Annotated in this window: 57 protein-coding genes (1 of these 57 running past the window's edge); 31 read left to right on the forward strand and 26 right to left on the reverse strand. The window is 65.8% G+C overall.

The genetic code is table 11. The features are described 5' to 3' along the window. Positions 1-295: 295 nt before the first annotated feature. Together VX037_RS13100 and VX037_RS13105 are read left to right on the forward strand one after the other, a co-directional pair. On the forward strand, positions 296-685 hold the full coding sequence (locus VX037_RS13100) for a DUF5313 domain-containing protein (RefSeq protein WP_235726307.1): 390 nt from the start codon (positions 296-298) through the stop codon (positions 683-685). A gap of 4 nt (positions 686-689) precedes the next feature. Next, positions 690-1,169, forward strand: a complete 480-nt coding sequence (locus tag VX037_RS13105) for a MarR family winged helix-turn-helix transcriptional regulator (RefSeq protein ID WP_266059970.1) — start codon at positions 690-692, stop codon at positions 1,167-1,169. Between the two features lie 14 nt (positions 1,170-1,183). Here the strand turns inward: VX037_RS13105 and VX037_RS13110 are convergent, their stop codons facing one another. Next, on the reverse strand, positions 1,184-1,840 hold the full coding sequence (locus VX037_RS13110) for a GNAT family N-acetyltransferase (protein ID WP_266059971.1): 657 nt from the start codon (positions 1,838-1,840) through the stop codon (positions 1,184-1,186). A gap of 204 nt (positions 1,841-2,044) precedes the next feature. Between VX037_RS13110 and fadD8 the strand changes: the two genes are divergently transcribed. Next, on the forward strand, positions 2,045-3,643 hold the full coding sequence (gene fadD8, locus VX037_RS13115) for a fatty-acid--CoA ligase FadD8 (protein ID WP_372512313.1): 1,599 nt from the start codon (positions 2,045-2,047) through the stop codon (positions 3,641-3,643). Positions 3,644-3,665: 22 nt separating this feature from the next. On the opposite strand, the gene VX037_RS13120 is transcribed toward fadD8, so the two are convergent. Next, positions 3,666-4,916, reverse strand: coding sequence for a cytochrome P450 (locus VX037_RS13120; RefSeq protein ID WP_266059973.1), 1,251 nt, complete (start codon positions 4,914-4,916; stop codon positions 3,666-3,668). A gap of 65 nt (positions 4,917-4,981) precedes the next feature. Then, positions 4,982-6,223: a cytochrome P450 gene (locus tag VX037_RS13125; protein ID WP_266059974.1), complete on the reverse strand. Its 1,242-nt coding sequence runs from the start codon at positions 6,221-6,223 to the stop codon at positions 4,982-4,984. Positions 6,224-6,410: 187 nt separating this feature from the next. On the opposite strand from VX037_RS13125, the gene VX037_RS13130 reads away from it, so the two are divergent. Beyond that, positions 6,411-7,022 (forward strand): TetR/AcrR family transcriptional regulator, encoded by a 612-nt coding sequence (locus VX037_RS13130; protein ID WP_235726313.1) that lies wholly within the window; start codon positions 6,411-6,413, stop codon positions 7,020-7,022. Between the two features lie 86 nt (positions 7,023-7,108). Here the strand turns inward: VX037_RS13130 and VX037_RS13135 are convergent, their stop codons facing one another. Next, entirely contained in the window at positions 7,109-7,597 is a 489-nt protein-coding gene (locus tag VX037_RS13135; protein ID WP_235726314.1) for a nitroreductase family deazaflavin-dependent oxidoreductase, read from the reverse strand. Beyond that, positions 7,597-8,760 carry a steroid 3-ketoacyl-CoA thiolase gene (locus tag VX037_RS13140; RefSeq protein WP_266059976.1) on the reverse strand — a complete coding sequence of 388 codons (1,164 nt, stop codon included), beginning with the start codon at positions 8,758-8,760 and terminating at the stop codon, positions 7,597-7,599. Before VX037_RS13140 ends, VX037_RS13135 begins: the two co-directional genes overlap by 1 nt. A gap of 262 nt (positions 8,761-9,022) precedes the next feature. Here VX037_RS13140 and VX037_RS13145 point away from each other — a divergent pair, with 262 nt between their 5' ends. From VX037_RS13145 to VX037_RS13155, 3 genes are read left to right on the forward strand one after another with little or no spacing between them, the layout of a single operon-like run. Then, a complete protein-coding gene (locus tag VX037_RS13145) occupies positions 9,023-10,312 on the forward strand; it encodes a cytochrome P450 (protein ID WP_372475481.1) in 1,290 nt (429 codons plus the stop codon). Next, the gene (locus VX037_RS13150) at positions 10,309-10,761 is read left to right on the forward strand and encodes a nuclear transport factor 2 family protein (protein ID WP_266059978.1); all 453 of its coding nucleotides are present in this window, start codon (positions 10,309-10,311) and stop codon (positions 10,759-10,761) included. The genes VX037_RS13145 and VX037_RS13150 overlap by 4 nt, the downstream gene beginning before the upstream one ends. 57 nt (positions 10,762-10,818) lie before the next feature. Then, a complete protein-coding gene (locus tag VX037_RS13155) occupies positions 10,819-11,361 on the forward strand; it encodes a carboxymuconolactone decarboxylase family protein (protein WP_328714614.1) in 543 nt (180 codons plus the stop codon). Between the two features lie 105 nt (positions 11,362-11,466). Here the strand turns inward: VX037_RS13155 and VX037_RS13160 are convergent, their stop codons facing one another. The 4 genes from VX037_RS13160 to VX037_RS13175 form a co-directional block, all read right to left on the reverse strand. Continuing rightward, positions 11,467-12,705: an IS30 family transposase gene (locus VX037_RS13160; RefSeq protein ID WP_442903675.1), complete on the reverse strand. Its 1,239-nt coding sequence runs from the start codon at positions 12,703-12,705 to the stop codon at positions 11,467-11,469. A 263-nt stretch (positions 12,706-12,968) separates the two neighbouring features. Beyond that, a complete protein-coding gene (locus VX037_RS13165) occupies positions 12,969-14,147 on the reverse strand; it encodes a thiolase domain-containing protein (protein WP_235726056.1) in 1,179 nt (392 codons plus the stop codon). Beyond that, positions 14,147-15,181, reverse strand: coding sequence for a thiolase domain-containing protein (locus VX037_RS13170; protein ID WP_235726057.1), 1,035 nt, complete (start codon positions 15,179-15,181; stop codon positions 14,147-14,149). Before VX037_RS13170 ends, VX037_RS13165 begins: the two co-directional genes overlap by 1 nt. Before the next feature lie 46 nt (positions 15,182-15,227). After that, complete coding sequence (locus VX037_RS13175) at positions 15,228-16,262, reverse strand: Zn-ribbon domain-containing OB-fold protein (protein WP_328714616.1); 1,035 nt, start codon at positions 16,260-16,262, stop codon at positions 15,228-15,230. Positions 16,263-16,331: 69 nt separating this feature from the next. Between VX037_RS13175 and VX037_RS13180 the strand changes: the two genes are divergently transcribed. Further along, positions 16,332-17,369 (forward strand): LLM class F420-dependent oxidoreductase, encoded by a 1,038-nt coding sequence (locus VX037_RS13180; protein WP_328714617.1) that lies wholly within the window; start codon positions 16,332-16,334, stop codon positions 17,367-17,369. 89 nt (positions 17,370-17,458) lie between these two features. On the opposite strand, the gene VX037_RS13185 is transcribed toward VX037_RS13180, so the two are convergent. From VX037_RS13185 to VX037_RS13195, 3 genes are all read right to left on the reverse strand, one after another. Then, positions 17,459-19,027, reverse strand: a complete 1,569-nt coding sequence (locus tag VX037_RS13185; RefSeq protein WP_328714618.1) for an HNH endonuclease signature motif containing protein — start codon at positions 19,025-19,027, stop codon at positions 17,459-17,461. A gap of 154 nt (positions 19,028-19,181) precedes the next feature. After that, a complete protein-coding gene (locus tag VX037_RS13190; RefSeq protein ID WP_287016910.1) occupies positions 19,182-19,793 on the reverse strand; it encodes a TetR/AcrR family transcriptional regulator in 612 nt (203 codons plus the stop codon). After that, positions 19,765-20,202, reverse strand: a complete 438-nt coding sequence (locus VX037_RS13195; RefSeq protein WP_287016909.1) for a PaaI family thioesterase — start codon at positions 20,200-20,202, stop codon at positions 19,765-19,767. Before VX037_RS13195 ends, VX037_RS13190 begins: the two co-directional genes overlap by 29 nt. Before the next feature lie 105 nt (positions 20,203-20,307). Here VX037_RS13195 and VX037_RS13200 point away from each other — a divergent pair, with 105 nt between their 5' ends. Beyond that, positions 20,308-21,723 (forward strand): cytochrome P450, encoded by a 1,416-nt coding sequence (locus VX037_RS13200; protein WP_328714619.1) that lies wholly within the window; start codon positions 20,308-20,310, stop codon positions 21,721-21,723. Here VX037_RS13200 and VX037_RS13205 read toward each other — a convergent pair. From VX037_RS13205 to VX037_RS13220, 4 genes are all read right to left on the reverse strand, one after another. Beyond that, complete coding sequence (locus VX037_RS13205) at positions 21,630-22,472, reverse strand: cytochrome c oxidase assembly protein (RefSeq protein WP_287016907.1); 843 nt, start codon at positions 22,470-22,472, stop codon at positions 21,630-21,632. The two genes, VX037_RS13200 and VX037_RS13205, sit on opposite strands and share 94 nt — an antisense overlap. Beyond that, positions 22,469-23,023 carry a DUF2243 domain-containing protein gene (locus VX037_RS13210; protein ID WP_287016906.1) on the reverse strand — a complete coding sequence of 185 codons (555 nt, stop codon included), beginning with the start codon at positions 23,021-23,023 and terminating at the stop codon, positions 22,469-22,471. The genes VX037_RS13205 and VX037_RS13210 overlap by 4 nt, the downstream gene beginning before the upstream one ends. Beyond that, positions 23,020-23,418 (reverse strand): hypothetical protein, encoded by a 399-nt coding sequence (locus tag VX037_RS13215; RefSeq protein WP_287016905.1) that lies wholly within the window; start codon positions 23,416-23,418, stop codon positions 23,020-23,022. The genes VX037_RS13210 and VX037_RS13215 overlap by 4 nt, the downstream gene beginning before the upstream one ends. 84 nt (positions 23,419-23,502) lie before the next feature. Next, the gene (locus VX037_RS13220) at positions 23,503-24,324 is read right to left on the reverse strand and encodes a crotonase/enoyl-CoA hydratase family protein (RefSeq protein ID WP_287016904.1); all 822 of its coding nucleotides are present in this window, start codon (positions 24,322-24,324) and stop codon (positions 23,503-23,505) included. 69 nt (positions 24,325-24,393) lie between these two features. Here VX037_RS13220 and VX037_RS13225 point away from each other — a divergent pair, with 69 nt between their 5' ends. The 3 genes from VX037_RS13225 to VX037_RS13235 all read left to right on the forward strand — a co-directional run bounded on the left by VX037_RS13225 (position 24,394) and on the right by VX037_RS13235 (position 28,094). Further along, on the forward strand, positions 24,394-26,019 hold the full coding sequence (locus VX037_RS13225; RefSeq protein WP_328714620.1) for an acyl-CoA synthetase: 1,626 nt from the start codon (positions 24,394-24,396) through the stop codon (positions 26,017-26,019). An 18-nt stretch (positions 26,020-26,037) separates the two neighbouring features. Then, the gene (locus tag VX037_RS13230) at positions 26,038-27,186 is read left to right on the forward strand and encodes an NAD(P)H-dependent flavin oxidoreductase (protein WP_328714621.1); all 1,149 of its coding nucleotides are present in this window, start codon (positions 26,038-26,040) and stop codon (positions 27,184-27,186) included. An 89-nt stretch (positions 27,187-27,275) separates the two neighbouring features. Continuing rightward, positions 27,276-28,094 carry a DUF1206 domain-containing protein gene (locus VX037_RS13235; protein ID WP_287016903.1) on the forward strand — a complete coding sequence of 273 codons (819 nt, stop codon included), beginning with the start codon at positions 27,276-27,278 and terminating at the stop codon, positions 28,092-28,094. A gap of 90 nt (positions 28,095-28,184) precedes the next feature. On the opposite strand, the gene VX037_RS13240 is transcribed toward VX037_RS13235, so the two are convergent. The 3 genes from VX037_RS13240 to VX037_RS13250 are packed head-to-tail and all read right to left on the reverse strand — an operon-like array spanning position 28,185 to position 32,080. Beyond that, on the reverse strand, positions 28,185-29,702 hold the full coding sequence (locus tag VX037_RS13240) for a long-chain-fatty-acid--CoA ligase (RefSeq protein WP_328714622.1): 1,518 nt from the start codon (positions 29,700-29,702) through the stop codon (positions 28,185-28,187). Next, entirely contained in the window at positions 29,699-30,847 is a 1,149-nt protein-coding gene (locus VX037_RS13245) for an acyl-CoA dehydrogenase family protein (RefSeq protein ID WP_328714623.1), read from the reverse strand. The genes VX037_RS13240 and VX037_RS13245 overlap by 4 nt, the downstream gene beginning before the upstream one ends. Positions 30,848-30,874: 27 nt before the next feature. Further along, positions 30,875-32,080: an acyl-CoA dehydrogenase family protein gene (locus VX037_RS13250; RefSeq protein ID WP_328714625.1), complete on the reverse strand. Its 1,206-nt coding sequence runs from the start codon at positions 32,078-32,080 to the stop codon at positions 30,875-30,877. 127 nt (positions 32,081-32,207) lie between these two features. Here VX037_RS13250 and VX037_RS13255 point away from each other — a divergent pair, with 127 nt between their 5' ends. From VX037_RS13255 to VX037_RS13310, 12 genes are all read left to right on the forward strand, one after another. After that, on the forward strand, positions 32,208-32,396 hold the full coding sequence (locus VX037_RS13255; protein ID WP_235726074.1) for a ferredoxin: 189 nt from the start codon (positions 32,208-32,210) through the stop codon (positions 32,394-32,396). 95 nt (positions 32,397-32,491) lie between these two features. Next, positions 32,492-33,382, forward strand: coding sequence for a 3-oxoacyl-ACP reductase (locus VX037_RS13260; RefSeq protein WP_287016899.1), 891 nt, complete (start codon positions 32,492-32,494; stop codon positions 33,380-33,382). A gap of 114 nt (positions 33,383-33,496) precedes the next feature. Next, positions 33,497-34,237 carry an MlaE family ABC transporter permease gene (locus VX037_RS13265; protein WP_442903670.1) on the forward strand — a complete coding sequence of 247 codons (741 nt, stop codon included), beginning with the start codon at positions 33,497-33,499 and terminating at the stop codon, positions 34,235-34,237. A gap of 3 nt (positions 34,238-34,240) precedes the next feature. After that, positions 34,241-35,092 (forward strand): MlaE family ABC transporter permease, encoded by an 852-nt coding sequence (locus VX037_RS13270; protein ID WP_266060005.1) that lies wholly within the window; start codon positions 34,241-34,243, stop codon positions 35,090-35,092. A 12-nt stretch (positions 35,093-35,104) separates the two neighbouring features. Then, positions 35,105-36,283 carry an MCE family protein gene (locus tag VX037_RS13275; protein WP_287016897.1) on the forward strand — a complete coding sequence of 393 codons (1,179 nt, stop codon included), beginning with the start codon at positions 35,105-35,107 and terminating at the stop codon, positions 36,281-36,283. Next, entirely contained in the window at positions 36,276-37,334 is a 1,059-nt protein-coding gene (locus tag VX037_RS13280) for an MCE family protein (RefSeq protein ID WP_328714628.1), read from the forward strand. Before VX037_RS13275 ends, VX037_RS13280 begins: the two co-directional genes overlap by 8 nt. Continuing rightward, positions 37,331-38,557: an MCE family protein gene (locus VX037_RS13285; RefSeq protein WP_328714630.1), complete on the forward strand. Its 1,227-nt coding sequence runs from the start codon at positions 37,331-37,333 to the stop codon at positions 38,555-38,557. The genes VX037_RS13280 and VX037_RS13285 overlap by 4 nt, the downstream gene beginning before the upstream one ends. A gap of 4 nt (positions 38,558-38,561) precedes the next feature. Continuing rightward, positions 38,562-39,815, forward strand: coding sequence for an MCE family protein (locus VX037_RS13290; RefSeq protein WP_328714631.1), 1,254 nt, complete (start codon positions 38,562-38,564; stop codon positions 39,813-39,815). Next, on the forward strand, positions 39,812-41,086 hold the full coding sequence (locus VX037_RS13295; RefSeq protein ID WP_287016893.1) for an MlaD family protein: 1,275 nt from the start codon (positions 39,812-39,814) through the stop codon (positions 41,084-41,086). Before VX037_RS13290 ends, VX037_RS13295 begins: the two co-directional genes overlap by 4 nt. Beyond that, positions 41,086-42,510, forward strand: a complete 1,425-nt coding sequence (locus tag VX037_RS13300) for an MlaD family protein (protein WP_328714632.1) — start codon at positions 41,086-41,088, stop codon at positions 42,508-42,510. The genes VX037_RS13295 and VX037_RS13300 overlap by 1 nt, the downstream gene beginning before the upstream one ends. Before the next feature lie 209 nt (positions 42,511-42,719). Further along, positions 42,720-43,406, forward strand: coding sequence for a hypothetical protein (locus tag VX037_RS13305; protein WP_287016891.1), 687 nt, complete (start codon positions 42,720-42,722; stop codon positions 43,404-43,406). Next, positions 43,406-44,002, forward strand: a complete 597-nt coding sequence (locus VX037_RS13310; RefSeq protein WP_287016890.1) for a hypothetical protein — start codon at positions 43,406-43,408, stop codon at positions 44,000-44,002. Before VX037_RS13305 ends, VX037_RS13310 begins: the two co-directional genes overlap by 1 nt. A gap of 385 nt (positions 44,003-44,387) precedes the next feature. On the opposite strand, the gene VX037_RS13315 is transcribed toward VX037_RS13310, so the two are convergent. From VX037_RS13315 to VX037_RS13325, 3 genes are all read right to left on the reverse strand, one after another. Then, the gene (locus tag VX037_RS13315; protein ID WP_287016889.1) at positions 44,388-45,890 is read right to left on the reverse strand and encodes an aldehyde dehydrogenase; all 1,503 of its coding nucleotides are present in this window, start codon (positions 45,888-45,890) and stop codon (positions 44,388-44,390) included. A 91-nt stretch (positions 45,891-45,981) separates the two neighbouring features. Next, positions 45,982-46,602 carry an LON peptidase substrate-binding domain-containing protein gene (locus VX037_RS13320; RefSeq protein ID WP_287016915.1) on the reverse strand — a complete coding sequence of 207 codons (621 nt, stop codon included), beginning with the start codon at positions 46,600-46,602 and terminating at the stop codon, positions 45,982-45,984. Positions 46,603-46,671: 69 nt separating this feature from the next. Next, positions 46,672-46,980, reverse strand: a complete 309-nt coding sequence (locus VX037_RS13325) for an antibiotic biosynthesis monooxygenase family protein (RefSeq protein ID WP_235726087.1) — start codon at positions 46,978-46,980, stop codon at positions 46,672-46,674. 17 nt (positions 46,981-46,997) lie between these two features. Here VX037_RS13325 and VX037_RS13330 point away from each other — a divergent pair, with 17 nt between their 5' ends. Together VX037_RS13330 and VX037_RS13335 are read left to right on the forward strand one after the other, a co-directional pair. Further along, positions 46,998-47,429, forward strand: a complete 432-nt coding sequence (locus VX037_RS13330; RefSeq protein ID WP_328714634.1) for a DUF427 domain-containing protein — start codon at positions 46,998-47,000, stop codon at positions 47,427-47,429. Positions 47,430-47,470: 41 nt separating this feature from the next. Then, the gene (locus VX037_RS13335; protein ID WP_372512314.1) at positions 47,471-48,307 is read left to right on the forward strand and encodes an alpha/beta fold hydrolase; all 837 of its coding nucleotides are present in this window, start codon (positions 47,471-47,473) and stop codon (positions 48,305-48,307) included. A gap of 244 nt (positions 48,308-48,551) precedes the next feature. Here VX037_RS13335 and VX037_RS13340 read toward each other — a convergent pair whose 3' ends face one another. After that, entirely contained in the window at positions 48,552-49,448 is an 897-nt protein-coding gene (locus VX037_RS13340) for an A/G-specific adenine glycosylase (protein ID WP_235724157.1), read from the reverse strand. On the opposite strand from VX037_RS13340, the gene VX037_RS13345 reads away from it, so the two are divergent. Then, positions 49,447-50,091, forward strand: a complete 645-nt coding sequence (locus VX037_RS13345; protein WP_235724156.1) for a carbonic anhydrase — start codon at positions 49,447-49,449, stop codon at positions 50,089-50,091. The two genes, VX037_RS13340 and VX037_RS13345, sit on opposite strands and share 2 nt — an antisense overlap. A 115-nt stretch (positions 50,092-50,206) precedes the next feature. Beyond that, the gene (locus VX037_RS13350; protein ID WP_287016887.1) at positions 50,207-50,962 is read left to right on the forward strand and encodes a hypothetical protein; all 756 of its coding nucleotides are present in this window, start codon (positions 50,207-50,209) and stop codon (positions 50,960-50,962) included. Between the two features lie 56 nt (positions 50,963-51,018). Here VX037_RS13350 and VX037_RS13355 read toward each other — a convergent pair whose 3' ends face one another. Further along, positions 51,019-52,026 carry a LacI family DNA-binding transcriptional regulator gene (locus tag VX037_RS13355; protein ID WP_287016886.1) on the reverse strand — a complete coding sequence of 336 codons (1,008 nt, stop codon included), beginning with the start codon at positions 52,024-52,026 and terminating at the stop codon, positions 51,019-51,021. Between the two features lie 157 nt (positions 52,027-52,183). On the opposite strand from VX037_RS13355, the gene VX037_RS13360 reads away from it, so the two are divergent. Further along, positions 52,184-53,371 carry an acyl-CoA dehydrogenase family protein gene (locus tag VX037_RS13360; RefSeq protein ID WP_235724153.1) on the forward strand — a complete coding sequence of 396 codons (1,188 nt, stop codon included), beginning with the start codon at positions 52,184-52,186 and terminating at the stop codon, positions 53,369-53,371. Next, positions 53,368-54,549: a CaiB/BaiF CoA transferase family protein gene (locus VX037_RS13365; protein ID WP_287016885.1), complete on the forward strand. Its 1,182-nt coding sequence runs from the start codon at positions 53,368-53,370 to the stop codon at positions 54,547-54,549. The genes VX037_RS13360 and VX037_RS13365 overlap by 4 nt, the downstream gene beginning before the upstream one ends. Here VX037_RS13365 and disA read toward each other — a convergent pair. Next, positions 54,540-55,622, reverse strand: a complete 1,083-nt coding sequence (gene disA / locus VX037_RS13370) for a DNA integrity scanning diadenylate cyclase DisA (protein WP_235724151.1) — start codon at positions 55,620-55,622, stop codon at positions 54,540-54,542. The genes VX037_RS13365 and disA overlap by 10 nt on opposite strands. A 71-nt stretch (positions 55,623-55,693) precedes the next feature. On the opposite strand from disA, the gene VX037_RS13375 reads away from it, so the two are divergent. Beyond that, positions 55,694-56,242, forward strand: a complete 549-nt coding sequence (locus tag VX037_RS13375) for a PaaI family thioesterase (protein WP_235724150.1) — start codon at positions 55,694-55,696, stop codon at positions 56,240-56,242. A gap of 21 nt (positions 56,243-56,263) precedes the next feature. Here the strand turns inward: VX037_RS13375 and radA are convergent, their stop codons facing one another. Next, a protein-coding gene (gene radA / locus VX037_RS13380) for a DNA repair protein RadA (RefSeq protein ID WP_328714636.1) crosses the window boundary here: on the reverse strand, positions 56,264-56,900 show its final stretch. 743 nt of this gene lie beyond the right edge of the window; only the last 637 of its 1,380 coding nucleotides appear in the window; its start codon lies beyond the right edge, outside the window; its stop codon occupies positions 56,264-56,266.

A 56,900-nucleotide genomic window follows, 5' to 3' on the forward strand; every position in this document is an offset into this window, starting at 1 on the left:
AGCATCCTCAATAACGCGCCAAGGTGGTCCCATGCTCGTGGCAATCCAGGTGGCCCCATAGCGGTGGCAAATGACACGCAGGCTACTCGACCAGCGAAGGTGGGGCTCGCAGGCTACTCGACCAGCGAAGGTGGGGCTCGCAGGCTACTCGACCAGCGGCGAAAGGGGCTCGCGGGCTCTGTGACCACCGAGCATTCCGTGAGGGGCGTTTGTCCGGTGATCGAGTAGCCGACGAACGGAGTGAGGAGGCGTATCGAGATCACGCCCGCACAATTCGATCGTGTACGATCAATTCGTGCAAACGTCACCATCGGCCGATCGTCCGCGCGGGCTGCAATACATCCGCTACATCTACGGCGCGAGGATGCCGAGGTCCATGAACGACTGGGTCGCCAACGACCTGGCCGGTCGGCACGCGACCCTGCGGATGGTGGTCCGCTGGGCCGTGCCCGTCCTCATCCTGATGTTGCCGTTCCTGTTCGTGCCGGCATCGTGGGATGTCCGGATCACCATGGCGCTACCGATCCCGATCGCGTACGTGTTCTTCACCTTGGCGCTCAACCGGGTCTACCGTCGCCATCGGCTCGAACAGCACGGTCTCGATCCCGATCTGATCGACAAGCGCGAGAAGGAGCGCAACGCAGACCTGTACCAGGAGTATCACCGCAAGTATCGCGGGCGGTGACGGCATGTCCGAGGTGAACATCGCAGGTGCAGAGGCGAATCCGCTGCTGCTGGAACGGCAGGTGTGTTTCGCTCTTGCGGTCGCCAACCGGTCGGTACTGAAGATCTATCGTCGACTACTCGAACCCCTGGGGCTGACCCACCCGCAGTATCTGGTGATGTTGGCACTTTGGGAGGACTCGCCGCGTGCGGTCAAGGATCTCGGGCAGGTGTTGCAGCTCGACTCGGCGACGTTGTCGCCACTGCTCAAACGGCTCGAGTCGTCGGGCCTGGTCCTGCGGCAGCGTCGCGGCGATGACGAACGCAACGTCGACGTCGCGCTCACCGACGATGGACGAGCGTTACGCGAGCAAGCCCTGGATATCCCGCCCGCCGTGATCGACGCGCTCGGCGTCGACCTCGACGTCCTCGAGGAACTCCACGGGGTGCTGACCCGCGTGAATGCCGCGGCCACCCGGGCCGAAGGGATGGCAGCCCGGGGCTGACCGGGGGGTCGGGACTACGCGCTCGGCGCCCGGACCACCATGTGCGCGCCGGGGAAGTACGCGGCCATCTCCGAGCGTGACTTCCGCAGGCAGGCGGTGCCGTAGCCCTTCTTGCGGTGGTCGGGATGAATCCAGATGCGCACGTCGACCTCGCCGCCGGTCAGTTCGCCGAAGACGAATCCGACCTTCTCGCCGCCGTCGATGCCGACGAGCCACACTGCGTCCTCGTTGTGGACGCGCTCGGTGGCCTTGGCGATCTCGTCGGAGATCTCACCGGCAGGTGTGCCCGAACCGTCGCCGGCGACCTTGAGCTCCTCGGTGCGCGTTGCGAACAGATCGGCGTCGGCGGTCGCGTCGAACGGTCGCAGCTCCAGCGAATCACCACTGCTGGCGGGACGCTCGGCGAGGGTGAAGGTCAGTGCATTGTTGAGGTCGTCGAGTTCGGCCTGGTTCTTGCGCCGCTCGTCCTTGGTGAGCTGGTAGAACGACATGCCGAGAATGGCCTCGGCGCCCAGGGTGGACTTGTCGAGCAGTTTGGCGACGGCGTCGACGGCCTCATTGCGGTTGTCGGCGTCGACGATGGCGTCGAGCACCTCGTGACGGCGCTCGAGTGCAGTCAGCAGGGCATCGGTGATGTCGCGGCGGGAGGTGGCCAGATCCAGATCGGTCATGGTCACCGATCTTAGTTCAGGCTCCGCGACGTGGGGTGATGAGTGCGGCGAACGACTGAATGCAAAAATGCAACATGTTCTAGACGGTCTCATACGTGCGCAGCGATAGGTCTGTGCACTTCATAGACAATCTTTGACGTCTTTTCTTTCGAAAATCTGAAACACGTCCTAGTCTGGATGACCATGACCGATCTTCAGGATTCGATGACCGAGTTCGACCATCTGCGCGGCGGCACCCATCTCGGTGACCTTTTGGTGGCCGCATTGCGTCGCCATGCTGACCGCAAGGTGCTGTTCCTCGGCGACACCGAACTCACCGGTCGGCAGATGGCCGACGCGGTCAGTCGCTATCAGCAGGCCTTTGAATCCCTCGGTGCGGGCACCGGGTCGACGGTGGGATTGCTCGCACTCAACCGTCCCGAGGTGTTGCTGGTCATCGGTGCCGGGCAGACGCAGGGCTGGCGGCGCACTGCGCTGCATCCGCTCGGCTCGCTCGACGACCATGCGTATGTGCTGTCCGATGCAGGGGTGACGACTCTGGTCATCGACCCGGTGCCGATGTTCGTGGAGCGAGCGGTGGCCTTGGTCGACCGCGTCGAGAGCCTCAAGCAGGTGCTCACCCTCGGCCCCGTCCCCGAAGAACTCGCCGCCTACGGTCGCGACGTCATCGCCGAGGCCGATAACTTCTCGCCCAGGCCGCTGGCCGCCGCCGAACTCCCGCCCGAACACATCGTATCGATCACCTACACAGGTGGTACCACCGGCAAACCCAAGGGGGTCATCGGCACCGCACGGGCGATGTCGACGATGACCCAGATCCAACTCTCCGAATGGGAATGGCCGGAGAATCCGCGCTTCCTGATGTGCACGCCGCTGTCGCACGCGGGCGCGGCATTCTTTGTCCCCACCCTGATCAAGGGTGGGTGCATGGTGGTGATGGGCAAGTTCGACCCGGCCGAGGTGCTGCGCGTCATCGAAGAAGAACGCATCACCGCCACGATGCTCGTACCGTCGATGCTGTACGCGCTGATGGATCACCCGGACTCCAAGACCCGCGATCTCTCGTCCCTGGAGACCGTGTATTACGGTGCGTCGGCGATCAATCCCGTGCGCCTGGCCGAAGCCATCGAACGGTTCGGTCCCATCTTCGCGCAGTACTACGGGCAATCCGAGGCGCCGATGGTGATCAGCTACCTCGGCAAGAACGACCACCCGAAACCCGGCGAGGATCCGCGCCGCCTGAGCAGTTGCGGGCGTCCGTCGGCGTTCCTGCGCACCGCGCTGCTCGGACCCGACGACAAGCCCGTCGCCCAAGGGGAGCCCGGTGAGATCTGTGTGGCGGGACCGCTGTTGGCCGGCGGCTACTGGGGTCTTCCCGAACAGACCGCGGAGACCTTTCGGGACGGCTGGTTGCGCACCGGCGACGTGGCGCGCGAAGACGCCGACGGGTTCTGGTACATCGTCGACCGCACCAAGGACATGATCGTGACCGGTGGCTTCAACGTCTTCCCGCGCGAGGTCGAAGACGTGGTGGCCGAACATCCTTCGGTCAGCCAGGTAGGGGTGATCGGTGTGGCCGACGACAAGTGGGGTGAGGCTGTCACCGCCGTGGTGGTGTTGCGGTCCGATGCCGAGCGCGACGATGCTGCCAAGGAGCGGATCACCCGAGAGATCCAGGAATCGGTCAAAGAACGCAAGGGTTCGGTGCAGTCACCCAAACAGGTCATCTTCACCGACTCGCTGCCCCTGACGGCCTTGGGTAAGCCCGACAAAAAGGCGCTCCGCGCGCAGTTCGCGGCGTAGGGCCTGGCGCGGTCGCGGCTACTCAGCCGGGGGTTGACGCCTGGCCGTAGGACACCTGCAGGTCCTTGACACCGTTGAGCCAGCCGGAGCGGACGCGTTGCGGTTCGGCGAGTTTGGTGATGTCGGGGACGAGGTCGGCGAGCGTGTCGAACAGGGTTCGGACCTCAAGTCGCGCGAGGTTGGCGCCGATGCAGAAGTGGGCGCCGTTGCCGCCAAAACTCAAGTGCGGGTTAGGATCGCGGGTGATGTCGAACGTGAACGGGTCGTCGAACACCTCCTCGTCGTAATTTGCTGAGCTGTAGAACAATCCGACGCGCTGGCCGGCTGCGATCGGAACCCCCGACACCTCGGTGTCGACGCGTGCCGTGCGTTGGAAGCAGTGCACGGGCGTCGCCCACCGGATGATCTCGTCCACCGCGGTGGCCGGCCGCGACCGCCGGTAGCGCTCCCACTGATCCGGATGATCGAGAAAAGCGTTGAGACCGTGCGAGATCGCGTTTCTGGTCGTCTCGTTGCCCGCGATGACGAGCAGGATCACGAAGAAGCCGAACTCGGACTCGTCGAGGACATGGCCGTCGATGTCTGCCTGCACCAGTGTCGTCACGATGTCGTCGCGGGGGTGCGCGCGACGATCCTCGGCCATCGCATAGGCATACGACAGCATCTCGACGTGAGCGGTGAACGGGTCGTGCCTGCTGTCCGGGTCGTCGGGGTTGACCATGGAATCGGCCAACTCGCAGAGGTGTTCGTGGTCGGCGGTAGGCACACCGAGCAGGTCGAGGATGGCGCGCAGCGGGACATGGACGGCAATGTCCTCGACGAAATTACCTGCCCGGTGTGCGGCCGCCGCGGTGATCAACTGGTGCGCATGTGCTCGCAGCCCGTCGTCGAGGGAGGCGACCGCCCGCGGGGTGAACATCCGCGACACGATCTTGCGCATCCGGGTGTGCTGTGGCGGGTCCATGTTCAGCAAGAACATGCGCCCGGCATCCACCTGTTCGCGGGTCGAGGTCTCCGGCATCCGCATCACCGCACCCTTGGCCCAGTTCGACCACGTCTCGGTGTCCTTGGAGATCGCGCGAATATCGGCGTGGCGACTGATCACCCAGAATCCGTCGTCGTCGAAGAACCGCTGACTGTTGGGTTGCGGATTCCACCACACCGGCGCCGTGGCGCGGCGTTGCGCGAACTCGCGCGACGGCAGTCCGCGCTCGAGTAATGCCGGATCGGTGAAATCGATCTGGTGAGCACTGTCTTCGGTCGAGAGAGTCATGAGGTCCTCGCGATCCCCACACCACCGCAGTGTGGCCTACCTCACACGACGGTACCCGACGCCGGTCAACTCGAATAGCGGACAGGCAAGTCCTTCACTCCGTTCAGCCAGCCGGAACGGACGCGACGCATGTCGCCGATGCGGGTGATGTCGGGTAGTTCGTCGGCGATTGCGTTGAAGATGAGATTCAGTTCGAGGCGGGCGAGGTTGGCGCCGATGCAGAAGTGTGCACCGCTGCCCCCGAACGCAAGATGCGGGTTGGGATCGCGCGTGATGTCGAAGGTGAACGGATCGGTGAACACTTCCTCGTCGTAGTTTGCTGAGCTGTAGAACAGGCCGACGCGCTGGCCCTTCGCGATGTCCTGATCGCCGATCCGGGTGTCGGCGAGAGCGGTGCGCTGAAACGCGTGCACCGGCGACGCCCACCGAAGAATTTCGTCGACGGTGGTCACCGGGCGCTCGGCCTTGTAGAGATCCCACTGCGCGGGGTTGTCCATGAATGCGTTGAGGCCGTGGGTGATCGCGTTACGGGTGGTCTCATTGCCGGCAGTGATCAACAGGATGACGAAGAAACCGAACTCCGCCTCGTCGAGTGCCTCGCCGTCGAGATCCGCTTCGATCAGCGTCGTCACGATGTCGTCGGTGGGATTGCGCCGACGCTCCTCGGCCATCTGATAGGCGTACCCGAGCAGCTCAGCATTCGCTGTGGTGGGGTCGATGGTCTCGTCGGGGTCATCGCTGTTGATGATCGCGTCGACCAACTCGTGGATCCGAGGGCGATCGGGCTCGGGAACGCCGATGAGGTCGAGGATCGCCTGCAAGGGCAGGTGCACGGCGATGTCGTCGACGAAATTGCCCGAACCCTTCTCGGCCGCCTCGCGCACGATACGTCGGCCCGAGGTGTACAGGTTCTCCTCCAGCATCGACACCGCTCTCGGGGTGAAGATGCGCGAGACGATCTTGCGCAGCCGGGTGTGCTCGGGCGGGTCGTGATTGACCAGCAACGCCTTGGTGAACTCGATCTGATCCGGCGTGACGTAGTCGGGCAGCCGGATGATTGCACCGTTGGCGTTGGTCGACCAGAGTTGGTTGTTCTTCGAGATCTCCCGAATGTGCGCGTGTTTGGAGATCACCCAGAATCCGCCGTCACTGAACCCGGAGGTGCCCTCGGGCTGGGCGTTCCACCACACCGGCGCGGTTCTGCGCAGCGTGGCGAACTCGCGGATCGGGATGCCCTGCTCCAGCACGTCGGGGTCGGTGAAGTCGAATCCCGGGCGGATGGTGCCCAGGCCGGTGGCTGTGCTCAAAAGAAACCTCCTGATGACGGCGGCAGTGCGCGCCGACGACAACGACATGTGTCAGCTGTCACCACACCATACACTAGAAAGAAATATGTATGGTCTCGCGGAAGTCGCCGGTTCTTTGTGCCTCGCCGGTAGGCTGACTCGTCATGAGCTGGCGTGGTGGGGTAGGCGGCGACGGGGCACGTGGCTGATGCGTACCCACGGTTGGGGCGGACAGGTGCCCGTCAACGACGCCGAGGCGCGGGCCCGCATCCTGGAGGCGACCCGGACAACCATCGACCGTCGGGGTGCCGCCACCAGCCTGGCCGACGTGGCCCGTGAACTGGGGGTCACCCGGCAAACCGTCTACCGCTACTACGCCGGTACCGACGAACTGCTCGCCGCCACCGCGGTGGTCGCCGTCGACGCGCTACTCGACCGGATGGCGGCACGGCTGCGTGGCATCGATGCCCCCGATGTCGCGGTGGTCGAGGGGCTGACCGGCGTGCTCGCAGAACTGCGTGACGACGACTATGTCGGCCTGCTTCTACGAGCGGACCGGGTGAGCGCGCCGATCGTCGGCGAGTTCACCTCGGAGCTCGGCCGGAACTTCGCCCGGTCCATCATCGACCGGATGGATGTCGACTGGTCGGCGCGTGGCTATGGCGACGACGATCTGGAGGTGATCATCGAGATCGTTCTGCGCACACTGCAATCAATGGTGCTCGACCCGGGTGGGTCGCAGCGCTCGGTCGACGATGTGCGGGGTTTTCTCGACGCGTGGGCAGGTGCGGCGGTGCGGGCGATGCCTGCCGGCCGGTGAGTATCACGAAGCGTCAGCGGGGCTCGCAGATCACCACCGGAATCGTCCGCTCCGTCGGTGGGATGGGTGGACGGGAGCGGACGAGTTCAGCGGGGCTCGCAGATCACCACCGGAATCGTCCGCTCCGTCCAGGCCGCGTAGGTGTCGAAGTCGGCATAGGTGTCGACGAGCTCTGGCCACAGCTCGGCGCGCTCGGACTCCGATGCCGTACGGGCCGTGAGATCGAAGGTCTCCGTCCCGAGTTGGATCGTCACCCGGGGATCGGCGACCAGATTCAGATACCACGCGGGATTCTTGGGCAGCCCACCCTGCGACGCGACAAGTATGAACGTGTCGCCCTTGCGGAGAAAGATCAGCGGCGCCGTGCGCGGTTCACCCGATTTGCGGCCGGTGGTGGTGAGTAGACATACCGGAACCGGTTTGCCGAACCCGGCGCCGACCCGCCAGTACTTGCCGAGTCGGCCGCCGGTTGCCTTGTACAGCTTGGTGTTCAGGCGTGAACCCACCTTGATGAGGCGTTGCACCACCGGCGACCCCAGCTGTTTGGGCCGGTTGGTCGGATCCATGACGGGCATCAGATGCGCTCGATGATGGTGCCGGTCGACAGCGCCCCGCCGGCACACATGGTGATCAACGCAGTTTGCTTGTCGCTCCGTTCGAGTTCGTGCAGGGCGGTGGTGATGAGTCGGGAACCGGTGCTGCCCACCGGATGTCCCAGTGCGATGGCGCCGCCATTGACGTTCACCTTGTCCATGTCGGCCTTGTGAACCTGCGCCCAACTGAGGACCACCGATGCGAAAGCCTCGTTGATCTCCACGATGTCGATGTCCGACAACGACATCCCCGACTTCGCCAACACTCGCTCGGTGGATTGCACCGGGCCGTCGAGATGGTAGTGGGGCTCGGCGCCGACGAGTGCCTGTGCCACGATCCGTGCGCGCGGCGTGAGGCCGAGTGCGCGAGCCTTGGCCTCATCCATGATCAGGATCGCCGCGGCGCCGTCGGAGATCTGTGATGACGTGCCTGCCGTGTGGATGCCACCCTCGATCACCGGCTTCAACGCCGCCAACGAGTCCAGCGTGGTGTCGCGCAGTCCCTGGTCGCGGCCGACATCGAGGATCTTTCCGGTGAGCTCACCGTCCTTGGTGCGCTCGGGCGCCTTGAGGGAGAGCACCTCCCGGTCGAACCGGCCTTCGGCCCACGCCTGCTTGGCCAATCGCTGACTGCGTTCGCCCAGTGCGTCGGTGTCTGCCCGGGTGATGCCGCGTCGCTCGGCGATCCGTTCGGCGGATGCGAACTGGTTGGGCATGTCGATGTTCCACGAGTCCGCGTGATACGGACCGGCATCAGTGCCGACATTCGCGCCCAGCGGGACCATCGTCATGGTTTCGACGCCACACGCGATGCCCACATCGATGGTGTCACTGGCAATCAGCCCGGCGATCAGATGATTGGCCTGTTGGGCTGAACCGCACTGGCAGTCGATGGTTGTCGCACCCACGTGGTCGGGCAGTCCCGCCGACAACCACGCCTTGCGGGTTATGTTGCCGGCCTGCGCCCCGGCCTGCGTCACGCAACCGCCGATGGTCTGCTCGACGATCGCCGGATCGATCCCAGCCTTCTCGATCACCCCACGCTGGGTCATCCCCAGGAGTTCCTCGGCATGCAGACCCGACAGCCATCCGGCCCGCTTGCCGATCGGCGAACGCGCCGCCTCCACGATCACCGGCACACCCATGCCTGACTCCTCTTCTGTGTGGTTTCGATCTCGCATCCAAATTAGAACAAGTTCTCATTCGAGTCCACGGACGGGTTCGGCGAACGCCGGGCCGATGCCGCGGATCGGATGTGGCAATGCTGATTGCTACCATCGCCCCACGTCACGAACTGCGCGCAGTGAGAAAACTAGAACAAGTTTCAATCTGGGACTGTCATCGGCGTCACAATGTGCTCTAATGAGATTGAAACAGGTTCTAAATCTCAGAGCGAGGTGGTGTGACGTGACCCAGGCACAGGGTGCGACGACCGGCGCCGAATCGGGGGGCGCTATGGCTGATTATCCGTTCATGGAGCAGGAGGGCTGGGACTTCACGAATCCGGAATTGCTCGAGAAGGGCATTCCGGTGCAGGAGTTCGCACAGCTCCGCAAGACGGCACCCGTCTGGTGGAACGCCCAGTTGCCGGGGAAGGGCGGCGGCTTTCATGACGGCGGGTACTGGGTGGCGTCCAAGCACGCTCATATCCGCGAGATCTCGAAGAACAACGACGACTGGTCGACAGCCACCAACGGCGTCATCATGCGGTTCGACGACGAGATGACCCAGGATCAGCTCGACGTCACCAAGGCGCTGCTGATCAACCACGATCCGCCGGACCACACCCGGCTGCGCAAGCTCGTCTCCAAGGCGTTCACGCCGCGGGCGGTGCATTCGTTGGAGGAGAAGCTCGACAACGCTGCCCGCACCATCGTCAGCAAGGCCGCCGAGAAGGGTACGGGCGACTTCGTGCATGACGTCGCCGTCGATCTTCCGTTGCTGGCCATCGCCGACCTGCTCGGTGTGCCCGAAGAAGACCGCGGCAAGCTGTTCGACTGGTCGAACAACATGATGAACTACGACGATCCGGAATTCGGCGAGGACCCGCAGATGGCGTCGGCCGAGATTCTGGGGTACGGCTACACGATGGCCGAGGCGCGGCGGAAAGACCCGGTCGATGACATCGTGTCGGTACTCGTCAACGCCGACATCGACGGTCAGAGCCTCGACGAGACCGAGTTCGGCTTCTTCTTCATCCTGTTGACCGTGGCCGGCAACGAGACCACGCGCAACGCCATCAGTCACGGTATGAATGCCTTCCTCGATCACCCGGACCAGTGGGAGCTGTTCAAGACCGAGCGGCCCGCCACCGCGGTCGACGAGATCGTCCGCTGGGCGACCCCGGTCAACTGCTTCCAGCGAACTGCCAAGCGGGACACCCAGATCGGCGGCGTCGACATCAAGGAAGGCGAGCGCGTCGGACTCTTCTACGGCTCGGCCAACTACGACGAGGACGTCTTCGACAAGCCGTTCGACTTCAACATCCTGCGCGATCCCAACCCGCATGTCGGTTTCGGCGGCAACGGCGCCCACTTCTGCGTCGGCGCCAACCTGGCGCGCATGGAGATCAACTTGATGTTCAACGCGATCGCCGACCTCGTGCCCGACATCAGTAAACTCGAATCGCCGCGCCGCCTACGTCACGGCTGGATCAACGGTGTGAAAGAACTCCAGGTCGATTACGGCACGAAATGACCACGCAAGAAAAGGAATCGCCGGCCTACCTGAACATCGACCGGGAGAATCATCCCGCGGTCCTGGCCGGTCGGCGGTCCCGCGAGTTCGTCATAGCGCGCGACAAGCAGGCGTGGGTGGACAACTTCGCCGCCGAGGGGTCGGTGGAGGATCCGGTGGGGCCGTCGATGTTCGATCCAGAAGGTAAGGGCTTCCGCGGACACGAACAGATTGCGGAGTTCTGGGACAAGTCGATTGCCACCACCGAGAGCATCGAGTTCGTCTTCGACGACGAGATCATCTGCGGCGACGAGGTGGCCTATGTGGGAAAGATCGTCACCCACATCGCCGGCCACGTGTCCGAGGCGCACGGTGTGTTCACTTATCGCGCCGATGCGGACGGGAAGATGAGCGCGTTGCGCGCATTCTGGGAGGTCGAGAAAACGATCAACTCGGTTCGACCCGCCTGACCTGGTATTTCCGCGCCCTCAGCACGGAGGCCGCGAAAAGGGCGCTAGTGTCGGGCGATGCGCGCACTCAATCGAATCCGTGGTTTCGGCAGAGCGTTTCGGTCATCACAGCGACACCGGGGCGATCTGGTCGGGTGGCTTCGCCGCCGTCCGCAGATCGGTGCGGCCACCGGCCTCTACGAGACTGCGCTGTTGCTCAGCAATGCGCTCGAGCCGAAGCTCAAAGAACTCGCCGAACTGAAGGCGGCCGGCCTGATCAGCTGTGAGTTCTGTCTCGACATCGGCTCTGCGCTCGCCCACGACAGCGGCGTCAGCGAGCGGCAGATCCGCGACCTGCCGCGGTACCGTGACAGCAGCGCATACTCCGAGCTGGAGAAGCTCGTCATCGGCTACGCCGAAGCCATGACGCTGACACCTGCCGTCGGGGACGACCTCGCTAATCTACGAGAAGCATTGTCGCGCCATCTATCGCGACGTCAGATCGCTGAGCTCGCGATGACCATCGCGTGGGAGAATCAGCGCGGTCGGCTCAACCAGGCCCTCGGGGTGCGACCGATGGGAATGTCGGACGGCCAGGCGTGCGCCCTCCCCGAGACGTAACCTCACCTCCCCACGCGCCCAGCACGGAGGCCGACCCCTTTCGCGCCGACAGAACCCAAAAATTCGCCGAGAGAAACCTCCCCGGCTCGCCGACGGATGGCGGATTCAACCGGTCGCTGCAACAGGATCGGACGGGTCTGATCTTAGTAGCTCGTCGAGTTTGGCGGCGGGCGTGAGCCAGCCGTGTCGTTTGCGGGGTCGGGCGTTGAGTTCTGCGGCGACGTTGTCGAGGATGCCGGGGCCATGCTCTGATAGGTCTGTTCCTTTCGGAAAGTATTGACGCAGAAGGCCATTGGTGTTCTCGTTCGATCCGCGTTGCCAGGGACTGTGCGGATCGGCGAAGTAGATCGGCAGCCCGGTCGCCTCGGTGATCGCGGTATGTAGTGCCATTTCGCTGCCGCGGTCCCAGGTCAACGAGCGGCGCAGGATCTCGGGGATCTGCGGGACCGCGGCGCTCATCGCCGTGGCGACGGTCTGGGCGGTGTGATCGCCAGGCAGGTGTAGCAGCATCACGAAACCGGTGGTTCGCTCGACGAGCGTGCCGATGGCCGAAGCGCCATGTGCGCCGATAATCAGATCGCCTTCCCAATGGCCGGGCACGGCCCGATCCTCGGCCTCAGCGGGACGTTCACTAATCGACACCGCATCCTTGATGGGGCCCGGCCGCGGGCTGCGCCCCTGGGGTTTGCGGCGGATGCGACCTGTCCGCAGCCCGCGTTTGACCTCGGCCTTCAGGCCGCCGCGGGCCTGGACGTAGAGGGCTTGATAGATCGTTTCGTGTGACACCCACATCTCCGGATCGTCGGGGAAGTCCACGCGCAGGCAACCCGCGATCTGTTCGGGACTGTGACACAGCAGCAGCCGCCGCACCACCTCAGCGTAGAGCGCACTGCCTGCTGCGATCCTGCGCTCTTTGGGGCGCCGCCGACCGGTATCGACGGCATCCTGGGCCACCTGGGCGCGATACCGGCCACCCTGCGCCGGCACCCCACGTCGCAGCTCACGAGCGATCGTCGAGCGGGCCCGACCCAACAACCGCGCGATCTGCGCGGGACGGTAATGGGCCACAACGAGATCCTCGATCCGGCAGCGATCCACCCAGGACAATGCCCCTCGACCAGCAGACACCATCGATTCAAGGGTCGGGTTCACCGTGGCAGGACGCATACCCCCAGCCTGGGTTATCCAATAGCGGCCGGCGTCTTTCGACACACCGGCAGCACGTGCTGCCGCCGCAATGCTCGCACCCGCACGTAGCTCAGCCCAGAACAACTCCCGATCTTCGAGCGTGGCGCGCCGACGTCGAGCCCGCCCCGAGGGCAACGGCTGACCCGCTGCAGCCATCCACACATACCCCGAATACGCCGACACCCCCGCCACACGGGCGGCCGCAGCCACCGAACTACCCTCCCCGAGAGCTACCCAAAACCGCTCACGCTTCACCGCGGGCACACGATTGTTCGCCACCAGCAACCTCCAACAGACAGGCTGTTGCGGTGACCACTTGAGCCCAAGGATGCCGTCGACGAAAATGAGGGTTCTCTCGGCGAATTTTTGGGTTCTGTCGGCCTCCGTGCTGGGCGCGTTCGGGAGGTGGGGTTGCGCCGCTAGTGCGTGGGCTTGGAGGCGCCCACCAGCCACATCGAGAAGTACTGCGAGCCACCGCCGTAGGCGTGACCGAGGGCCTTGCGGGCGTCGGGGACCTGATGGTCGCCGGCCTTGCCCATCACCTGGATGGCGGCCTCGGCGAAGCGGATCATGCCCGATGCGCCGATCGGATTCGACGAGAGCACGCCGCCGGACGCATTGAGCGGGATGCGGCCACCGATCTCGGTCTCGCCGGCCTCGGTGAGCTTCCAACCCTCCCCTTCGGCCGCGAACCCGAGGCTCTCCAACCACATCGGTTCGAACCACGAGAACGGCACGTACACCTCGGCGGCATCAATCTCTTCGACCGGGTTGTCGATACCTCCGGCCTTCCACAGAGCGGCCGCCGCATCGCGGCTGGCCTGCGGGCTCACGACGTTGCGGTGGGCGAACGACAACGGTTCGGTGCGCATCGCGGTGGCGTGAATCCACGCAACCGGGTTGCCGGCTGCCACCGCGGCGTCGGCCACGTCCTCGGCGCCGATCACCACCGCGCAGGCGCCGTCCGACGACGGGCAGGTCTCGTCGTAGCGGATCGGGTCCCACAACATCTGACTACCCATCACCTTCTCGACGGTGAGGTCGGATTGCTGCAGATGGGCCAGCGGGTTGAGTGAGCCGTTGCGCCGGTCCTTGGCGGCCACCATCGCGCCGATGTGCTCGGGGGCGCCGGACTGCCGGATGTAGGCACGCACGTGCGGTGCGAAGAAGCCGCCCGCGCCGGCACCGACAGGTTTGGTGAAGGGCACCGGAATCGACAACGCCCACATGGCATTCGACTCCGACTGCTTCTCCCAGGCGACCGCCAGCACACGCTTGTGTACCCCCGCGAAGACCAGCGACGCGGCGACGTTGGCGGTCGATCCGCCGACCGATCCGGCGGTGTGCACGCGGATCATCCGCTTGCCGACCGCGCCGAGGGCCTCGGCCATCGCCAGTTCCGGCATCATCGACCCCTCGAACAGGTCGGGCGCCTTGCCGATCACGATGGCGTCGACATCGTCGATGGATACCTGGGCATCGGCCAGGGCGGCGTCGATGGCCTCCCGGCACATGCCGGCCATCGTGACGTCGTGACGCTTGGCGACGTACTTGGTCTGGCCGGTGCCCAGGACTGCTGCGCGATTGTTGTGTGCCATCAGTTCTCGTCTCCTGCCAGGGTGACCACCATGTTCTGCTGCAACAGCGGGCCGCTCGATGCATGGGCCAGCGCGGTACCCGCGTTACCGGTGAGGATCTCGTGGGCGGCGTAGCCAACCCGCTGTAGTCCGGCGGAGAACAGCGAATTGCCCGCCAGTGAACCGCCGGACGGGTTGATCCGCACGGACTCCGGGAGGTCGAGTGCGTTGCGCACGATCAGCTCCTGATGGGTGAATGACGCGTTGATCTCGGCTACGTCGACCGCACGGTTGCGATCGCCGAACGCGGTGTCGCCGGCGAGTTTCGTCGACGGCGAGATCGTCAAATCCCGTGCACCGAAGTTGGGTGTGTCGATGCGATGATCCCAGCCGGTGACGAAGGCGGGGTTGGCGACGAGCTCTTTCGCCTTGCGCTCGCTGGCGATGATCACCGCCGCGGCGGCATCAGTGTAGGGCGCAATGTCGTGTGCTCGTAGCGGATCGGCGACATACTCGGAGCTCATGAGTTCGTCGACCGACGCTCCGGAGGTGCGCGCGGCCACCGCCGCCATGTCCTCTTCGGACCAGGTGCCGGCGTCGATCCCGGCGCGGGCCTGCAGGGCGCCCAGCGAACGGGCGTCGGGCCACAGCGGCCCGACGGTGTACGGGTCGAGCTGCAGGGCGAGGGTCTGATCCATGTTGCCGGCGGTGGACTTGCCGAAACCGTAGGCCAGGGCGAGGTCGACCTCTCCGGTGGCGATCTTCACCCACGCTTCGTACAACGCCCAGGCGCCGTCCATCTCCACGTGGGACTCGTGGATCGGCGGCATGGCGCCGATCGAGTCGATGGCCGAGATGAACGAGAATGCGCGGCCGGCAAGATAGTCGGACGAGCCGCTGCACCAGAATTCGATGTCGGTGCGGGAGATGCCGAGGTCGGCGTAGAGCTTGTTGAAGCACGGGATCAACATCTCGACACCGTTGGTGGTGCCGTGCGTCCCGACGATGTTCGGGCTGTGCGCGAACCCGACGATCGCAATCCGGGGGAGGGTCATTGCAGACTCCTTGATGGAAGTGGTCCGGTCATAGACATGCTGTCGCTCAGAGGAACTCGCGATACGACTCATAGTCGGCGTCGGGTTCACCGGTGGGCCGGAAGTGGCTGATGCTGCCCATGGACAGTTCACGTTCCTCCTCGGGCTGCCAGACCGCCTGCACCCGCATACCCATCCGCACGTCGGCGGCCTCGCAGTCGAGGATCAGGTGCAGGAACGGGATGTCGGTGCCGTCGAGCAGGACGTACGCGGCCACATACGGCGGCTTGATCCGCTGCCCCTGGAACGGGACGTTGACGATGCAGAAGGTCGTCACGATGCCGGTGTCGGCCAACTCGACCCGCTCCACCGCGGCCGAACCGTCGGACGGGCTGACTGCTTTCGGCGGGAAGTAGACGCGCCCGGCATCCACCCCGGAGCCGATCCGCGACCCGTACAGCTTGCCGGCCTTGAGACCCTCGAGATACCAGGACTCCTCCTCGGTCGCCGAGTGGATGATCTCGGTGCTGATGGGGGTCTGCATGACGATGAGTTCGTCGTCGGAGTTCTCGGCCTCGTTCGCCGGTGCCGCGTCGGCGGTGTCACCGGGTGCGAAGTAGGCGATGTCGTCGATGCGGCCGATGCGGGCCGCCTTCCAGACGGCGTGTACCCGCAGGCCGGTGGAGATGTCGGCGGGCGAATCGACCGCTACCGCATGCAACATCGCGGTGTCCGCGCCGTCGAGGGTGATCAACGCCCAGGCGAAAGGCTTGTCGAGGGGTTGAGGCGTCAGCGGCTGCGGCTGCCACGACCAGGTGAGCACGGTGCCCACCGAGGCGACGTCGACCAGCTCGGTGGTCTTCGCGCCGCCGATCGGGTCGAACTCACGAGGCGGCACCGATACCGTGCCGTCGCTGCTCTTCGATCCGACGATGCGGCCGTCGCGGAGAGCGAGGGCGAACTGGCTCAGGACGGGTCCGAGCGAGCGTGTGTAGTCGAAGGAGTTCTTCAGCGGCGCCGACAGGATCTCCGACTGGGGCGCGGGGACCTCGGCGACCGGACTCGCCGGGGCAGGGCGGGGTGCAGTTGTGCTGGTGCTCACCCATCGAGTAGAACACGTTCTAGTATTGAGGCACAAGATGCACGTCACAGACCCGCGGAGGATGCACACGTGAAGCTCGGACTGCAGCTCGGATACTGGGGTGCCGGCCCCATCGACAATGCTCCGGAGCTCATCGCGGCTGCCGAGGAAGCTGGATTCGACGCGGTGTTCACTGCCGAGTCGTGGGGGTCGGACACCTATACCCCGCTGGCCTGGTGGGGTGCGGCGACCGACCGGATCCGGCTCGGCACGGCCGTGTCGCAATTGTCGGCGCGGCCGCCGACGTCGCTGGCGATGGCGGCGTTGACCCTCGACCATCTCTCCGGTGGCCGCCACATCATCGGTCTCGGTGTGTCTGGGCCGCAGGTGGTCGAGGGCTGGTACGGGCAACCTTTCGGCAAGCCGTTGGCGCGCACTCGCGAGTACGTCCAGGTGGTCCGGGACGTACTCGCCCGTGAGGGCAAATTGTCCAACGCGGGCCCGCATTATCCGTTGCCGTACCCGCCCGATGCGCCCGGATCGACGGGACTCGGCAAATCACTCAAGCCGATCACTCATCCTTTGCGAGCCGACATTCCGATCTGGCTCGGCGCCGAGGGGCCGAAGAACGTGGCGCAGACCGCGGAGATCGCCGACGGATGGCTTGCGATCTTCTACAGTTTGCGTCTGGCCGATCAGTACGAGGCCTGGCTGGCCGAAGGATTCGCGCGCCCCGGGGCCCGACACACCCGCGACGACTTCGAGGTCGCGGCGACAGTGCAGGTGGTCATCACCGACGACATCGCCGAGGCCGTGGAGCGGTACCGGCCGTCGACAGCGCTTTACGTCGGCGGAATGGGCGCCAAGGAGAAGAACTTTCACGCCGAGCTGTATCGGCGCATGGGCTACGGCGACGCGGTCGACGAGATCGGGGCACTGTTCCTCCAGGGCCGCAAGGCCGAGGCGATGGCCGCGGTCCCCGACGAGATGGTGCGCGAGACGATGATCGCCGGCACCGCCGATGAGGTGCGTGCTCAGATCAAGCAGTGGGAGGCCGCGGGCGTTTCCATGTTGATGGTGACCGCACGTGATGTGGCAACGATCCGGCAGTTGGCGACGCTGGTGTGACCGTCGGCAAAATTCTCGCGCGCCCAGCAACCAACCGCGCGTGCAGTTTCACGCGCGGTTGATCGACGGGCGCGCGAGGACCACGCGAGCTACCGCACCCGGGCCAGCAATCGTCGTCGGGCCTGGTGACTTGTTCGACGCAGCTTGCGCTTTCGTCGTCGAGTACGTGCGGCGAGTCGTGCCGGCGAGATCGGCTTGCGCCGAACCGCCGCGTCCGCAGCCGGTGGTTTGGTTTCGGCGGGTTGTGGTGTCTCGGTGATGGTTCCGCTGCGGAGGTAGTGTTCGAACAGTTCGCCGACCTCGTGGACTCGGTTGACCTGGGGTGGTCCTGGTGGGCTGCCGTCGAGTGGGTTCAGTGACCATCCGGCTCGCCCGGCGTCGCGGCCGTGGCGGATGATGCGGGTGCTCCATTGCCCGGGGTTGGGGCCGACCATCCGGTTGTGTGGTGGGCAGGCCGGTGCGGTGGTGTCGATGTCGGTGGTGCCGCCGTCGGCCCAATCTTTGTCGGCGTGATGTATTTCGACGATCGCGCTCGGATTGGAGCAGCCGGGTTTGGAGCATCCGCCGCCGCCGTCTTGGGCGAAGTGCATCAACCGTTGCGCCCGGTTGGCGAAGCGTTTGGCGGTGCCGAGGTACAGCGGCTGGGCGGTGTGATCTTTGAACACGGCGAGGTGGAAGTGCGCCTCGGCGGCCATCTCGATGATGTCGGCGATGGGCAGTTGGGTGCCGGTGGCGGTGTGCCCGAGGCCGGCACGATCCCGCAGGTCGGTTTCGTTGACCTTGACGATGATGTGTGGCGGCAGACCGCGGTGGCTCTTGCCGAGCACACCGCCGTCGAGGACCAGCTTGAACAGGGCTTCGAGGGCGTCGTGGTTGCGTTGGCCGGTGGATCGATTGTCGCGCCCGGCTGCCTCTTTCAGTTTCTCGATGTCGGCGTTGAGAGTCGCGCCGCGTGGGGAGTCCTTGTCGTCGGGATTGTTCATCCCGGGGGCGGCCATTTTCGCCAGGATCACGTCGAGCATGGCGCGGGTGGTGGGTGTGAGGGCACCGTCGATCTCGCTCATCGATTGGTCGTCTTGATCACCGATGAGTACCGAACGACGCCGGGCGCGGTCGCGTTCATCGGCCAGGGTGCCGTCGGGGTCGATGCGGCTCAACAGTTCGGCGCCGGCCTTCAGGATCTGTTTCGGTGTGAGGGTGCGGGCGAACTCGGCCAACATCGCCTCGGCCTTCTCGGCGACGTCGAGTGGCACCGAGCGGGGAATCTTCTTCACCACTTTCAACACGGCATCGACGTGGGCGGGTGTGGCGGCGCCGTCGGCGACCACCGCGGCCAGTCCCGCATAGCGTGGTGGGGTGAGTTCGCCCTGCAGGGACCGGAATTCGGTTAGGGCCCGCATGTGTCGCATGCGGCGGCGGTGATCGGGGATACGCAGATGGTGGGCCATCATCTCGCCGATGTGGCGGTAGCCGAGTTGGCCGGGCACGCCGCGGTCGTTGCAGTCCATCATCCGGCGATGCCCGATCAGACTCATCCGACGATGGGCACGTTCGTGTTGTTCGGCCACATCCAACACCGCGTCATCCATGGCGGGGGTGGTATCGACGGCATCGATACGGTCCAAAAGGTCATGCAACTGCGCATACAGTTGCTGCACCTCACTGACCTGATCTGTGCCCGACACTGTGTAGCCCCCCGACCGTCGTTCGAACGTATCTTCGAGAGTAGCGCCAAACTTTGATGCCTGCAACTGTCAATTTTCCGGGATGTCGGGACAGTCCGGGCGGTCGTGCAGTCGCGCCGCCCTCGCGCTACGAAGAGTCCGTAATCCTGGTGGGAACTTCGGCCAGTAGCGCCTCGGCGGACCGTAAGGTGAAGTCGCGCAACCACTCTGCAGGCCGGCCGCGATCGGGGAGATGTCGTCGTACGGCCGCGTATGGCAGGTCGACGAGTGCGAACGTGACCCGATCCATCACCTCGGCATCGGATGAGCCGTATCGGCGTCGGGCATATGACCGCACTACTTCGCGCGTTTGGTGATTGTGCGTTCGGAGTTCTGTGGCGAGTGTGTCCGGCCAGGCGCGCAACAGGTCCTGCTTGTCGTACTGCAGCAGCAGCGCGGACTCCCCGGGATGCGCGGCCGTCCAATCGAAACAGTGCGCGACCGCGGCTCGGGCGGCCTCGGTGGCATCGTCGCGCCGCAAGGCGGTGACGACGCCCTCCTGATATCGCGCGATGGAGCGTAGCCATAGCCGGGCCATCAGCTCGTCGCGGCTGGCGAAGCGGTGATAGACCGACCCCGACGGCGCCCCGATACGACGGGCGACGGCGGATGCCGTCGCCGCCGCTGGGCCGTCCTCGACGACGAGTTCGAGTGCGGCGTCGAGGATCTCGTCAATGCTGAAGCGCGGTTTTCGACCCACGGCCCCGGACCATGCTCGTTCCCTGCGCGGCGGCCACCGCACGCCGTATCCCATCGTCGCCGATGATGCTGATGTCGCATCGCGCAACGGCTTTGGTTCGGCCCGCGTGGACAAGTGTCGCGTGGGCGACCAGTTCACGCCCGTCGCGTGCGGGCGAGAGGTACTCGATCGAGAAGCCGCTGGTGACGATATCCGGACCGAGACCGAGCGCGGCGGCGTAGGTCAGTGCATTGTCGGCGAGGTAGCTCAGCACCCCGCCGTGGATGTAGCCGTACTGCTGACGCAGATCGTCGCGGACGTCGACCGCCAGTGTGACGCCATCGTCGCCGATGTGAGTCAGGCGTGCGCCGAGCATGCGACTGAACGGCTGGGCGTCAAGCACCGTACGTGCCAGATCCAGGTCAATCATTTATCAGAGACTGCTCTCTATTATTGTGTGTGTCAAGAGTGCGCCCGGATAGAATCCATCCGTGGATGGATTGACACGCCTATCCGCCGGGAGCAGGGTCGAACTGTGGTTAGGACGCTGAAGAACGACTGGTCGGGGCAAATCTTTCCGCACGCCGGCCGTCGCAAACCGCTCATCGGTGACCTGGGAGTCTCGAGCCCCAGACACCCCATCCTGGATTTGCTTGCGTGGGGCGCCGACCTCGGCCCCATCTTCGAGATGCGGATCTTTCGGCAGAACTTCGTGTTCGTGTCTAGTGCAGAGCTCGCCGCCGAGCTCTGCGACGAGACGCGGTTCTGCAAGGCGCTGCCACCGGCGATCACTGCCCTGCGGCAATACGCCGGCGACGGACTGTTCACCGCCGAGAACGACGAACCCAACTGGCAACTTGCACACGAACTGCTGATGCCCGCGTTCACCAAGTCGGCAATGCAGTCGTATCACCCGATCATGCTGGCCACCGCAGACGAACTCTTCGCATTCTGGGAACGGCAGGCCGGACCGGTGGACGTCACGCAGTCGATGACGAAACTGACCATGGAAACGCTGAGTCGTGCGGCGTTCAGCCACGACTTCGGGTCCTTCACCAGTCAGCAACCGCACCCGTTTGTCGGCGCCATGATCCGAGCATTGGAAACCGGGCGTCGCAAGGGTGGTCTGCTGACGGCGCCCGGAGGCGCGCTGCTCGGCAGGCTCATCGATCGGCGCAACGCGGGCCAGCAGACGTATGTAGATAAGATGCTCGACGACCTCATCGCCGAACGTTCGGCATCCTCCGACGATCACGATCTGCTCGGCATCATGCTCAACACCTCTCACCCGGAGAGCGGGGAGCGACTGTCACCGTTGAATATTCGATATCAGATCCTGACTTTCCTGGTGGCCGGCCACGAAACCACCTCGGGTGCGCTGTCATTCACGCTGTACTACCTGTCGCGGAACCCGCATTGCCTGGCGAAGGCGCAACAGGAGGCCGACGAGATCCTCGGTGACGACCCGGACGCGGTGCCGACCTTCGAGCAGATTCCGAAGTTTCGCTACATACGCCGATGTCTGGATGAGGCACTGCGCATTTGGCCGACGGTCCCGGCCTTCGCCCGCAGCCCGCGGGGCGAGACCATGCTGGCCGACGCCTACCGGATGCGGCCGCAGGACTGGGCGATCATCGTGCTCGGCTTCGTTCACCGAGATCCGTCCGTCTGGGACGATCCGGAGGTCTACGACCCGGATCGATTCCTCCCGGCCAACGTCAAGAAGCGTCCCGCGCACAGTTACAAACCGTTCGGTGCCGGGTTGCGGGCCTGTATCGGCCGCCAGTTCGCGCTGCATGAATCGGTACTGGTGCTCGCGCGCATCCTGCATCGATACGACCTCTCCGGTGACCCCGATTACGAACTCGCGGTGGACGAGCGACTCACCATGGTGCCCAAGGGGTTCGAACTCGATCTCGTGCCGCGACCTGCGCCCGCCCTGCTGCGGTGATCCGGCCGCCAGGTCACCAGAAGCGCCAGTGCGAGCAGGATCTCGGCGATGTCACCCCAGTAGTACATGAGCGTGCCACCGGCACGGATCTCTGCGGCCGGGGCGTCGATCGCGACAAACCATCCCGCGTAGAGCAGCTGTGCGATCACGGCGTGCCCGAAGATGGCCACACCGAGTACCACGAGCCGGGTCCGCACGCCGGGCCGGTGTGGCCCGGGGTCGGGTCCGGCGATCATCCAGGCGAACAGGTATCCGACCACGAAGAAATGCACATGAATCGCGGAATGTACGAGGTTGTTCCGCTCTGAGAGACCGAAGAGGCCGGTGAAGTACAGCGCCGCGAGACCTCCGATGTTGGCTGTCAGCAACACGATCGGATGAGTCATCACACGCGCCGGTGTGGAGCGGAACAGTCGAGTGATCGCGGCGCCCACCGACGGCGGCACAGATCGCAGCAGCAAGGTCAACGGTGCAGACAACACCAGCGCCAGCGGGGCAAACATTCCGATGAGCAGGTGGCCGAGCATGTGGTCGGCGAACCCATCGGATGTCGCCGGCCGGGCGGCGACCAGCAGTAAGGCCAACCCGGTCAGAAATCCGACCGTGCGCCAATGATCCCAGCCGCGGTTCTCACTGTGGCGCCGCCGCGCAGCGAGAACATATGTGGTCCCGGCAAATGCCGCCAGCACCAGGACAGCGATGGTGCCGGTGGGAACTGCGGTCTCGGCGCCATGTGCCAGCGTGTTCATCGTCCTGCGAGTGAGTCGACGCCAGGAACCGGTCGAGCGGTGCGTTGCAATAACCATCCGCCGACAACGAGTAGCGCGCCCAGGACCAGGAACCCGAGATCCCACAGCAGTTGGTGATCACCGCTGCGGACATGGTGAATCCGCAGGATGTGGTGGTCGATGACTCCCTCGACCAGGTTGAACATGCCCCAGCCGACCAGAACCCAACCCCACAGTGCCCGTGACGTCCACAGCCGGCGGCGGGCGTCGGTGACCCGGCTGTAGAGCAATGCCAGGCCGATGAGCACGGCCAGCCAGGTGAACGTGTGGAACAGCCCGTCCCACACCGTGTTGATCTGCAACCCGTGCACGGTGTCTGCCGAGTAGTAGTCCACACCGAGCCGATCGTCGTCGGTACCGGTCAGCATGTGGTGCCACTGCAAGAGTTGGTGCAGCAGGATGCCGTCGACGAATCCACCGAGACCGACGCCGAGGACCACGCCGGGTAGGGCAAGGCTGCGTGTCGACTGCTCGTGCGCTGCCGGGCCGGCTGCCGGGTCGCCGCGGGTCATGTTTCCTCGTCGAATCCCGGTGTGCGCTGTGCGGCCGCGACCGATCCGCCCGCCTCGTCGGCTGACTGCCCGCCACTCGTGGTGGTGCGACGATCGTCGGTGCCGTCTGGCTGTCGCTCGTCTTCGGCCACAGCGCCCGCCTCGGGTGTATCGCCGAAGTCGGGTTCCTCCTCGGCGAGGCGCTCATCCAGCGTGTCGCCTTCGCGCTGCTCGCGGGCGGTGACCCCGGTACGGTCGGCGGCTGACCAGCCCTCGGGAGGATCCATGCCCTCCTCGAGCGGGTCGAGCTGCAGCCGGTCCTCATCGAGATCCTCGGCGTCGACCGCGGAGGCGAGTTCGGGGTTCACCGAATCGGCCGGGTCGGGGACGTGCGGTTGGTCGTGTTCTGCTGCCATCGGTACTCCTCTCATCGCTGCGATGAGGGGGATACCCGAACCGGCATGGCGCCAACCATGCCGACGCCGGCGGCTCGACCGCGGTCATTCCCCGGTGAAGACCGGCTTCTCCTTGTTGGCGAACGCGCGGGGACCGACCTTGGCGTCCTTGCTCTTGAACACCGAGATGCCCAGCTTGGATTCGATCTCGAAGGCGTCGAGTTCGTGCATGCCCTCGGTGTCGCGCATGGTTTTGAGGATGGCCTGCACGGCGAGCGGGCCGTTGGCGGCGATGGCCTCGGCGATCTCGAGCGCCTTGTCCAAAGCCGATCCGTCGGGAACCGTGTGACCGATGAGGCCGTACTCCTTGGCCTCGGCTGCGGTGATGTGGCGTCCGGTCAGCAACAGGTCGGCGGCGATGGTGTACGGGATCTGCCGAGGCAGTCGCACCGCGCTGCCGCCGAGCGGGAACAGTCCCCATCGTGCTTCGGCCACACCGAACTTCGCGCTCTCGCCGGCCACCCGGATGTCGGTGCCCTGCAGGATCTCGGTACCGCCGGCTATGGCCGGGCCCTCGACCGCGGCGATCAGCGGCTTGGTGAGGCGCCGTCCCTTCAGCAATGCGGGCAGGCTCGCCGGGTTCCAGGTGCCCTGATCGGCGGTGTCCCCGGGGGAGTTCTTGTTCATCGCCTTGAGGTCCATGCCGGCGCAGAATGCGCCACCGGCGCCGGTCAGGATCGCCACGCGGATGTCGGGGTCGTCGTCGACCTGATCCCAGGCCTCGACCATGATCCGCATCATCTCCGCCGACAGTGCGTTCCGTGCCTGCGGACGGTTCATGGTCACGATCAGGACGTGGCCGCGCTTCTCGACGAGGCAGTCGGGAGCGTGGTCGGTGGCGGCTTGCGAACCGGCAACTGTGGTCATCGTCGTTCCTCGCGAAATCGGTGCGGATTGCTGCTTGCTCAAAACGATAACACGTTCTAATTTTGAGCCATGGCCTACACGATTGCCGACCTCATCGAGCATGCCGTCGATTTGATGCCCGAGCGCATCGCCCTGGAATCCGGCGACCGCACTCGCACATACGCAGATTTGGAGGCGCGCTCCAATGCGTTGGCCCACAAGCTCCGCGAGCTCGGCGTGCAACCCGGCGACCGCGTGGGTCTGTACAGCCGAAACACCATCGAGGCGGTCGAGTCGATGGTCGCGATCTTCAAGGCCCGCGCGGTCATGGTGAACGTGAATTACCGCTACGTCGAGGCCGAGCTCGAACACATCTTTACCGACTCCGGGATGAAGGTTCTCATCCACGAGCGACAGTTCTGCGAGCGGGTGTGCAACACGTTGCCGAATTGTCCGTCGATCGAGCATCGGATCGCGATTGACGACGGCAGCGATGCTTCGTTGAGTTGCAGCGGTTACGAGGACACCATCCCCTACGACGATGCGATCGCGGAGTCGTCGACCGAGCGCGACTTCGAGAAGCGCACCAATGACGACCTGTACATGCTCTACACCGGTGGCACCACCGGAAAGCCCAAGGGTGTGGTGTGGCGGCAAGAAGACGTGTGGCGGGTCCTCGGAGGCGGGATCGACTGGTACACCAGCGAACCCGTGGCCGATGAGTGGAAGCTCGCGCAGGACGGCGCTGCGGGCGGGCAGCTGGTGCGCTACCCGATCCCGCCGTTCATCCACGGCGGGTCGCAGTGGGCCATCTTCCAATCACTGTTCGCAGGCGGAAAAGCGGTGGTGTACCCGGAGTTCAGCGGCAGCGCCGCCTGGGACATTGTCGAACGTCACGGCGTGAACGTCATCTTCATCACCGGCGACGCGATGGGTCGGCCGATGATCGAGGCGTTGGCGGAAAAGGACGAACACGATCTGTCCTCAGTTGTATCCATCGCGTCGTCGGCATGCCTGTTCTCGCCGACCATCAAGGATCAATTCGTCGACCGGTTCCCCAATGCGGTGATCGTCGACGCGATCGGGTCGTCGGAAACGGGTTTCGGAGGTCTGAGTGTGGTGGCCAAGGGCGCGCCACACAGCGGTGGACCACGCGTGAAGGCGGACAGCGAGACCCATGTGCTGCGCGAGGACGGCACTCCGGTGGAGGCCGGCAGCGGTGAGGTGGGTGTGTTGGCCAGGTCCGGGCACGTGCCGCTGCGCTACCACAACGATCCGGAGAAGTCGGCCAAGACTTTCAAGGAGTTCAACGGGATTCGGTATTCGCTGCCGGGCGACAACGCTCAGCTGGAGGCGGACGGCACCATCACCATGCTCGGGCGCGGCTCGGTGTCCATCAACACCGGCGGCGAGAAGGTGTTCCCAGAGGAGGTCGAGGGGGCGCTCAAAGCCCATCACGACGTGTTCGACACCGTCGTCGTGGGCGTCGCCGACGATCGTTGGGGACAGCGGGTTGCGGCCGTGATCGCCACCCGAGATGGCGCGCGTCCCTCGCTCGCCGACCTCAATGACGTTGTGCGCAAGGAACTCGCCGGCTACAAGTGTCCGCGAAGCGTCTGGTTCGTCGATCAGATCAAACGCTCGCCCGCAGGCAAACCCGACTACCGGTGGGGTGCCGACGTCACCACCGAACGTCCCGCCGACGAGGCGCTGTAGCGCCGGAGATGAGCTGACATGCGTACTGAACTCGCCGAACGTTTCGGCATCGACTACCCGATCTTCGGATTCACCCCGAGTCAGCATGTGGCCGCGGCCATCAGTCGCGCCGGCGGCATGGGCGTCCTGGGCTGCGTGCGATTCAATGAGGCCGACGAACTCGACGAGGTCCTCGAATGGATGCACGAGAACACCGACGGAAAGCCCTTCGGTGTGGACATCGTGATGCCCGCGAAGATCCCCACCGAGGGCAGCCAGGTGGATCTGGATTCGATGATCCCGCCCGAGCACAAGGCGTTCGTGGAACGCACCCTCGACGACCTCGGTGTGCCACCGCTGCCCAACGGCGAACGGGTGAACGCCGGCGTGCTCGGCTGGCTGCACTCCGTCGCACGATCGCACGTGGACGTCGCGATGGAGCACACGCGAAAGTACGGGCAGATCAAGCTGATCGCCAACGCGCTGGGATCGCCGCCGGAGGATGTCATCGCGACCTCCCACGACAACGGCCTGCTCGTTGCGGCGCTCGCGGGGGCGAAGGAACACGCGTTGCACCATGTGGAGGCGGGCGTGGACATCGTGATCGCCCAGGGGTACGAGGGCGGCGGCCACACCGGCGAGGTGACGTCGATGATTCTGTGGCCGGAACTCGTTGATGCATTGGGTGACTCGGCGCCGGTGCTGGCTGCCGGCGGGGTGGGCAGCGGTCGGCAGATCGCCGCGGCGATCGCTCTCGGCGCGCAAGGCGTGTGGATGGGCACCTACTGGCTGACCGCCGCCGAATACAAGCTCGGCATGGCCCCGGACGCTGACGGACCGTCAACGGTGCAGAAGGCGCTGCTGAAGGCAACGTCGCGGGATACCGTGCGTCGCCGCATCTACTCCGGCAAACCCGCCAGGTTGCTGAAGACGAAGTGGACAGACGCCTGGGACGCCGACGGCGCGCCGGACGCGCTGCCCATGCCCTTGCAGAATCTGCTCGTCAGCGAGGCGCACGCGCGGATCTCGGCCGCCGACGATCCGGAGGTGGTGGCGATGCCGGCCGGTCAGATCGTGGGACGTTGCAACGAGATCACCCCGGTCGCCGCACTCATCGAGGATCTGGTTACCGAGTATGAGCAGGCGGTGGCGCGAATGAACACGACGTTGTCGACGCCGGTGAGCTGAACGTCCGTTTCGTCCGTGGGTGGATCGGCTATCTGTAGCGTTGTGCAACCGAAGGCCGATAAGCCTCACCCCGAGCGAAACGGACACCGATGACCCACCATCAGGCCAAGCAGACCGTCGACCGCGTCACCGACAGCCCGTGGTTCGAGCGGGCAGCGCGCGCCGGTTACCTCGTGACCGGTCTGCTTCACCTGCTCATCGCCTACATCGTGATGCGCATCGCCTTCGGTGGAGGCGGCAGCGCCGACCAATCTGGGGCGTTGGCGGTCTTCGCAGGTGAGCCCGGCGGGCAGGTGGTGCTCTGGGTGGCTGCGGTGGCCTTTGCCGCGCTGGCATTGTGGCGACTGGCCGAGGCGATTCTCGGTGGCAAGGCCAACGACCCGGATTCGTCGGACGGCGGTCTGAGCGAGTGGTTCGACCGCGGAAAGGCGTTGGCGCTGTTCGTCCTGTACCTGGGCCTGGCATGGTCGGCGATCAACTTCGCGACGGGCGGCGGGCAGTCCAGTGGGCAGCAAAATGCGGGCATGAGCGCGCGACTGATGCAGCACACCGGCGGCAAGGTGGTCCTGGTGATCGTCGGCCTGATTGTCATCGGCGTGGGCGCATACTTCATCTACAAGGGAGTCACGAAGAACTTCCTCGACGATCTCCGTCGTGGTGGTGGAACCGCGGTGACGACGACGGGGGTCATCGGGTACACGGCCAAGGGGGCGGTGATCGCCGGCGCGGGAATACTGGTGATCGTCGCAGCACTCCAGGCCGATCCGTCGAAGGCTGCCGGCATCGATGCGGCGATCAAGACCCTGGCGGGCCTGCCCGCGGGCCAGATCCTGTTGATCCTTGCCGCCGTTGGACTGGCCGCGTACGGGGTGTATTGCTTCGTCATGTCGCGTTGGGCGCGGATGTGATGGTCGCGCTGTATCCGGCTGCAGGTTCAGCGAGCAGCGGCGGCAATCATTGAGGTGCCGACACTGTGGCGCCGCAGAGATTTCGTCGTCCTACGGCGAGGCGACAGCGGTGAACGCGTACCTCCCGCCATGTCGAACCCAGGTGGGCGGGCCGGCTGATTCCCGGAGTTGACGTTTGACCGTCTTGAAGGTGGCCGTGTCCGGTAGTTCGCGGGTCAGCCGCACCCGATGCGGCCACTGTTTGGGCCCGAGATCGCTCTGGCAGCTCAGGAAGTCGGTGAACTCGTCTGGGTCGAGGCCCTCGTCGACCACCAGCACCGCCTCGATCTCGTCGCCGATCTCCACCGGCACGCCATAGACGGCGACTTGCCGAACGGCGCCATGCCGCAGCAGGATTCGTTCGATCGGTCCGGTGCCCAGGTTCTCGCCGTCGACTCGTAGCCAGTCGCCGAGCCGCCCGGCGAAATGCAGGTAGCCGTCGCCGTCGACCCAAGCGAGGTCGCCGGTGTGATAGACGCCGCCGCGCATTCGGCCGGCGGTTGCGTCCGGATCGTTGTAGTAACCGCTGAACAACCCCGGGCCAGAAGAATTCACGATCTCACCGACTTCGCCGACCGGTACCGGATCACCGGAGTCCGGGTCGATGACGGCAGTCGGCGCGCGCAGCGGGCCCAACGCATCCGGGGGAGTGTCGGGCGTGCGGGTGATGGCGACCCCGCCCTCAGTGGAGCCGAATCCGTCGATGACCCGGCACCCGAATCGGTCGGCGAACGCGGCGCGGTCGGCCGCTGATGCCTCGTTGCCGTACATGATGCGCAGCGTGTTGTCGGCGTCGTCGGATCGTTCCGGGGTGCTCAGGATGTAGTTCAGTGGCTTGCCGACATAGTTGGCAAAGGTCACTCCGTACCGTCGCACATCGGCAAGGAAACCGCTCGCGGATAAGCGGTCTCGGAGTGCGACGGATGCGCCGCCGGCCAACGCCACCGACCACCCCGCGATGACGGCATTGGAGTGGAACATCGGCATCGACAGATAGATGACATCGTCTCGGCCGATGTCGAAACGGTCGGCGAGCATTCGGCCACTCTCGGCGAACTTCCGCTGGGTGCACCGAACGGCTTTCGGGTCTCCGGTGGTGCCGGAGGTGAAGATCAGCATCATCAGATCGTCGGGTGCGGGGGTTTCGATGTCGCCCGGGTCAACCCGGCGGTTATCCTCTCCGCCGAACCGGCGGTGCGGGTCGTCGATGACCGGGATACCCACGTCGACGCCGTCGAGGAGATGGCGGCTTGCGCTGTCGGTCACCACGATCTGGCAGTCGGCGCGAGCGATGTCGGCGGCCAGGGACTCGCCACGGCGAGTCGTGTTGAGACCCACCAGTACGAAGGAACCCAGCGCGGCGGCTCCGAGGAGAACACTGAACTCCGGGGTGTTCTCCATCAACACCCCGACGTGCGGGGGTGCGTCGTGCGGCAACACCTCGCGCACCGCAGATCCCCACGACCGTGATGCGGCGACATGGTCTCGCCAGGACACGAACCCTTCGTCGTGGTGCAGGCCGCGGTCGTCGACGTCGGCGACCGCGTGGAGCAGGTCGGCGAGGGTCACGCCGGTGTGGCGGCCAGGTCGGCGCCGATCGCGGCCAGCACCACCGGTGCCGAGCCGAGGGTGAACTCGTTCTGCTTGGCGCGCAGGAAGTACCGGTGCACAGGGTGGCTGGTGTCCAGGCCGACGCCGCCATGCACGTGGACGGTGGTGTGCGCGATGCGATGTCCGGCTTCGGTGGCCCAGAACTTGGCGGTCGCGATGGCGGTGCGCAGATCGGTCTCGCTGCCGGTAGGGGCATCGGAGTGGAAGTTGGCCAGCATCCACGCCGCCTGGATGGTGGTCAGCGACAACCCTTGGGCGTCGATGTAGCCGTCGGCGAGCCGCTGGGCAACTGCCTGGAAAGAGCCGATCGCGCGGCCGAATTGTTCGCGTTCCCGGGCGTATTCGGCGGTGAGTTCCAATGCCCGGGTGACGATGCCGGACTGTTCGGCGCAGACGGCCAAAGTCAGGCGTTCGGCGACGTCACGTACGGCGGCCACCCCACCATTGAGCACCTGATCGGTGTCGACGACTGCTTCGGTGAAGTCGACCTGCCCGGTGGGAATCTTGCCGGTGCTGGACTCGGCGCGGACGGCTACACCAGGTGTCTCGCTGGGCACCAGTACCGCCAGCGGTCCGTCGGGCCCGGCCGCGTTGACCACGAAGGCATGCGCGGCCTCGGCGTAGGGCACGTTGATCTTGGTGCCGGTGAGCGTGACGCGTGCGTCGTCGACCACCGCGATGGCCGTGGGTGCGGCCACGTCGACGCCGAGATCCTCCTCGAAGGCAACCGTGAGGATCTGTTCGCCACCGGCTGCCGGGCCGATCACCGAATCACGCAGCGCCCGAGAGCCGCGGTTGGCAGCCACCGGTAGGGCGGCGCAGGCGTGCGCGGCGAAAGGCACCTGCGCAATCGCGCGGCCGAGTTCCTCGGCGACGACGGTGTTCTCGATGGCGCTCAGGTCGCCGCCGCGTTCGCCCGCCAGCGAGGATGCGACCTCGAGGCCGAGCAACCCGGCCGCGCCGAGCTCGCGCCAGAGCTCGGCGTCGACCGGGGCGCCGGATTCCTCCAGCGTGGCGACCCGTTCGGGGGTGCTGATCGTGGTGACGATGTCGCGAGTGAGTCCGCGGACGTCGTCGGCGGTCTCGGGGTAGGTGAAGTCCATGGTGGGGGCCTTCTCTGGAGGGTGAGTTCAGCGCCGAGCGGCGGGGAGGCCCAGGGCGAGCATGCCGATGATGTCGCGCTGGATCTCGTTGGTGCCGCCGCCGAAGGTGAGGATGAGCGAGGTGCGCTGGAAGCGTTCGAGGCGGCCGTTGAGGTGAGCGCCCGCGGACCCCTGACGCAGGGTGGCCGCGGGCCCGACCACTTCCATCAGCAGTCGATAGGCCTCGGTGGCGAACTCGGTGCCGAACACCTTGGTCGCCGACGCGTCGGCGGGACTCGGCGACCCGCCGGAGGCGGCGATGGAAGCGATCTTCCAGTTGATCAGCTTCAAGAACTCGACCTTGGCGTGCACCCGCGCGAGGTTGGCCTGCACCCACGGTGCGTCGATGACCCGCTGGCCGTCGCCGGTCTTGGTGTGCTGGGCCCAGTCGATGGTCTCGCGCAGCGCGGTCTGGATCGGGGCGGCGCTACACAACGCGACACGTTCGTGATTGAGCTGGTTGGTGACCAGCGACCAGCCGCCGCCTTCCTCGCCGACGCGGGCAGTGACCGGCACGCGGACATCGGAGTAATAGGTGGCGCTGGTGTCGACACCGGCCATCGTGTGCACCGGGGTGTAGTCGAAACCGTCGGCGGTGGTGGGCACGATGATCATCGAGATGCCCTTGTGCTTCTTGCCGCCGGGCTCCAGGGTGGTGGGATCGGTGCGGCAGGCCAGCCAGATGTAGTCGGCGTAGGGGACCAGACTCGTCCACATCTTCTGTCCGTTGATGACGTAGTCGTCGCCATCCCGGATCGCGGTGGTGCGCAGCGCGGCGAGGTCGGTGCCCGCGCCTGGTTCGGAATAGCCGATGGAGAAGTGCAGCTGACCTGCGGCGATCTTGGGGAGAAAGAACGACTTCTGCTCTTCGGTGCCGTGATGCATGATCGTGGGTGCCACCGAGTTGATAGTCAGGAAGGGTACCGGCGCGCCGGCGATCGCCGCCTCGTCGGTGAAGATCAACTGATCCATCATCGAGCGGTTCTGCCCGCCGTACTCGGTGGGCCATCCCAGCGCGAGCCAGCCGTCGGCGCCCATCTGGGCGACCACGTCGCGATAGGCGTCGCCCTCACCGAGTTCACCGCCGTCGCCCCCGCTGAGCGCGGCGCGGCGTTCGTCGGTCATCAATCCGGCAAAATATGACCGGAGCTCCCGGCGGAGGTCGGCCTGTTGATCGGTGTAGGCGATACGCATCGGGGTCTCCGTGTCATAGTGGACAGCCGTGTGGCGGCGGGCACATGCTCGCCAACTTCTGAAACACGTTCTAACCTGTAGATCACAACCCGTCAACCAGACCAAGAGTCGGGAGAAGGAGTTCGGTATGCGAATCAAGGCAGATTTCGACCTGTGCGAGTCCAACGCCGTGTGTGTGGGTATGGCGCCGGACGTCTTCGACCTCGACGACAACGACTACCTGGTGATTCTCAAGGAAGATGTCACGCCCGAGCGTGAGGAGGAGATGCGCCAGGTGGTGGCCAGCTGCCCCAAGTCTGCGCTGTCGCTCGAGTGAGTCCGGCTGGGCAATTCTGACCAACCGGTTCCGGTTGCCGCGCGTTCGTGCTAGAACAGGTTCTAGTTTTTGAATCCTTTGGGAAAGGGTGAGGCGTGAGCCGGTCGTTGGACGGACGTGTGGCGGTGGTGACGGGTGCCGGTGGCGGACTCGGGCGTGCGGAGGCCATCGGCCTCGCCGCCGAGGGCGCGACGGTGATCGTCAACGATCTCGCCGCGTCGCTGGACGCCAGCGACGTGATCGACGTGATCGGCTCCGCCGGTGGGCGTGCGGTCCCGGTGGCCGGTGACATCGCCGACTCGGCCACCGCCACCGAGATCATGCGCACCGCCACCGGTGACCTCGGCGGTCTCGACATCGTGATGAGCAATGCGGGCATCACCCGCGACAAGATGCTCTTCAACATGACCGACGACGAGTGGGACCTGGTGATCCGGGTGCACCTCCGGGGGCATTTCCTGCTCAACCGCAATGCCGCAAGCCACTGGCGCAGCGCCTCCAAGGCGTCCGGTGCGCCGGTCTACGGTCGGCTGATCAACACCGCATCCGAGGCCGGTCTGCTCGGCCCGGGCGGGCAGGCGAACTACGCCGCCGCCAAGTCCGGCATCATCGCGCTGACCGTCTCCGCCTCGCGGGCGCTGGCTCGTTACGGGGTCATGGCCAACGCCATCTGCCCGCGCGCCCGGACGTCGATGACGTCGGATGTGTTCGGTGACGCCCCGGCCGACGGGGTCGACCCACTCGGACCCGAGCACGTCGTCACCTTGGTGAAATATCTGGCCGGGCCCGACGCCGCCAACATCAGCGGGCAGGTCTTCGTCGTCTATGGCGGCAAGGTGATGTTGATGGCCGCCCCGACGGTCGAGGAGACCTTCAGCGCGGTCGGTGATGCGTGGGATGACGCCGACCTGACCAAGACTCTGACCAGCTACTTTTCCGGTCGAGACGCGGCACGGTCGTTCTCGGCGAGTGAACTGGTCGACTGACCAATTATCTCGCGCAGTGCGTGATAGGTTCGCGGTGTTCGACGGGCGGGCACTTTCGGCGGGTAGCAACCCGGGGGGATAGGAGTGTTGGTGTTCGAGAAGGTCGCGACGCCCATGGCAGGCGTTGGAGACTTCGTCGCGCTGGGGGTGGAATCGTCTCGTCAGCTGCTACGGCGTCCGTTCCAGTGGCGTGAGACCGTCGAACAGTCCTGGGTCATCGCGCGGGTCTCGATGGTGCCGACGCTGCTCGTCGCCATCCCGTTCACGGTGCTCGTCAGCTTCACCCTGAACATCCTCTTACGCGAGATCGGCGCCCAGGACCTGTCCGGGGCGGGTGCCGCCTTGGGCACCATCACCCAGATCGGACCGATCGTCACCGTGCTCATCGTGGCCGGTGCCGGTGCCACCGCGATCTGCGCCGACCTCGGCGCGCGCACGATCCGGGAAGAGATCGACGCGATGAAGGTACTGGGCATCAACCCGATCCACCGACTCGTCGTCCCGCGCATCATCGCCTCGACCGGCGTCGCGATCCTGCTCAACAGTCTGGTCTGCACCATCGGCATCGGCGGCGGATTCATGTTCTCGGTGTTCCTGCAGGACGTGAACCCGGGTGCGTTCATCGCGAACCTGACGTTACTCACGGGCTTCGGTGAACTGATGATCTCGATGGTGAAGGCCGCGCTGTTCGGTCTGTTCGCCGGGATGGTCGGCTGCTCTCAGGGCCTCAACGTCAAAGGCGGCGCCAAGGGGGTGGGCGACGCGGTCAACGAGACCGTCGTCTATTCGTTCATGGCGCTGTTCGTGGTGAACGTGGTGGTCACCGCGGTCGGTCTCAAGGCGACGGCGGGCTGAGCGATGGTTCTTCCGTTCACCACCCGCCTGCGCAGTGCCCGCGTTGCGGTCAAGCGCGCCGGCGAGGACTGGGACCAGATCGGCGATCAGGCACTGTTCTACTGGGACAGCATCATCGCGATCCCGCGCGCGCTCAAGCAGTACAAGAAGGAGACATTGCGGCTGATTGCCGAGATCTCCATGGGCACCGGCGCGCTGGCGATGATCGGCGGCACCGTGGTGGTGGTCGGCTTCTTGACGCTGTTCACCGGCGGCACCATCGCCGTGCAGGGCTACAGTTCGCTGGCCAACATCGGCGTCGAGGCGCTCACTGGCTTCTTCTCCGCGTTCATCAACGTCCGCATCGCGGTGCCGGTGATCGCTGGTATCGCCCTGGCCGCCACCATCGGCGCCGGCGCGACCGCGCAGCTCGGCGCGATGCGGGTCAGTGAAGAGATCGACGCGCTCGAGACGATGGCGATCTCGTCCATCCCATACCTGGTCAGCACCCGGATCGTGGCGGGGCTGATCGCGATCATCCCGTTGTACTCATTGGCCTCGCTGGCGTCGTTTCTGGCCAGCCGGTTCGCGACGGTGTTCCTCTACGGTCAGTCGCCCGGCGTCTACGACCACTACTTCAACACCTTTCTGATCCCGTCGGACATCCTGTGGTCGTTCGTGCAGGCCATCTGCATGGCGGTCGCGGTGATGCTCATCCACACCTATTACGGCTACAACGCGTCGGGCGGCCCGGTGGGTGTGGGTGTGGCGGTCGGCAACGCCGTGCGCGCCTCGCTGGTCGTGGTCGTGGTGATCACCCTGCTCACCTCGCTCGCCATCTACGGCGTCGACGGCAAGTTCAACCTGGCGGGATAGGGCCGAACAGACATGGCACGACGACAAGAACGCAGCAGAGGTGTTCGGCGTACCGCCGCGGTCATCATGGTCGGCGGACTCGTCGCGATCATCGCGGCCGCGTCGGGACAGTTCCTCGGCTGGTTCGGTTCCACGCAGACGGTGACGGTGCAGGCGCCGCGGGCGGGACTGGTGATGAGCCCCGACGCCAAGGTGCGGCTGCGTGGGGTGCCGGTCGGCCGCGTGGACTCGATCGACACCGGCGGGGACGAGGCCGTCCTGACGCTGAGCATCGACTCCGACCAGATGAGCCAGATTCCGGGCAATGTCGGCGCCGACATCAAGTCCAATACGGTCTTCGGTGCCAAAGCGGTCAATCTGGTGGTGCCGGAGTCGGGGCCGAGTGGTCGGCTCCGACCCGATCAGACCATCACCGCCGACCACGTCGTGGTGGAACTCAACACCGTGTACCAACAGCTGGTCAATGTGCTCGCCGAGCTGCAGCCGGAGAAGCTCAACTCCGTTGTCGGTGCGGTGAACACCGCTCTGGCCGGGCACGGCGACGAGGTGGGTGCCGCGCTCGAGCAGCTGTCGAACCTGCTGGCCAAGACCAACAAAGAACTGCCCGAACTCAACGAGTTGATCCGGCAGGCTGCGACCACCACCAACGTGTACGCCGATGCGATGCCCGACCTGATGCGTACCGTCGACAACGTGACCTACCTGGGCAACACCCTGGTCGACAACTCCGCCAATCTCGATGCTCTGCTCATCAACGCCACCGGGATGGCCGACACCATCAACGGCGAGCTCGCGCCATCGAAGCAGACGCTGATCTCCGCGCTCACCAACCTGGACCCGGTGTCGCAGCTGTTGGGTTATCAGTCGCCGGGCATCAAGTGCTTCCTGACCACGTCGGCGGTGTCGGCCGACGTGGCCAAGCCCTACTTCGGCGGCAAGAACGGCACGCTGTCGCTCTACGCCGGCCTACTGCCCGGCAAGGAGCCCTACACCTACCCGGAGAGTCTGCCACGCGTCGATGCGGCGGGTCCGCCGACATGTGCGGGCGGGTTGAGCGACCCGACCACCAAGGTGCACTCCGACTTCTATGTGACCGACAATGCGCCGGTGCCGTATCAGCCCCGGACCAAACCGAAAGCCAACCGCGAGAAATTGTTCCAACTGCTGTTCGGGGAGCCGGGGCGTGGATAACCGTGCGCGCGCGTTTCGCGCGACCGTCATCAAGCTCGGTGCGTTCGCCATCGTCATGGTCCTGGTGTTCGTCGGGCTCGTGGTGGTCTTCAGCAACTATCGGTCCGGCAAGTCCGACGACTACCGGGCCGTGTTCACCAGTGCCTCGGCGATGAAATCCGGTAGCAAGGTCAAAATCGCCGGCGTCGAGGTCGGCCAGGTCTCGGGGGTATCGCTGACTCGCGACAACAAGGCCGAGGTGGAGTTCTCGGTGGACCGCGAGTACCGCCTGCCATCCTCGGTGCGCGCGCTGATCCGCTACGAGAATCTCACCGGCGACCGGTATCTGGAGCTCGAACAGGGTAGTGGGGCCGCCGGTGAGTACCTGTCGCCCGGTGATCGGATTCCGGTGGATCAGACCGAGCCTGCGCTGGATCTCGACAAACTCCTCGGCGGTTTCAAACCGTTGTTCCGCACCCTCGATCCCGATGAGGTCAACGAGCTGTCGGCGTCGATCGTGGCGGTGTTCCAGGGGCAGGGCCCGGCGCTGAACAAGTTGCTGGCCGACACCGCGTCGTTCACCGGCGCGCTCGCCGACCGCGACCAATTGATCGATCAGGTCATCGACAACCTCAACACCACCCTGAGCACCCTCGACGGTGACCGGACCGGCCTCGACAGCAGTATCGACCAACTGCAGCAGTTGGCCTCGGGGCTCGCCGAGCAGCGCGGGGTCATCGGGAACTCGCTGACCCAGACGTCGAAGGTGACCAACGGTCTGGCCGACCTGTTGCAGACCACGCGGCCGGATCTGCAGCAAATGGTGGCCAACACCGGCAGCACGTCCCAGGAACTGCTCAACGCCGAACCGTATCTGCGGTCCCTGATCCCGCGGTTGCCCAACGACTTCAAGATGCTGTCCAACCTGGGCTCCTACGGCGCCTGGTTGCAGATCTACTTCTGCCGAATCCGGTTGCTGCTCACCGGTCCCGGCGGCAAACAGTACTTCTACACGTCCAATGACGTGATGGGTGACAAGACCAAGGCAGGCGGGAGGTGCGCGACGCAATGACCGGACCGTTCGGCAGGCTGTTCGGCAGCCAGCGCAGCGAGTCGACCGAGGCCGAGGTCTCCCGCGAGGCCAAACGCGGCGGACGCAGCCGCGCCGGCATCGGCGTCATCGGCGTGGTGGTGACCACGCTCGTCGTGGTGGTCGCGATGCAGATGGACAACCTGCCTTATCTCCGCCCGATCAGTTCCTGCACCGCTTATTTCGACGACGCCGGCGGCCTGGTCGCCGGTGACATCGTGACCGTCGCGGGTGTCAACGTGGGCACGGTGCAGAACATCGAACTCGCCCCGACCGACGATGGCACCAAGGCGGCGGTGACGTTCCGGATGAACGACACCGTGGTCCTGGGCACCGAGACGCAGGCGGCCATCAAGACCGAGACGGTGCTCGGTCGGCGAAATCTGACCATTCTGCCGCACGGCACCGGTCGGATCGAGCCGGGCGGAGAAATCCCGAATCGCAACACCGTCGCGCCCTATTCGCTCACCGATGCCCTCGACGACGCCACCACCACGCTGTCGGAGACCGACACCGACCAACTCAACGAGGCATTGACCACGATGTCGGCGGCCTTCTCCGACACCCCCGACCAGGTGCAGGACGCGGTTGACGGAGTGGGGCGGCTGTCGAAGGCGATCGCCGATCGCGACAACACCCTGCGTGAACTGCTCGCCAAGGCCAACGGCGTGACCAAGATCCTCGGCGACCGCAACCAACAGATCAACTCGCTTCTGGTGGATACGAATTCATTGCTCGGCGAGCTACAGATGCGTCGTGCGGCGATCGCCGAACTGATCACCGGCGCCCGCGACGTGTCCGCGCAGATCAGCGGATTCATCGCCGACAACAACCAACAGCTCACGCCCACGCTGGAGAAACTCGACGGCGTGCTCGACATCCTGAACGACAACGAGCAGAGTCTGCGCGAGACCATCGACCGGCTCGTACCGTATGCGAACGCGCTGGGTGAAGCCGTCGCCAACGGCCCGAACTTCGACTCTCTGGTGGGTGTCTCCACCTTCGGCGACTACACCGCGACCTTCCTCAAGGTGCTGCAGCAGAAGTACCCGGAGGCGGCGAAGGCGTTCAGCTACAGCGGCTTCCCGCTGCTGCCGAACGGCTGGAGCGAGGCGCCGCCGGCCGGCAGCCGGCCCGAGTCGCCAAAGCCCCCGCCCGCGACCTATCCGACACCACCGCCGACGAGTTCGAGATCAGGAGGCTAGCGCGATGACCAAACGTGTACTCCAGGTCGTCGCCGGCGTCGTCCTCATCGCGCTCGTCGCGGTCGCCGCCTACCTCGGCTTCACCAAGGCCACGACCAAGTCGGTGACCGCCTACTTCCCATCGGCCACCGGCCTCTACAACGGAGATCCGGTGCGGGTGCTCGGCGTCGACGTCGGCAGCGTCACCTCCATCACACCCCGCGAAGGCGATGTGCGGGTGCAGATGTCGATCGACCGTGACACCCCGATCCCGGCGGATGCCAAGGCGGTCGTGGTGGCCCAAAGCCTGGTCTCCGGACGTTTCATCCAACTGACCCCGGTGTACTCCGACGGCCCGCAGCTCAACGACGGCGACGCCATCCCGATGAAACGCACCGCCGTCCCGATGGAGTGGGACGACGTGAAAAAGCAACTCGGTGAGTTGACCGAGGCGGTCGGTCCGCAGGGGGCCGAACCGGGCACCGCCGCCACCGCCATCGACGTGTTCGAACAGAACCTCAACGGCAACGGCGCTGCGATCAACCAGTCGATCACCGAATTGTCGGACGTGATGGACACTCTCGCCGCCGGGCGCGGTGACCTGTTCGCCACCATCCGCAGTCTGCAGAAACTCACCGACGCGCTGTCGGACAGCCACGAACAGCTCGTGCAGTTCAACGGGCGCATCGCGTCGGTCAGTGATGTGTTGGCCGACAACACCGACGCGCTCGACGGTGCGCTGCACAACCTCGACTCGGCGATGACCGACATCCAGGGGTTCATCGCGCAGAACAAGGACGCGTTGACGACGTCGGTGTCCGACCTCGCCCAGTCGACCTCGATCCTGGCCGACAAGGACGAACAGTTGCGTGGCCTGCTGCATTCGGCACCCAACCAGCTCGCCAACTTTTACAACATCTACGACCCGCTGACCGGTTCGCTGTCGGGTGTGTTCGGCCTCGGTATGGGCAACAATCTCATCACCCTGCTGTGCGGCACCATGGACGCCAACAACCGACCCGGCCAGAGCCAGGCCGACGTCGAACATTGCGTGGATGTGCTCGCGCCGATGCTGTCGACCATCGCCGTGGCCTATCCGCCGTTCATGACCAACCCGGTCAACGGCATCAACGCCACTCCCGATCAGATCACCTACCAGAACGCGAGTGTGAAAGCGCGTGCTCAGGCCGGTGTCCGGGCCCAGGACGCCCAGACCCGACGCGACAACGGCGGCGGTGCCCTCGGTGATCTTCTCGTCCCGTGGGGAGCTGAAGGATGACCGGGTCGATGATGCGGCAGGTGCGTCTGCTGGTGGTGTTTGCGACGGTGGTCGTGGCGGCCACCGCGTGCGGATTCTCCGGGCTCAACAGCCTGCCGGTACCGGGCGCACAGGGAACCGGCAGCGGCGCCTACCAGATCAGCGCGGTGCTGCCCAATGCCGCCGGGCTGGTGAGCAACGCGCCGGTGATGATCGACGATGTCACTGTCGGCTCTGTCGGTGACATCGAGGTGCGGGATTGGAATGCCGAACTCGACATTCGCCTCGACAAGGGTGTGCGGATTCCGCAGGGCTCGCATGTGATGGTCGGGATGACCAGCGTCCTGGGTTCGACCCACCTGCAGATCGTCGAACCCGACTCTTATGACGGGTACATGGCGCCGGGGGACCAGATCCCGCTGCCGGCCTGTCCGGAGTCACCGAACATCGCGGCGCCGACGACTGCCCCGCCGGAGCCCGACATCAATTCCGCGCAGCAGGTGCCGGGGTGTTCCTATCCGACCACCGAGCAGGTGCTGAGCTCGCTGTCGGTGGTGCTCAATGGTGGCGGGCTCTCGCAGTTCGGCGACGTCGTGCACGAGATGGATGCCATCTTCGGCGGGCGACAGGAGCAGATCCGCGCCCTCGTGCCGCGGCTGAATGTGCTCGTCGCCGACCTGAATCGGCAGCGAGGCAACATCATCCGGGCGATGGAAGGACTCGACCGGATGACCGCCGCGATCAACGAGCAGACCCCGACGGTGGAGAAGGCGCTGGCCGATGCCCCGGCGATCCTGTCGCTGCTCAATGATCAGCGACAGCAGTTCGTCACCGCACTCGATTCGCTGGGCCGGCTGTCGAAGACCACCAACGACGTGCTCGACGCCAACTCCGACGACATCGAGACCATCGTCGCGAATCTGGACCGGGTGCTCGAGCAGACGGCCGCCGCAGGCCCGGCACTGCCCGGGTCGTTGAAGATCCTGCTGACCTTCCCGTTCCTGGAGGAAGCCATCCCCACGATCATCAAGGGCGACTACGTGAACTCGGATCTGGTGCTGGACCTGACCTTCGAGCGTCTCAACAACACGATCTTCCGGTCGGTCGGCGCCGTCGGACCCGAGGGCGTCGCCGGCACACCCGCCGGTGCCGCCAAGCGCGGGCTGGACCCGTTCACCTCACCGCTGACCCCGGGCGGGGAGCGACGTCCGGACTCTGACGAGCCCGTTCCCGCGCCGGCCGCCACGCCCAGCGCAACGACACCCCAGCGTGGTTCGGGAGGTGGCAACTGATGAAGATCACGCGGTTCGTCCGCATCCAGCTGATCATCTTCGCAGTCGTCACCGTGGTGGCGATGGTCGCGATGGCGATCTACTACGTACGGATTCCGTCGATGGTCGGCGTCGGGCGCTATCAGGTGGAACTCAACCTGCCCAGCACCGGTGGCCTCTATCAGAACGCGAATGTCAGCTACCGCGGCGTCAACGTGGGCAAGGTGGAGTCGGTGCGGCTCACCGAGAACGGCGTGCAGGCGACACTGTCGATCGACAGTGACACCAAGGTCCCGGCGTCGTCGCAGGCATCGGTGCGCAGTGTGTCGGCCGTCGGCGAGCAGTACGTGGAGTTCACGCCGCGTGACGACGGACCGAGTGGAAACCTTCACGACGGGTCTGTTGTCACCAGCGACGATGTGCCGGTGGAGATCTCGTCGGTACTCGATCAGGCCAATGCGCTGCTCGACAAGGTCGGGGACACCAAACTGCGCGCACTGATGGACGAGGCGTTCACCGCCTTCAACGGCACGGCCGAGGATCTGCGACGGCTGCTCGACTCGATGATCCTGCTGGTCGACGACGCGGACAAGAACTCCGATGTGACCATCGACCTGGTCCGGCAGGCGGGCCCACTGTTGGCGACGCAGTCGGCGACCGCAGACGACATCCGCTCGTGGACCGCCGATGTCACCGCCGTCACCGATCAGCTGCGCGCCAACAACCCGGAGATCACCGATCTGCTCGAGAAGGGGCCGACGACGGCGTCGCAAACCGAGCAGCTGTTCGCCTCGATGGATCAGACGCTCCCGCTGCTGATCTCGAATCTGGGTGTGGCGTCGAAGACCCTGGCGGTGTATCTGCCCAACCTCCAGCAGATCCTCGTCATCTATCCGCGGCTCATCGACGCCCTGATCACCGCGCTCAACGCCGGTGATCCGCGATACGGCCCGAGCGTGTTGTTCTCACTCGGCTTCCAGGATCCGCCGCCGTGCACGGTCGGCTTCCTGCCGCGCTCGGACTGGCGATTCCCGTCCGCGCAGACGGCGCGGGAGCTCCCGCCGGGCATGCTGTGCCGGGTGCCGCAGGACGCGCAGGTGGCCGTGCGCGGCGCGCGCAACTATCCGTGCGTGGAGTTCCCCGGGCGACGGGCACCGACGCCGGCGGAGTGTCGGACCGGCTACAAGCCGGAAGCCGGCACGAATGATGCCTTCCCGAACGGATTGCCCGGTGTTCGGCTGCCCAACGAACCGGCCGGTTACACCACGCCGGGGACACCGGCCGACCACGAGCCCGGGCCGGCCGTCTACGCCACCAGTTACGATCCCGAGACAGGAGATTTCATCGGACCGGACGGAAAGACCTACAACGCCGGTACCGGACAGAATTCGCAAGGACAAGACAGCACATGGCAGAGCCTGATAACGAAGACCGTCGAGGGCTGACCCCGCCGGCCGGGCAGACCGGGCCGGTGCGTCGCGCACCGCTGCGGCGGCCCCGGCGGCCGGGCGCCCGAGAGACGAAACCCGACGTCGGCGGCGAGAGCCCACCCCCGTCTCCCGATGAGCGCGAAAGTGACCCTCTGGTGCCTGAGGAGCGAGCTGGCGAGCGTCACGAAGGGCCGGCTGGCGAGGAGCGCGAAAGTGGCCCTTTGGTGGCTGAGGAGCGAGCTGGCGAGCGTCACGAAGGGCCGGCCAACGAATTCACTGACCGCGGCGCCGGTGACATCGAGGCCGACCCGACCGAGGTCGAACAGCGTCTCGGCTATCGGGCACGGCGCAAACGGCGACGCTCGGCCACCCGCCCGGCAGCGCCGAGCACGATCGACAGCGTGCGCTATCGCGGTGCCCGGCGTTCGCGTGGCTGGATTGTCGGTGGCGCGGTGGGTGTGGTGGTCCTCGTGGCGAGTGTGGTCGCAGCGGTGGTGTTTGCCGTCGGCATCGGCCGGATCACCGACGAACAGGAACTGCGCCAGGAGTACTCGACGTTCGCCCAACAGATGGTGGTGAATCTGACGTCGCTCAACGCCGACAACGTCGACGACGCGATGGCGACGTTGGAGGACAAGACCAGTGGCCGCGCGCATCAGCAGATGCAGGACTCGATGAAGCAGGCGGTGAGCCTGGTGCGGGATCAGAATCTCGACACCAAGTCCACCGTGATCTCCGACGCCGTGACACTGGCGACCGCCGACGAGGGCACCGTCATCCTGGTGTACGGCTGGCAGATGAAGCCGGAGAAACCCGACGAGCAGACCATCGTGCAGACCTTCCGCTGGCGCGTGCAGATCACGCGGATCAACGATGAACTGAAGATGACGAATTTCGAGTGGGTGACCTGATGCAGCTCACCACACGTAGATTGCTCGTGGCGGCCGCCGTCGTGGTCACCGTCGCATGTGTCTGTGTCGCAGGCTTTCTGGGTTATCGCTACAACGAATTGCGGCTCTCCGAGCAGGCGCGTGATTCCTCCTTGGCGGCCGCGAAGGGATATGCGACGACCATGTTCGGCTACACCCCCGATAACGTCGAAGAGCATGTCGCGCAGTCGAAACAGGTGCTCACCGGAGCAGCCAAACCGACGTACGAAGACCTGGTGACCAAGAACAACCTGGTGTCGGAGGTGCAGAAGCAGTTGGTCGTGTCCGAGGTGACGATCCAAGACGCCGGGGTGGTGACCAACACCGCCGACACGTCGCAGGTGCTGATCTTCATGAACCAGTCGGTGACGCGCGGCGGAAAAGAACTCGTGCGAGTCGATCCCAGCCGTCTGACCTTCGACTTGGTCGAACAGGACGGCCGATGGATGATCACCGGGATCGACGTGATCACCGACGATTCGTTCCGCAGCCGGATCGAGCAGACCGACACGCCACCGCCGGGTGCGGTCCCGTTGCCGGCCCCGAGTGCGCCTGCATCGCCGACGCCGGCGGGCTGACCTTTCGTGTATGACGTGGTTCTCGCGACCACCGGTGGCCGAGTAGGCCGACGCGCTAGCCGAGGTCGTATCGAGGTCACCTGACGTGGTCTCGATACGCGACTCACTCCGTTCGCCGCTACTCGACCATCGGGTTGTGTGTTCGTGGTTTTCTGGTGGTCGAGTAGGCCGACGCGCTAGCCGAGGTCGTATCGAGGTCACGTGACGTGGTCTCGATACGCGACTCACTCCGTTCGCCGCTACTCGACCACCGGCTGTTGCGTTCGCTGCTACTCGACCATAAGGGGTGCGTTCGCCGCTACTCGACCACCGGGGTTCCGCAGCACAACACAGAACCGGGGTCGACGGCCTTGTGGCCGCCGACCCCGGTATCCCCTGTGAGAGATCAGGCTTGCGAGGTGTAACCCATCGGCATGAGGATGGACTTGTGTTCCAGGTAGGACTCGAGGCCTTCGCGGCCGTTCTCCCGGCCGATCCCGGAGTTCTTGTAGCCGCCGAACGGTGACGCGGGATCGATGGCATACCAGTTGATCCCAAGCGTTCCGGTGCGGATCTGCTTGGCCACCTGCACGCCACGCTCCACATCCGCTGTCCAGATCGAACCGGCCAGACCGTAGTCGGAGTCGTTGGCGATGGCGATCGCCTCGTCGACGTCGTCGTAGGCGATCACACTGATGACCGGGCCGAAGATCTCCTCACGTGCGATCGTCATGTCGTTGGTGACACCGGTGAAGATTGTCGGAGTCACATAGAAGCCGTTCTCCAGGCCCGCTGGGCGGGTGCCCTCGAGAACAGCGGTCGCGCCTTCGGCTTTGCCGGTGGCGACGTAGCCCTCCACCTTGTCGCGTTGCTTTTCGGTGATGATCGGGCCGAGCATCGTGCCCTCGGCGGTCGGAAGGCCCGGCGTGAACGTCTTGGCGGTGTCCACCATGGCGGCGACGATCTCGTCGTGCCGTGACCGCGGCACCAGCACCCGGGTCTGGGCGACGCATGCCTGCCCGGCGTTGATCAGGCCGGCGGAGAACACCAGCATGTGAATGTTGGCCGCGAGATCGACATCGTCGAGGACGATGGCCGCCGACTTACCGCCGAGTTCCAGCGAACAACGCTTGAGGTTCTCGCCGCAGCGCGCGGCGATGGCGCGACCGGCGGCCGTCGACCCGGTGAAGGTGATCTTGTCGACGTCGGGATGCTCGACGAGGGCCTTTCCGGTCTCCGGTCCGCCCGGCACCACCGATATCACTCCTTCGGGTACACCGGCTTCGACGAAGAGCTGCGCCAGCAGGTTCGCGTTGAGCGGGGTCTCCGGAGCCGGTTTCAACACGATCGAGCACCCCGCCGCCAGCGCCGGGCCGAACTTGTTGCACAGCAGGAACAGCGGCACGTTCCACGCGATGATGGCGCCGACGACACCGACCGGCTCGCGCGTCACCAGGGTCTCGCCGAACAGGCCGGTGCGTGTCTCCTCCCACGGGAAATCGGTTGCGGCGCCTGCGTAACCCTGTAGCACGCCGGTCGCCGGTAATTGTTGCAGGGTCGCGACGTCGGTGGGAGTGGCACCCATTTCCGCCGAGACCAGATTCGTGATGTCGCCGGTCCGCTCGTTGATCAGGTCGGCGGCGCGACTGAGCACGGCCGCGCGTTCGGCGGGTGCAGTGGCGCTCCAGACACCCGAGTCGAAGGCGGCACGCGCACGGGTGACCGCGGTGTCGACGTCGGTCTCGTCGGCGAGCGGAACCGAGCCGACACGTTCGCCGGTGGCGGGCGAGAACACCTCGAGCGTCTCGGTCGAATGCGGGTCGACCCACTGGCCACCGATGAACAGTTGCGGCTGGTCGCCGGCGCCGACAAGGGCGGATGCCGGACGGGACTCGACGGTCTCGGTCATAGATGTGCTCCTGAGTCGGGTGTGAACTACTCCACACCTGATACTAGAACACGTTCTAACTTTGTGGCCAGGGGCGTCCCAAGCGCATCGGTCACCGACCGAAGCGGATCATCGCGGTCAACCCCTCGACGACGTCGTCGAGCACCGCGAGTTGCGCCGTGACGGTGTCGCATTCGAGCAATCGCTGTCGGTCCGCCGGGCCGATCGGCAACCGCAGTGTCCAGGCGAACAACCCGTGCTCGACGACGTCGTCGACGTCGAAGTGCGGCAGCCCCGCCGCGGCCGCCTCCGGCCGTGTCTGCGCGACCTCGGTGACGAAGTCGGTCAGTCGGTCGCGCAGGTCGATGATGCGCGGATGATCGTCGGCGGTGATGGCGGCATCGGGCAGCGGTTCGGTGACGGCTCGTGGATAAGGGTCGTCGGGCAGCCATTCGGTCACCCGGAACCGCCCGGCTCCGGTGCAGGTCAGCGATGCCTGGCCATCGGCCTGCCGCAGCACATTGTCGATGCGCGCATACGTGCCGACCTCGTGGCGCACGTCGCCGCCACCCACCTCATGGCCGCGCGCGATCAACACCACACCGAAGAACCCGGCACCGTCGGACCGCTCAGCGCGACCCAGGCAGTCCGAGAGCATCTGCCGGTACCGTGGCTCGAAGATCCTCAGCGGCAACGGTTCACCGGGGATCAGCGCGGTGCCCAGCGGGAACATCGGTGTCACCGGCGGGCCCTCCGGCGTCACAGGGCGGCCGTCATCGGTGTGCGAGGTTCGACGCCACCGTCAGGTCGACGGTTTGGCGTCGAGCACGACCTCGAACTCGAGCAGGTCGGCCCCGCTGGCGACGGGCTTGGCGCGCTCGCCGGAGTGTGCCTCGCGGGCGGGACCGGACGCCCACGCCTGAAAGTCCTCCTCGGTCTCCCAGTGCGTGACCACGAAGTAGCGGTCGTCGCCCTTGACCGGACGCAGCAGCTGGAATCCCAGGAAGCCCTTCGATCCGTCGACCGAATGAGCCCGATTGGCGAATCGCTTCTCGAGTTCGGGGCCGGCGCCTTCGGGGACCGAGATCGCGTTGATCTTCACAACAGACATGGCCACACCCTACTGGCATGCTGGAGGACGTCATCAGCAGTTCGTATCGGAGGCGGAGGTTCGTGATGGCGCGGGAGCGATTGACGCCGGGTCCGGAGCATCCCATCACCGTGGCGCGCGCGGATGGGCGGGTCGTGGTGCGCGCGGGTGACGCGGTGGTCGCCGACAGCGTGACCGCGCTGATCCTGCGGGAGGCGCACTACCCGCCGGTGGTCTACCTCCCCTTGTCCGACGTGGATTCATCGATGCTGCGTGAGAGTGCGACCACCACCTACTGCCCGTTCAAGGGGGAGGCGAACTACTACGACCTCGTCGTCGACGGCGGTGTGTTGCCAGATGCGCTCTGGGTGTACCGCGATCCCTACGACGCGGTCGCCACCATCGGCGGTCACGTCGCGTTCTACCCGGATCGGGTGCAGATCGAGACCGGCGTCGCGCGGGTCGGCTAGTTCGTCGCTGCCATACCCTGGAGTTCGTGACGACCGAGTACGTGGCGGGAACGGTGAGCAGGTCGGGCGATGCAGCGCCGGCAGTCCGGGAGACCGGGTTGCGTGATCATGGCGGGCCGGTCGACGTCGACGGACACGATGTTCGTGGAGTCGGTCCGATCGTGTTGCTGCACGGACTGATGGGGCGCGGACGGACCTGGCGTCGACAGATTCCGTGGCTACGTCGCCACGGCCGCGTCTTCACCTTCGACGCGGCCTTCCACACCGGCGCCGACGTCGCCGCACCCGACGATGTCGCCGAACTGAGTACCGAACGCTTTGTGGCCGACCTCGCCGAGATCCTCGTGTGGATCGATCAGGGGCCTGCGGTGCTCGTCGGCCATTCCATGGGCGGGCTGCACGCCTGGTGCACGGCGGCGGCGTATCCGGAGATGGTGTCGGCGTTGGTCATCGAAGATATGGCGCCGGATTTCCGTGGCCACACGACGCGGGACTGGACACCGTGGTTCGACTCCTGGCCGGAGCGATTCGGCTCTGTCGAGCAGGCCCAGCAGATGTTCGGTGAGGTAGCGGGGCGCTATTTTTTCGAGGCTTTCGACGACGGCCGGCTGCACGGCGATCTGCAGATCTGGACCGAGATCGCCGAGGAGTGGGCTCGGCGCGACTTCTGGTTGCAGTGGCGGGCGGTCGACGTACCCAGTCTGCTCATCGAAGCCGGCAATTCGGTGACCCCGCCCGGGCAGATGCGCACCATGTGTTCGCTGCAGCAGTATGCCGACCATCTGTGCGTGGTGGGTGCGGGACATCTTGTGCACGACGACGCCCCGGACGTCTACCAGGGTGCGGTCGAGGCGTTCTTGTCGGCGTTGCCGAGGTGAGTGTTCTGGCGGCGGGTGCTGTGGTCTCGATACGCTGACTCGCCTAGCGGCTCGTCGGCTACTCGACCACCGGAGGGCGCGGGTCGTCGGCTACTCCCTGGATCGAGTAGCGAGATCGACCACCGGAGAGGTGGCTCCAATCGCTGGTCGATCTCGATACGCGACTCACTCCGTTCGCTGCTACTCGATCCAGGGAGTAGTTGCAAGCTGCTAGGCGAGCGACGTATCGAGACCATTCACACCTTCAGCCCGCTTCTCCCGCAAGGCAATACCGGCCATCGTCGGTGAGCTCGACCAGACCGTCGACGAGCAGTGAGTCCAGCGCGCGGTCGCGCTGCGCGGTGTCCGACGTCCACACCTGGTCGAGTCGTGGGCGTTCGACCGGATGGGCGGTGCCCCGCAAGACGTCGAGCAACAGTCCACGCACCTGGCGATCGGTGCCGGCGAACTTCTGCACCTTGCGTTTCGGTCCGGTGTGAGCCGGGCGACCGAGGCGGACCCAGGTGCAGTCGGTGAGCGGGCACTCGTCGCAGCGAGGTGTGCGTGCCGTGCACACCAGCGCACCGAGTTCCATCAGCGCCGCGGAGAACCGGGGCGCGGTGTCGGCGGGGGAGCCGTCTGCTGCGCGGGGCAGCAGAGCGTCGGCGTCGGCGAGATCGGCTCGGGCGGGGTTGCCCGGGTGTTCGCGGCCGTGCACCGCGCGGGCGATGACCCGTCGGACGTTGGTGTCCACCACCGGAACCGGTTGCCCGTAGGCGAAACAGGCGATCGCTCGAGCCGTGTAGTCGCCGATACCCGGCAACTGCAACATCGCGGCCACGTCGTCGGGCACGCGGTCGTGGTGATCGCGGGCCAGCACCGTGGCGCATTCGTGCAGACGCAGCGCCCGCCGAGGGTAGCCGAGCTTGCCCCAGGCGCGCAGCACCTCGCCCGGGGAGGCGGCGGCCATCGCCGACGGCACCGGCCAGCGCGTCACCCATTCCCGCCACGGTCCGATCACCCGGGAGACCGGGGTCTGCTGCAGCATGATCTCGCTGATCAGGATCTGCCATCCCGATAGTCCCGGCTCTCGCCAGGGCAGGTCGCGTTCGTGGAGGTCGAACCAGCCCAGCAGCGCGGGCGGTGGCACACTATTCGACATGAGCCAACTGACGCCTACCGAAGCCTGGAAGATCCTGCAAGAGGGGAACGATCGGTTCGTCGCCGGGGAGTCTCAACATCCCAAACAGGGTATCGAGGACCGCGAACGTCTCACGTCGGGGCAGCACCCGCACGTCGTCCTCTTCGGGTGCTCGGATTCACGGTTGTCTGCCGAGATCATCTTCGATCAGGGCCTCGGCGACATGTTCGTGGTCCGTACCGCGGGCCAGGTTCTCGATTCGGCCGTCATCGGTTCGCTGGAGTTCGCCGCCGCCGTCCTCGAGGTCCCGCTGATCGCGGTGCTCGGGCATGACAGTTGCGGAGCGGTGAAGGCAACTCTGAACGCGTTGGACAACCTGGAGATCCCCGGCGGCTACATCCGGGACGTCGTGGAGAAGGTGAGCCCCAGCATTCTGGCCGGCCGCAGCGAGGGACTGACCCGTGTCGACGAATTCGAGGCACGCCACGTGCTGGAGACCGGTCAGCAGCTGATGGAGCGTAGCCGGATCATCGCCGATCGTGTCGAGGACGGTCGGCTGGCGATCATCGGGTTGACCTACGAGCTCGGCGAGGGGCGTGCGCAGGTTCGCGGCGTGCTCGGTCAACTCGACGGAGTCGAGACGGTCGACGTCGCGCACGGCTGAGGTCACCGGGCGGGGCTGAACCCCAACTTTAGACTTTCCGCCGGTCAGGCCCGGTTTGCGCGACACGCCGAGCCGGGTCGGACGGTGGTTTCTCGCCTCCCGTTAGCGTGGGGGCGTGATCGAACCGAGCGGCCCGCTACCACCCGAGATCTACTGGCGACGACGCGTCGTCGCGTTCGGTGGCGCCGTCCTCGTGATCGGTCTGATCATCGGTTTGATCATCTGGGCCACCAGCAGCGGCGGCGACGAGCCCAGCAATGCGGCCGCGACGTCGTCGGCCCCGTCGTCGACGATCGCTTACTCGGCCGAATCGTCGGAGCCGTCGGAGAGTGCCGGCGTGTCCGGAGGCGGAACCGGCGGTGGTGACGCGGCCGCCGGGGCACCGAACGACGCCTCGGCGTCCGGGGCAGTGCCCACGCCCGGCGGTGAGTCGGCCACCCCCGGTCCGGTGCCGGCCTCCGGATTGTGTCCGGACGCGAATATCTCCGTGGTGCTCTACACCGACAAACCCACCTATTCCCAGGGTGACCAGCCGGTGTTCACCATCGTCACGACCAACGCCGGCCTGACCGAGTGCACGCGTGACGTCGGCAAATCCGCTCAGGATGTGATCGTCCGCAACCTCGACGGCACGCGCACGTTGTGGTCGGCGCGCGACTGCTCGCCGCTGCAGACCCCGAACAATGTGAGCCTCAAACCCTCCCAGCAAGTGCGCGACACCATCACCTGGTCGTTCACCACGAGCAGCCCCGGCTGTGACACGCCACGTGTGCCAGTCCCGGTCGGGGCTTACCAAGCCATCGGAAAGATCGGGGAGAAGGAGTCCGCGCCGATCACGTTCAACGTGGTCGCGCCCGCGCAGGAGCCGTGAGCCCGATTTTGTAGTACCAACCAGCGAAAATCCGCGGGTTGGTACTACAAAACGGGTCAGGTCGTGGCGCGGGCGATGAGCTCTACCGGCAGGCGAATCGTTTCCGGTTCGCGGTCGGCGACCAGGTCGAGCAGGCGGCGAGTGGCAGTGGCGCCGATGTCATGTGCCGGTGATCGCACGGTGGTGAGTGGGACCGGCAACTGCGCGACCACCGGGATGTCGTTGTAGCCGATCAGCGCGAGATCCTCGGGAATGCGCAGACCGAGATCGCGGGCCACGCCCATCACACCGATGGCGATCGTGTCGGAGACCGCAAAAATCGCGCGGGGTCGGTCCGGGCTGTCGAGGAGTTGCCGGCCGGCGACGATGCCGCCATCGACCTCGAAACCGGATCCGACGACCCGACTGTCCGGCAGCGGCACCGATGCCGTCTCGAGGGCGGCGCGGAATCCGGCGGTTCGGTCCGATGCGGTGGTGGCGTGCGGTGGGCCCGCGATCACCGCGAGGTCGGTGTGGCCGCGGTCGAGCAGGTGGCGCGCGGCGAGATAGCCGCCGTGCCGGTCGTCGCCGCCGACGAACGGCAACGACGACCCGGCGTGGCGGGTGACCGCGAGCAGCGGAAGTCGGCCGAGCGCCAACGAATCGACGAACGGATCGCCGGGGGTGTGCAGGCCGCTGATCATCAGTCCGTCCACCTGTCGACCAACCAGCAATTCGATGGCCCGGCGTTGGGCGGCGAGCTCATCGGGCGGACTGGACAGCAGCACCGAGTACCCGGCTTTCGACGCGGCTTCCTCGATGCCCTGGTAGGTCGTCGCGACCACACCGTCGGTCAGCCGTGTCATCACCACCCCGAGTGTGGTGGTCTTGCGGGTACGCAGGCTCGCCGCCCAGATGTTGCGCTGGTAGCCGAGTTCGTCGGCGACCTGTCGCACTCGTCGGGCCGATTCCGACCAGCCCACCGCGGGCTCCGGCTGGCGCAGCACTCGCGACGCGGTCGAGACGTGCACGCCGGCCCGTTCGGCGATTTCTTTCAGCGTTGGGACCCGATCTGCCTCGGTCACGTGCGCAGCCTCCCCTCGAACGCCGTTGACGAACCGCGTGTGTGCCCCTAGCCTAGGCCATGCAAACGTTCTCGCAAACGTTAGCGAGAACGATCTCTCATACACAAAGCGCAGTAGTCTGAGACTGTTGCCGACGCTGCCATCGGAGGTAGACCACATGTCCCGACCCCAGACTCTCGGTCAGTTGTTCGCGCTGGACTCGCTGCTCGAACCGGAGGAGATCGCGATCCGCGACACCGTGCGCAAATTCGGTGAGGAGCGCCTGCGTCCGCGCATCGCCGAGTGGTTCGAGGATGCGCAGCTGCCGGCCCGGGAGCTCGCGAAGGAACTCGGTGAGCTCGGGGCGTTGGGTATGCATCTCGATGGTTACGGTTGCCCGGGCATGAGCGCGACCGCCTATGGCCTGGCCTGCCTAGAACTCGAGGCCGTCGACTCGGGCATTCGCAGTCTGGTGTCGGTGCAGGGTTCGCTGGCGATGTTCTCGATCCATCACTGGGGTAGTGAGGAGCAGAAGCAGGAATGGCTGCCGCGGATGGCTGCGGGCGAGGCCATCGGCTGCTTCGGGCTCACCGAACCCGACTTCGGCTCCAACCCTGCCGGGATGCGCACCAACGCCAAGCGCGACGGCGACGACTGGGTGCTCAACGGCACCAAGATGTGGATCACCAACGGTTCCATCGCCGACGTCGCGGTCGTGTGGGCACAAACCGACCTCGACGACAGCCCCCGCGGCATCCGCGGATTCGTCGTCCCGACCGACACCCCGGGTTTCTCCGCGCCCGAGATCACCAAGAAGCTCTCGCTGCGCGCATCCGTGACCTCCGAGCTGGTGTTCGATGACGTCCGGTTGCCGGCTTCGGCGATGCTGCCGGAGGCCGCGGGTCTCCGCGGGCCGCTGACCTCGCTGGGCGAGGCACGGTTCGGGATCATCTTCGGCGCGATGGGGGCCGCACGTGACTGTCTCGAGGTGGCCGTCGACTACGCGCAGTCGCGCCACGTGTTCGACAAGCCGCTGGCCGGATATCAACTGACGCAGGCCAAGCTGGCCGACATGGCGCTCGAAGTGGGTAAGGGGCATATGCTGGCCTATCACCTCGGCCGGCTCAAGGACCGCGGCGAGATCACCCCTGAGCGCGTCAGTCTCGGCAAGCTCAACAACGTGCGTGAGGCGATCGCGATCGCGCGTGAATGTCGAACCATCTTGGGCGCCAACGGCATCACCCTCGAGTATCCGGTGATCCGGCACGCCAACAACCTGGAGTCGGTGCTCACCTACGAGGGCACCTCCGAGGTGCATCAACTCACCATCGGCAAGGCGCTGACCGGGGAGGGCGCATTCCGGTGACGGCCGCACTCGATGGGCTGGTCATCGCCGATTTCGGTCGAGTGCTGGCGGGGCCGTATGCCACGATGCTGCTCGCCGATCTCGGTGCCGAGGTGATCAAGGTCGAGCGGCCGGGTGCGGGCGACGACACCCGCGCCTGGGGGCCGCCCTGGGTGGGCACCGGTGATGATGTCGAGTCGTCGTACTTCCTGTCGGCCAACCGCAACAAGCAGTCCGTCGCGCTGGATCTCACCGACGACGACGGGCTCGACGCCGCCCGCGGGCTGGTGGCGCGCGCCGATGTGGTGGTGGAGAACTTCCTGCCCGGCACCATGGATCGCCTCGGCCTCGGCTACGACGCGGTGCGTGAGATCAACCCCGACATCGTCTACTGCTCGGTCACCGGCTTCGGCGGTGGCAATCAGCTTCCCGGCTACGACCTGCTCATCCAGGCCGTCGGCGGCCTGATGAGCATCACCGGCCCCGACCCGGACACACCCACCAAGGTCGGTGTCGCAATGGTCGACGTGATCACCGGACTGCATGCGGCCGTTGGCATTCTGTCTGCGCTGCGGCATCGTGATCGCACCGGTGAGGGGCAGCGGGTCGAGGTCAACCTGCTGTCGTCGTTGCTGTCCGCGCTGGTGAATCAGACCTCGGCGTATGTGACCGCGGGCGTGGTGCCGCACGCGATGGGCAACCGGCATCCCAGCATCGCGCCCTATGAGGTGTTCGGTACGGCGGATCGGCCGCTGGTGCTCGCGGTCGGCAACGATCGTCAATTCGCTGCCCTCGTCGACGCGCTGGGCCGGCCGGAACTTGCTGCCGACGAGCGGTTCTCGTCGAACAAGGCGCGGGTGGCGCATCGTGAGGAGCTCGGCGAGATCCTGAACACGGCGCTCGCCGCCGACACCGCCGACGCCTGGTTCGAGCAGCTCACGAAACGGCGCGTGCCGTGCGGTCCGCTCAACGACATCGCTGACGCTCTCGCGCTCGCCGAGCGGCTGGGGCTGACGCCGGTGGTCGAGATCGCGGACCCGGGCCGAGCCATGCCCGTCCGAACCGTCGCCAACCCGATCCGTTTGTCGGCCACCCCTGCGACCTACCGGTCGGCTCCGCCCCGGTTGGGTGAGCACACGGTTCCGGCCGCAGAAGTCGAGGCCTGCGGGGCGCCGCCTACTCGGCGCGACTACTCGTAGCGTTCGATGCTGCTCTCGGCGAGACGGGAGAGTCCCTCGCGGATGTGGCGCGCCCAGATGCTGCCGATGCCCTCGACGGCCTGCAGGTCGGCGGCACTGGTGGCCAGCAGCGCCTGCAGGGTGCCGAAACTGCGCACCAACCGGTCTACGTGCGCGAACTGCAGACGCGAGATCCGCGCGAGCAGTCGATAGCCGCGCGGGCTCATCGTGGTGTCCTGCGCGTCGATCGTCGTCGGGTAGCCGAACGCGCCGGCCAGGAGCGTGAGGTCGAGCAGGTCGGCGTCCGACAGCTGCTCGACGGTCTCCAACGTCTGGCGCACCTCCTCGGTGCCCGCGGGTTCGGGGCTGGCGAAATAATCGCGAACCAGCAACTCGCGCATGGTGTCGTTGTCGTTGATCAGTTCCTCGAGCTGCAGGCTCACCTGGCGACCGTTGACGCCGAGCTCGAGGACGTACTCCTCGATCTCGACCGACACCCGGCGCACCATCTCCATCCGCTGCGCGGTGGACATCGCGTCACGCAGCAGCACGTAGTCCTCGATCTCGGCGCGGGACAAGCCGGCGATCACCTCATCGAGCCGCATCTTGTACCGCTCCAGGGTGGCCAGGGCTACGTTGGCGCGCGACAGGATGGGGTCGGGACTCTCGACGACCCGGCGCACTCCGCCGACGTAGACACTCACGATCGACATCGAGGCGCTCACCGAGATGACCGGATGGCCGGTCTGCACCGACGTGCGTTCGGCGGCCCGATGCCGGGTGCCGGATTCCTCGGTCGGGATCGACGGGTCGGGCACCAACTGGACGTTGGCGCGCACGATCCGTTTGCCGTCGGTGGACAACACCACCGCTCCGTCCATCTTGGCGAGTTCACGCAAGCGGGTCGGTGCGAACTCCACGTCGAGGTGGAACCCGCCGTCGCAGATCCGTTCCACGTCGGAGTCATGGCCGATGACGATGAGGGCGCCGGTGCCGCCACGCAAGATGCGTTCGAGTCCGTCGCGCAGTCCGGTCCCGGGGGCGACCCGCGCCAGGGTCTCCCGGGTGAGCTCGGATGTCGCGGTCTCCGCCATGTCGGCCTTCCTACGGCTACGGGTGGGTCTGCCCACCGCGGGCAGGTGCGCTGCGACTAGGGTATCGGGACGTGAAGAGCAGTTTTGTGGTGCCTGCCGACCTCGATGCCGTCCAGCGCCATCCGAAGGCGGCGAAGGCCGGCGAGCGGATGCGGATGCACAATCCGCTTTGCTACGGCTGCGGCGAGGAGTCGGCCGAGGGCCTGCACCTGCAGATGTTCGCCGGCGAGGACTTCGAGGTGACCGCGACCATGGATGTCGCCGCACGCTTCGAGGGCGGTCCCGGGGTGATTCACGGCGGTGTGCTGTCGACGGCGTTCGACGACGTGATGGGCATGATTCCGCTGCTGATCGGGCCGTCGGCGGTCACCGTGCACCTCGAGGTCGACTATCAGCGGCCGATCCCGATCGGATCGCAGCTGCAGTTCACGGCGAAGCTGCTCGGTCGCCAGCGCCGCAAGATCTACGCCGAGGGCATCGCCCACCTCGGTGATCCGGATGAGCCCGTGGCCACCGGCCACGCAATCTTCGTCACCATCGATGTGCGCGAGCATTTCGCCGACCATCTGGCCAACAGCCGGCTCGCCGACGAATACAAGGCTCGGATGTCGCGCCCGTAGTAGGGGCCGGACGCGCCGGGTTCAGAACGGGGCGTCGACCACGTCGCGCTTGCGCTTCGCCGCGATCGCCTGCGCGAGATTGTCCACGCGGGTTATCCGGATACCTGACGGTAGTTTCTCGTCGGTGCCGGCGGGGATGATCGCGTGGGCGAAGCCGAGTCGTTTCGCCTCGGCCACCCGGCGTGCGACGGCCGTCACCCGGCGGACCTCACCGGCCAGGCCGACCTCGCCGATCGCCACGGTGTTGTGTGGGATCGGTTGATTCTTGACGGCCGAACCGATGGCCAGCGCGATCGCGAGATCGGTGGCGGGCTCGGTGACCCGCATGCCGCCGACCGTCGACACATAGACCTCCTGATCGTCCAGCTTCACGCCGAGACGGCTCTGCAGGACCGCGATGAGCATCGCCACCCGCGCCGAGTCCACACCGGACACTGCCCGTCGCGGCATGGCCATCGACGATTTGTTGGTCAGCGCCTGGATCTCGCCGACAAGCGCCCGTTTACCGTCCATCGCCACCATCGCCGTCGAACCGCTGACGTCGACGTCGCGTTCGTGACGGAAGATTCCGGAGGGATCGGGGACCTCATGGATGCCGTCGTCGCGTTGTTCGAAGCAGCCCACTTCGTCGGCGGCGCCGAAGCGATTCTTGATGCCG

The organism is Gordonia sp. Z-3 (assembly GCF_036233855.1).
GTDB lineage: Bacteria > Actinomycetota > Actinomycetes > Mycobacteriales > Mycobacteriaceae > Gordonia > Gordonia tangerina.

Bases quoted from the DNA above. Each gene is read 5' to 3' on its own strand.
- VX037_RS13105 (WP_266059970.1), top strand. From the start codon at position 690: ATGTCCGAGGTGAACATCGCAGGTGCAGAGGCGAATCCGCTGCTGCTG.
- VX037_RS13110 (WP_266059971.1), bottom strand. From the start codon at position 1,840: ATGACCGATCTGGATCTGGCCACCTCCCGCCGCGACATCACCGATGCC.
- fadD8 (WP_372512313.1), top strand. From the start codon at position 2,045: ATGACCGAGTTCGACCATCTGCGCGGCGGCACCCATCTCGGTGACCTT.
- VX037_RS13120 (WP_266059973.1), bottom strand. From the start codon at position 4,916: ATGACTCTCTCGACCGAAGACAGTGCTCACCAGATCGATTTCACCGAT.
- VX037_RS13130 (WP_235726313.1), top strand. From the start codon at position 6,411: ATGCGTACCCACGGTTGGGGCGGACAGGTGCCCGTCAACGACGCCGAG.
- VX037_RS13135 (WP_235726314.1), bottom strand. From the start codon at position 7,597: ATGCCCGTCATGGATCCGACCAACCGGCCCAAACAGCTGGGGTCGCCG.
- VX037_RS13140 (WP_266059976.1), bottom strand. From the start codon at position 8,760: ATGGGTGTGCCGGTGATCGTGGAGGCGGCGCGTTCGCCGATCGGCAAG.
- VX037_RS13150 (WP_266059978.1), top strand. From the start codon at position 10,309: ATGACCACGCAAGAAAAGGAATCGCCGGCCTACCTGAACATCGACCGG.
- VX037_RS13155 (WP_328714614.1), top strand. From the start codon at position 10,819: ATGCGCGCACTCAATCGAATCCGTGGTTTCGGCAGAGCGTTTCGGTCA.
- VX037_RS13160 (WP_442903675.1), bottom strand. From the start codon at position 12,705: ATGGCTGCAGCGGGTCAGCCGTTGCCCTCGGGGCGGGCTCGACGTCGG.
- VX037_RS13165 (WP_235726056.1), bottom strand. From the start codon at position 14,147: ATGGCACACAACAATCGCGCAGCAGTCCTGGGCACCGGCCAGACCAAG.
- VX037_RS13170 (WP_235726057.1), bottom strand. From the start codon at position 15,181: ATGACCCTCCCCCGGATTGCGATCGTCGGGTTCGCGCACAGCCCGAAC.
- VX037_RS13195 (WP_287016909.1), bottom strand. From the start codon at position 20,202: ATGATTGACCTGGATCTGGCACGTACGGTGCTTGACGCCCAGCCGTTC.
- VX037_RS13205 (WP_287016907.1), bottom strand. From the start codon at position 22,472: ATGAACACGCTGGCACATGGCGCCGAGACCGCAGTTCCCACCGGCACC.
- VX037_RS13210 (WP_287016906.1), bottom strand. From the start codon at position 23,023: ATGACCCGCGGCGACCCGGCAGCCGGCCCGGCAGCGCACGAGCAGTCG.
- VX037_RS13215 (WP_287016905.1), bottom strand. From the start codon at position 23,418: ATGGCAGCAGAACACGACCAACCGCACGTCCCCGACCCGGCCGATTCG.
- VX037_RS13220 (WP_287016904.1), bottom strand. From the start codon at position 24,324: ATGACCACAGTTGCCGGTTCGCAAGCCGCCACCGACCACGCTCCCGAC.
- VX037_RS13225 (WP_328714620.1), top strand. From the start codon at position 24,394: ATGGCCTACACGATTGCCGACCTCATCGAGCATGCCGTCGATTTGATG.
- VX037_RS13230 (WP_328714621.1), top strand. From the start codon at position 26,038: ATGCGTACTGAACTCGCCGAACGTTTCGGCATCGACTACCCGATCTTC.
- VX037_RS13235 (WP_287016903.1), top strand. From the start codon at position 27,276: ATGACCCACCATCAGGCCAAGCAGACCGTCGACCGCGTCACCGACAGC.
- VX037_RS13245 (WP_328714623.1), bottom strand. From the start codon at position 30,847: ATGGACTTCACCTACCCCGAGACCGCCGACGACGTCCGCGGACTCACT.
- VX037_RS13250 (WP_328714625.1), bottom strand. From the start codon at position 32,080: ATGCGTATCGCCTACACCGATCAACAGGCCGACCTCCGCCGGGAGCTC.
- VX037_RS13255 (WP_235726074.1), top strand. From the start codon at position 32,208: ATGCGAATCAAGGCAGATTTCGACCTGTGCGAGTCCAACGCCGTGTGT.
- VX037_RS13265 (WP_442903670.1), top strand. From the start codon at position 33,497: ATGGCAGGCGTTGGAGACTTCGTCGCGCTGGGGGTGGAATCGTCTCGT.
- VX037_RS13270 (WP_266060005.1), top strand. From the start codon at position 34,241: ATGGTTCTTCCGTTCACCACCCGCCTGCGCAGTGCCCGCGTTGCGGTC.
- VX037_RS13275 (WP_287016897.1), top strand. From the start codon at position 35,105: ATGGCACGACGACAAGAACGCAGCAGAGGTGTTCGGCGTACCGCCGCG.
- VX037_RS13285 (WP_328714630.1), top strand. From the start codon at position 37,331: ATGACCGGACCGTTCGGCAGGCTGTTCGGCAGCCAGCGCAGCGAGTCG.
- VX037_RS13290 (WP_328714631.1), top strand. From the start codon at position 38,562: ATGACCAAACGTGTACTCCAGGTCGTCGCCGGCGTCGTCCTCATCGCG.
- VX037_RS13295 (WP_287016893.1), top strand. From the start codon at position 39,812: ATGACCGGGTCGATGATGCGGCAGGTGCGTCTGCTGGTGGTGTTTGCG.
- VX037_RS13300 (WP_328714632.1), top strand. From the start codon at position 41,086: ATGAAGATCACGCGGTTCGTCCGCATCCAGCTGATCATCTTCGCAGTC.
- VX037_RS13310 (WP_287016890.1), top strand. From the start codon at position 43,406: ATGCAGCTCACCACACGTAGATTGCTCGTGGCGGCCGCCGTCGTGGTC.
- VX037_RS13315 (WP_287016889.1), bottom strand. From the start codon at position 45,890: ATGACCGAGACCGTCGAGTCCCGTCCGGCATCCGCCCTTGTCGGCGCC.
- VX037_RS13320 (WP_287016915.1), bottom strand. From the start codon at position 46,602: ATGTTCCCGCTGGGCACCGCGCTGATCCCCGGTGAACCGTTGCCGCTG.
- VX037_RS13325 (WP_235726087.1), bottom strand. From the start codon at position 46,980: ATGTCTGTTGTGAAGATCAACGCGATCTCGGTCCCCGAAGGCGCCGGC.
- VX037_RS13330 (WP_328714634.1), top strand. From the start codon at position 46,998: ATGCTGGAGGACGTCATCAGCAGTTCGTATCGGAGGCGGAGGTTCGTG.
- VX037_RS13345 (WP_235724156.1), top strand. From the start codon at position 49,447: ATGAGCCAACTGACGCCTACCGAAGCCTGGAAGATCCTGCAAGAGGGG.
- VX037_RS13340 (WP_235724157.1), bottom strand. From the start codon at position 49,448: ATGTCGAATAGTGTGCCACCGCCCGCGCTGCTGGGCTGGTTCGACCTC.
- VX037_RS13360 (WP_235724153.1), top strand. From the start codon at position 52,184: ATGTCCCGACCCCAGACTCTCGGTCAGTTGTTCGCGCTGGACTCGCTG.
- disA (WP_235724151.1), bottom strand. From the start codon at position 55,622: ATGGCGGAGACCGCGACATCCGAGCTCACCCGGGAGACCCTGGCGCGG.